The 45,145-nt window shown below is 46.3% G+C and carries 39 protein-coding genes (1 of these 39 running past the window's edge); 28 read left to right on the plus strand and 11 right to left on the minus strand.

Annotation, left to right across the window (positions count from 1 at the left end):
- From GWI56_RS16690 to GWI56_RS16815, 26 genes are all read left to right on the plus strand, one after another.
- Nucleotides 1–443, plus strand: partial view of a SycD/LcrH family type III secretion system chaperone gene (locus GWI56_RS16690; RefSeq protein WP_173246820.1) — the 3' portion only. 37 nt of this gene lie to the left of the window's left edge; 443 of the gene's 480 nt are visible here — the last part of the coding sequence; its start codon lies beyond the left edge, outside the window; its stop codon occupies nt 441–443.
- Between the two features lie 47 nt (nt 444–490).
- Nucleotides 491–1,618 carry a hypothetical protein gene (locus GWI56_RS16695; protein WP_198573552.1) on the plus strand — a complete coding sequence of 376 codons (1,128 nt, stop codon included), beginning with the start codon at nt 491–493 and terminating at the stop codon, nt 1,616–1,618.
- A 39-nt stretch (nt 1,619–1,657) separates the two neighbouring features.
- Complete coding sequence (locus GWI56_RS16700; RefSeq protein WP_131525052.1) at nt 1,658–2,359, plus strand: hypothetical protein; 702 nt, start codon at nt 1,658–1,660, stop codon at nt 2,357–2,359.
- A gap of 214 nt (nt 2,360–2,573) precedes the next feature.
- Nucleotides 2,574–3,272 (plus strand): helix-turn-helix domain-containing protein, encoded by a 699-nt coding sequence (locus GWI56_RS16705; RefSeq protein WP_012197144.1) that lies wholly within the window; start codon nt 2,574–2,576, stop codon nt 3,270–3,272.
- 9 nt (nt 3,273–3,281) lie between these two features.
- Nucleotides 3,282–3,497 carry a type III secretion system needle filament subunit SctF gene (gene sctF, locus GWI56_RS16710; RefSeq protein ID WP_012197145.1) on the plus strand — a complete coding sequence of 72 codons (216 nt, stop codon included), beginning with the start codon at nt 3,282–3,284 and terminating at the stop codon, nt 3,495–3,497.
- A gap of 25 nt (nt 3,498–3,522) precedes the next feature.
- Nucleotides 3,523–3,837 (plus strand): EscG/YscG/SsaH family type III secretion system needle protein co-chaperone, encoded by a 315-nt coding sequence (locus GWI56_RS16715; protein ID WP_012197146.1) that lies wholly within the window; start codon nt 3,523–3,525, stop codon nt 3,835–3,837.
- Nucleotides 3,824–4,165 (plus strand): type III secretion system inner rod subunit SctI, encoded by a 342-nt coding sequence (sctI, locus tag GWI56_RS16720; protein ID WP_131525054.1) that lies wholly within the window; start codon nt 3,824–3,826, stop codon nt 4,163–4,165. Before GWI56_RS16715 ends, sctI begins: the two co-directional genes overlap by 14 nt.
- Complete coding sequence (gene sctJ / locus GWI56_RS16725) at nt 4,162–4,881, plus strand: type III secretion inner membrane ring lipoprotein SctJ (protein WP_012197148.1); 720 nt, start codon at nt 4,162–4,164, stop codon at nt 4,879–4,881. Before sctI ends, sctJ begins: the two co-directional genes overlap by 4 nt.
- Before the next feature lie 29 nt (nt 4,882–4,910).
- Nucleotides 4,911–5,591 carry a type III secretion system domain-containing protein gene (locus tag GWI56_RS16730; RefSeq protein ID WP_198573553.1) on the plus strand — a complete coding sequence of 227 codons (681 nt, stop codon included), beginning with the start codon at nt 4,911–4,913 and terminating at the stop codon, nt 5,589–5,591.
- On the plus strand, nt 5,588–6,241 hold the full coding sequence (locus GWI56_RS16735) for a type III secretion protein (protein ID WP_173497239.1): 654 nt from the start codon (nt 5,588–5,590) through the stop codon (nt 6,239–6,241). The genes GWI56_RS16730 and GWI56_RS16735 overlap by 4 nt, the downstream gene beginning before the upstream one ends.
- A gap of 10 nt (nt 6,242–6,251) precedes the next feature.
- Nucleotides 6,252–7,280, plus strand: a complete 1,029-nt coding sequence (locus tag GWI56_RS16740; protein ID WP_028761714.1) for a TyeA family type III secretion system gatekeeper subunit — start codon at nt 6,252–6,254, stop codon at nt 7,278–7,280.
- Nucleotides 7,281–7,571: 291 nt separating this feature from the next.
- A complete protein-coding gene (gene sicP / locus GWI56_RS16745; protein WP_028761715.1) occupies nt 7,572–8,009 on the plus strand; it encodes a chaperone SicP in 438 nt (145 codons plus the stop codon).
- 1 nt (nt 8,010) lies between these two features.
- Nucleotides 8,011–12,054 (plus strand): type III secretion system effector BopA family protein, encoded by a 4,044-nt coding sequence (locus GWI56_RS16750; protein ID WP_198573554.1) that lies wholly within the window; start codon nt 8,011–8,013, stop codon nt 12,052–12,054.
- Nucleotides 12,055–12,172: 118 nt separating this feature from the next.
- A complete protein-coding gene (locus GWI56_RS16755) occupies nt 12,173–12,532 on the plus strand; it encodes a type III secretion apparatus (RefSeq protein ID WP_198573555.1) in 360 nt (119 codons plus the stop codon).
- On the plus strand, nt 12,529–14,589 hold the full coding sequence (locus GWI56_RS16760; RefSeq protein WP_269319663.1) for an EscV/YscV/HrcV family type III secretion system export apparatus protein: 2,061 nt from the start codon (nt 12,529–12,531) through the stop codon (nt 14,587–14,589). The genes GWI56_RS16755 and GWI56_RS16760 overlap by 4 nt, the downstream gene beginning before the upstream one ends.
- Before the next feature lie 12 nt (nt 14,590–14,601).
- Nucleotides 14,602–15,933 carry an EscN/YscN/HrcN family type III secretion system ATPase gene (locus GWI56_RS16765; RefSeq protein WP_012197156.1) on the plus strand — a complete coding sequence of 444 codons (1,332 nt, stop codon included), beginning with the start codon at nt 14,602–14,604 and terminating at the stop codon, nt 15,931–15,933.
- Nucleotides 15,934–15,949: 16 nt separating this feature from the next.
- Complete coding sequence (locus GWI56_RS16770) at nt 15,950–16,351, plus strand: hypothetical protein (protein WP_173497243.1); 402 nt, start codon at nt 15,950–15,952, stop codon at nt 16,349–16,351.
- Nucleotides 16,344–16,790: a hypothetical protein gene (locus tag GWI56_RS16775; RefSeq protein ID WP_198573556.1), complete on the plus strand. Its 447-nt coding sequence runs from the start codon at nt 16,344–16,346 to the stop codon at nt 16,788–16,790. The genes GWI56_RS16770 and GWI56_RS16775 overlap by 8 nt, the downstream gene beginning before the upstream one ends.
- A 4-nt stretch (nt 16,791–16,794) precedes the next feature.
- Nucleotides 16,795–17,715 (plus strand): hypothetical protein, encoded by a 921-nt coding sequence (locus tag GWI56_RS16780; RefSeq protein WP_198573557.1) that lies wholly within the window; start codon nt 16,795–16,797, stop codon nt 17,713–17,715.
- A 119-nt stretch (nt 17,716–17,834) separates the two neighbouring features.
- Nucleotides 17,835–18,485 (plus strand): type III secretion system export apparatus subunit SctR, encoded by a 651-nt coding sequence (gene sctR, locus GWI56_RS16785; RefSeq protein ID WP_198573558.1) that lies wholly within the window; start codon nt 17,835–17,837, stop codon nt 18,483–18,485.
- Nucleotides 18,482–18,751: a type III secretion system export apparatus subunit SctS gene (gene sctS / locus GWI56_RS16790; RefSeq protein WP_012197161.1), complete on the plus strand. Its 270-nt coding sequence runs from the start codon at nt 18,482–18,484 to the stop codon at nt 18,749–18,751. Before sctR ends, sctS begins: the two co-directional genes overlap by 4 nt.
- 2 nt (nt 18,752–18,753) lie before the next feature.
- Nucleotides 18,754–19,554, plus strand: coding sequence for a type III secretion system export apparatus subunit SctT (gene sctT, locus GWI56_RS16795; RefSeq protein ID WP_198573559.1), 801 nt, complete (start codon nt 18,754–18,756; stop codon nt 19,552–19,554).
- A 21-nt stretch (nt 19,555–19,575) separates the two neighbouring features.
- Nucleotides 19,576–20,625, plus strand: coding sequence for an EscU/YscU/HrcU family type III secretion system export apparatus switch protein (locus GWI56_RS16800; protein WP_198573560.1), 1,050 nt, complete (start codon nt 19,576–19,578; stop codon nt 20,623–20,625).
- A gap of 541 nt (nt 20,626–21,166) precedes the next feature.
- Nucleotides 21,167–22,399, plus strand: a complete 1,233-nt coding sequence (locus tag GWI56_RS16805) for an efflux RND transporter periplasmic adaptor subunit (RefSeq protein WP_198573561.1) — start codon at nt 21,167–21,169, stop codon at nt 22,397–22,399.
- Between the two features lie 2 nt (nt 22,400–22,401).
- Nucleotides 22,402–24,420 (plus strand): MacB family efflux pump subunit, encoded by a 2,019-nt coding sequence (locus GWI56_RS16810; RefSeq protein WP_198573562.1) that lies wholly within the window; start codon nt 22,402–22,404, stop codon nt 24,418–24,420.
- A gap of 7 nt (nt 24,421–24,427) precedes the next feature.
- Nucleotides 24,428–25,891: a TolC family protein gene (locus tag GWI56_RS16815; protein WP_198573563.1), complete on the plus strand. Its 1,464-nt coding sequence runs from the start codon at nt 24,428–24,430 to the stop codon at nt 25,889–25,891.
- A gap of 139 nt (nt 25,892–26,030) precedes the next feature.
- Here the strand turns inward: GWI56_RS16815 and GWI56_RS16820 are convergent, their stop codons facing one another.
- The 10 genes from GWI56_RS16820 to GWI56_RS16865 all read right to left on the minus strand — a co-directional run bounded on the left by GWI56_RS16820 (nt 26,031) and on the right by GWI56_RS16865 (nt 37,473).
- Nucleotides 26,031–27,173, minus strand: a complete 1,143-nt coding sequence (locus GWI56_RS16820) for a site-2 protease family protein (protein WP_168826794.1) — start codon at nt 27,171–27,173, stop codon at nt 26,031–26,033.
- A gap of 231 nt (nt 27,174–27,404) precedes the next feature.
- On the minus strand, nt 27,405–27,782 hold the full coding sequence (locus GWI56_RS16825) for a DUF4144 family protein (RefSeq protein WP_028759298.1): 378 nt from the start codon (nt 27,780–27,782) through the stop codon (nt 27,405–27,407).
- 233 nt (nt 27,783–28,015) lie between these two features.
- The gene (locus GWI56_RS16830; protein ID WP_198573564.1) at nt 28,016–29,704 is read right to left on the minus strand and encodes a FapA family protein; all 1,689 of its coding nucleotides are present in this window, start codon (nt 29,702–29,704) and stop codon (nt 28,016–28,018) included.
- Nucleotides 29,705–30,183: 479 nt separating this feature from the next.
- A complete protein-coding gene (locus GWI56_RS16835) occupies nt 30,184–31,227 on the minus strand; it encodes a methyltransferase (protein ID WP_198573565.1) in 1,044 nt (347 codons plus the stop codon).
- A 183-nt stretch (nt 31,228–31,410) separates the two neighbouring features.
- A complete protein-coding gene (locus GWI56_RS16840) occupies nt 31,411–32,733 on the minus strand; it encodes an alkaline phosphatase (RefSeq protein WP_198573566.1) in 1,323 nt (440 codons plus the stop codon).
- A 74-nt stretch (nt 32,734–32,807) separates the two neighbouring features.
- Nucleotides 32,808–33,761, minus strand: coding sequence for a glutathione synthase (gene gshB, locus GWI56_RS16845; protein WP_168826802.1), 954 nt, complete (start codon nt 33,759–33,761; stop codon nt 32,808–32,810).
- A 93-nt stretch (nt 33,762–33,854) separates the two neighbouring features.
- Complete coding sequence (gene rsmE / locus GWI56_RS16850) at nt 33,855–34,586, minus strand: 16S rRNA (uracil(1498)-N(3))-methyltransferase (RefSeq protein ID WP_105251496.1); 732 nt, start codon at nt 34,584–34,586, stop codon at nt 33,855–33,857.
- A gap of 8 nt (nt 34,587–34,594) precedes the next feature.
- On the minus strand, nt 34,595–35,374 hold the full coding sequence (endA, locus tag GWI56_RS16855) for an endonuclease EndA (RefSeq protein WP_347339144.1): 780 nt from the start codon (nt 35,372–35,374) through the stop codon (nt 34,595–34,597).
- Between the two features lie 126 nt (nt 35,375–35,500).
- Entirely contained in the window at nt 35,501–36,160 is a 660-nt protein-coding gene (locus GWI56_RS16860; RefSeq protein ID WP_198573568.1) for a SprT family zinc-dependent metalloprotease, read from the minus strand.
- Nucleotides 36,161–36,318: 158 nt separating this feature from the next.
- A complete protein-coding gene (locus GWI56_RS16865; protein ID WP_198573569.1) occupies nt 36,319–37,473 on the minus strand; it encodes a hypothetical protein in 1,155 nt (384 codons plus the stop codon).
- A 338-nt stretch (nt 37,474–37,811) separates the two neighbouring features.
- On the opposite strand from GWI56_RS16865, the gene blaOXA reads away from it, so the two are divergent.
- A complete protein-coding gene (gene blaOXA, locus GWI56_RS16870; RefSeq protein WP_198573570.1) occupies nt 37,812–38,636 on the plus strand; it encodes a class D beta-lactamase in 825 nt (274 codons plus the stop codon).
- Between the two features lie 164 nt (nt 38,637–38,800).
- On the opposite strand, the gene GWI56_RS16875 is transcribed toward blaOXA, so the two are convergent.
- Nucleotides 38,801–39,712 carry a LysR family transcriptional regulator gene (locus GWI56_RS16875; RefSeq protein ID WP_105251501.1) on the minus strand — a complete coding sequence of 304 codons (912 nt, stop codon included), beginning with the start codon at nt 39,710–39,712 and terminating at the stop codon, nt 38,801–38,803.
- Between the two features lie 121 nt (nt 39,713–39,833).
- Between GWI56_RS16875 and GWI56_RS16880 the strand changes: the two genes are divergently transcribed.
- Nucleotides 39,834–44,387 (plus strand): biotin carboxylase N-terminal domain-containing protein, encoded by a 4,554-nt coding sequence (locus GWI56_RS16880; RefSeq protein WP_105251502.1) that lies wholly within the window; start codon nt 39,834–39,836, stop codon nt 44,385–44,387.
- The last annotated feature ends 758 nt before the right edge of the window (nt 44,388–45,145 follow it).

Here is a 45,145-nt window from a genome sequence, read left to right on the forward strand (position 1 = left end):
TTGAAGCAGCCTGCAAGTTAGCCTTAGTCGAACAACAGACCTTAGCTGAACAAGCTGGCTTAACGAGTCAAGATCTCGAGCTAATTTACCTATCAGGTACGAGTAAATATCAGGCAGGCTTACCCGCAGAAGCGATTGTCGATTTTACCTATTTGGTCATGCATCAGCCTTGGGATAGACGTTTTCATCTTGGACTGGGGTCTTGCCTACATTGGCTAGGTGAATACCAGCATGCCTTGACCTTCTATGGTTATGCACTCGTGATGGATGCCTGCTCTCCCGACGCGAGTTTCCGCATTGCGCAGTGCTTTCTGAGCTTAGATGATGACGCCTCGGCAATCGAAGCGTTACAGATGGCCATCTCACAGAGCTACAGTAAGCCAGAGCACCATTTTGTGGGGGAGCAAGCACAGCAATTGCTTAGTGCTCTCAATAATCAATAGACAATAGGATTTGCAATCTTCATTTATATTATTGAAAGAGGTTTATTATGAATGAGTTAACACATGTTCCTTTATCATCCCCGACTTTAAGTAGTTTAGATTTAGTCAGTTCGGCCCGCGCCTTGTTAAAAACACAATTAGGCAGCTTTGATCCCAAACAAGTGCCCCTGAGCTCTGAAGTCGACGGTAAGGTCACTGATATTCAATCCAAGGCACAACTGACTCGGGATGAAGCTAAAGTGGCTGCCGATGAGGCTAAAAAAGTGGGGGTAGATCTGGCCAAGTCCGGCTTTTTTAGTAAGCTCGCTTCGGTGGCTTTTGCTGGTATTGCGCTTGGCGTGTCTATCGCTGCCACAATACTCACGGGGGGGGCAGGGGTTCCCTTATTGATAGCCTCTGGCGTTGCTTTTACCTTAGCGGTCGCCGACGCGGGTTGTGCTTTTGCTGACTGGCGTAGTAAAGCGGCTGGGGGAGAAGGACTCGCCATGGGCAGCGATTCCATTGCTAATGCGCTAAATATCTTGTTAAGCAAGATGGGGGTAAATGATGATAGAGCACAGTGGTGGGGCAAAGCCGTTTCCATTAGCTCAAGAGTTGCGCTAGCAGTAGGCACTTTATGGAGTGCGGTGGTATCTCCTCCCTCTCTTCCCGCGCATATTGCTGGCACCGTTAATATGGTGAATATGGCCCGTAGAAGCGCCGAACCTGTCGTAGAAGGGGTTATCGGTTTAGTGAACCATACCTCGACCAAGGTACTGGATAAGTTAAAAGGCACTTCTCAAAATAAATCATTCGAAGCAGAAGTGTCTAGCGTAAAAGCATACCAACTGCGTCAGTTACAAGCCTCTGCCCTTACACAGCAAGGTAATATGAAACTCAGTGAGGTGCAGTTAGCACTGAAAGAGAGCCAAGCCAATGAAAAAACGGCGCAATTTGATGCCGAAATCCGTATGAAACAGAGTGAGCGATTCAGAGGAACTAATCAAACATTACAGCAACAACTTGCAGAGAAAGAGGGATTGCTACTGCAGAGTCAAAATCAATTTGAGCAACTACAGTCACGCTTCGATAAATCCAACGTTCAACTATCAGGCGTGATGCAGCAGCTACAAATGCTACAGCAGCAATTAGCAGAATTACAGCCTGCGAGAGCTAGAAATAATAGCTTTAGCTAAATCAATAACAGTCCTTAAACAATATAGCGAGGAGACAATATGTTAAGCAGTAACGCCTTTAACGCTAGCATAGCGACTGGGTTAGGCCGTTTTTCTCCCTCAGAGAACGCAAGGCAAGCAATTCGGTTATCGCCAGATCAAGCGATAACTCAAAGACAAGCGATTAAAGACCAACACATTACGCAATTATCTGATGCACTATGGCTTAGCAGAGACGGGGATACTGTGGTGGCAAAAGCATGTAAATCCGCGTTTAATGCCCTGGGAACGCAAGCTGATAAGCAAGATGCCGCTAAGCAGCACATCTTATGCTATGCAGCCCTAAAGTTAGACAAATTGATCCAGCATGGCAGTTATCTTGCGAGTCCTAAGGTGAACAAACAGGTACTGGCTGATATCGCTACTATGCTCGAAATCGATAGACACAGTGCAGGCAAGAGTGCCCTTGAGAGCGCTGCAAGGGTCCTAGTCGATAGAGTACATCTCGATCGAGTAGAACACGTAGATCCCGCAATAATGACCGCAGTTAGAGATAGATTAGTCTTAAAAACACTCCATTGTTTGACCGAGAAAATGAATCGGGTCGTCGATAAACATATTGAAAAAAAGGGGTTATACGGAAAAGAGGGCCATAGTTTCAGTTCTGCACAAATTGACCATAAAGTGTATGACCTCCTGCTAATTCATAAACAAGTTCAACGGGGTCAAGATCTTAATGCATTACGCAGTGGCTTAGTCTGAGTCATTACGGACCGTCAGCAAGGATGCTGGCTAGTATATCAATCGTTTTCTTTTTTAGTCGTTCCTTCGATTCTTATCCCACGGGTTAGTTTCTCATAAGTCGTTGTTGACGCAGCTGCATTTAAGCGAATTCAGATCTCAGGTTAACACCTGATGTCAACCTATCCGCTCGCGTTTCACAATGAATCATAGTTTGCAGTAAGGGTTAATCCATATGAGTGCAATACAAATAATTTTGTTTCGACAGCCAGGGAAAATCCACTATCAGGGTGAAAATCTAGCGGTCGGCAGTAATCAGTTAGTTGTAACCACTGAGGAGGCAACAGCTTCTGCTTTGAGTCGTGACAATTGGATGAGCATCTTTTGTTATCCAGGTGAGCTACACGCATTATTTCACGAAATTGCCGATCTGATTGGCCCGAGTGCTGAGATGAATCGATTTCAACCAGAATCAACAAAAATACTCCCTGTATTTGATGAGTTAAGCAATGTCATTGAACAGTTGAAAGGTAATCATAATTTATTGATTAAGTTTATTTTTATGTACTGTCTTGGCATGGATAACCGTTACTTTTCCGGTTTAATGCGTTACTTCTTAGCCCATAACGACAAGATGCTGAGCTATCTTGAGGGCAATTTTATGCAACCTTGGCCAGTCACACGCTTTGCCGAAAATTTAGGCATTGAAGTACGCCGACTCAATTTCTTGTTTTATAAAAACTATGGTGTATCGGCAAAGCAATGGTTGTTAGAACGGCGCTTAAGTTATGCCCGTCAGCAACTGATAGTGACTGAGAAAAAAGTCGCCGATATTGCCTTAGATAGTGGTTTTAGTAATCACGCACATTTTACCGAATCGTTTAAGAAACGTTATTTATGCAGCCCAACCGTACTGCGTGCAACCTTTGTATAAGGAGGTCCCATGGACTTAAGTGCCATAGTTAATCAATTGTCTCAGCTATCGACGCGCTCAGCTCAAGAGGTACAGGCCAAGATGTCTGCAGGCGATTTGACCGATCCCGACAAGATGATCAAAGCCCAATTTGCCATGCAGCAATACTCTAACTTTGTCGGCTATGAGAGTGCCATGATAAAAGCGATTAAAGACATGATCCAAGGGATCATTTCTAAGATTTAACCCCCTTCGATTGCAAGGAAAAATTATGTTAACCAGTGCCGATAAACAACTGTTAGTAGAGGCTGCTATTGCCGCCTCAAACCATGGTCTAACATCGCAAGCCTATGCTTTGCTAGCCATTTTTCCTCAACTGATTAGCGATGATGAAGACAGACATATTTGTGCCAGCCTTATTTACTTTGGTTTAAATGAAAATACTAAAGCATTAAGGGAATTAGCCTCTTGTCAGACTGAAGCAGCCCAAGGATTAAGGTTTTTATTTTCAGGTTCAGGCCCAACAGCTGGGCGGAGTGAAATTATTTCACAGATGTTACGTGGAGGTTCCAATGGAAATTCATAGCCTAAGTCAGCTTGCTAAAGTCACCCAGCAAGCCAGCAAAACTACAGAAGCAGACCCTAACTTAGCAAGCCAGTTTTCACAATTAATGCAATTAGGGGGATCGGATATAAGTCAGGCGGTGAACATCGCAACTCAGCCACAGGCTTCGGGTTCATTACAAGGTGTGATACAGAGTGCTGAAAGTCACGGAGTCGGCCACTCACCCTCTCCAGAGGCCATGTTAGGCGGACAGCTTTTGATGGGTAAAGCCATAGTTGAGGTCGATCTGGCGGCAAAGACTGCGGGCGCCGTCTCCCAATCCATAAACAAATTGGTGAATATGCAATGAAACATTTTAAATGGTCAATATTGTTGCTCGTCTTCGCATTGACTGGATGCAAAGTCGATCTCTATCGAGATCTTCCACAAGATGAAGCGAATCAAATGGTCGCCCTGTTGATGCTTAATCACATAGATGCCAGTGCTGAAGCGGATCAAAAATCAGGTAATGTGTCCTTAAAAATAGATAAAGATCAATTTATCAATGCCGTTGAATTACTGAGACAAAATGGCTTTCCTAAACCTCATTATGCCAATATCGAGGATTTGTTCCCTTCGGGTCAGTTAGTGACTTCACCCGCCCAAGAGGAAGCGAAAATGGGTTATCTAAAAGAGCAACAACTTGAGCGTACCTTGTCGAGTATGGATGGGGTGATTAGCGCTAGGGTGTCTATTGCTGAACCTGCACCCGACTCAGGGCGTCAGATTGCACTGACTAAGTCGGCCTCCGTATACATTAAATATTCACCTCAGGCTAACTTAACAAATACGGAAAATCAGATTAAGAGCTTAGTGCAGAATGCCGTTCCAGGACTGAGTTACGACAATATCAGTGTCTTTTTGCAAGCTGCGAGTTATCGCTATCAAGCAATTACCCAGCCCACTAGCAGTAGTTCATCTCAATTTTTAGCCCAGGTCGAAGCGTACAAGTTACCATTAGTGATCAGCTTATCTGGAATAATGCTACTCAGCATAGGCGGTATGTGGTGGATGAGACGTAAGTAACCATAACAATTGTTGTTTCTGGAGGAACTATGGAGGACTTGACCCCTAATCAACCACTAATACGGGTCGAAGCTACTGGCCAAAACAAGTTAAATCGAGTTATATCACCAGCATTATTGGCCTTCAATCGTCTCGTTTGGCAACCTGTTGCGACTATGCATCCGAGCTGGTGGCAAGAATTACAATTAACTCTTTGGCAGGCACAGTATCAAGCGGGTACCCGATTAGCGCAGCGAATCGAAGCAGTTGTGGTTTCCCGTTATGGTTTGGCAGGTCAAGATTTACCAAAGGAATTTAATGAGCTCGAGGCTAACCTGTTAGCCTGCCGGCATAAACTCAGTGCCATAGTGACGGCGTTGGGGCTCTTTCTCCTCAACCGCCCTGATTATGTGTCATTACGTGAATATCGTGATGCCTTGCATCAAGAGTTAAGCCAAGCACAAATTCAACAAATTTGGAATTTGTGGCCCCAGAGGCCCCAACTTACAACATATGTCTATCGAGACGAAGTGACTGCGACAGAGTTAGTTGGCGTAGCCCAGGCCTGCGCTATTAACCTGATAGGACAATTATGGGGAAACAAACCGTTCTGGCGGGCATTAGCCTTGACCTTACCTGTGCAAGCAACATTGCCATGTAAAGCGGACTCCCTAGCACCTATTTCCTTAGATATTCCTCGCTGGTTAATGAGATTGGAGCGACTACTATGAACCCATTTTTAATTGAGGTACGCCCTTGCGAGCTCCGTCGTGAAGGCCATCATTTGATCAGCGCCACAGCGTTACATCGGGCGAGTGAGTTAGCGGATATGGAACACTTAGTTCGTACGCGAATTGCCAAAGCACTCAAAAAAGCCCGCCGTCAACGCGATGCCGCGCAAACTCGTAGTGAGCAGATACTAGAGCAAGCACAACAGGATGCCCAAGCGCTTAGCGCACAGTGGCAACAGCAAGCTAAAGCTGTGGCCATCGATGAGGCCATTAGCTGGCATTATAACGAAGCCCATTTAATTCAATCGCTTACCGATAAATTACATGCCAATATTGCCGAGCAAATTAAAAAAGTGCTGACGACTTGGATGCAAGAACATGAGTTGTCTGCATTTCTAATCAAACGGTTATCCGATCAAGTCTGTGAACGAGTAGGGCAAGGTGCCTTAACACTGCTGGTTTCAAATGATGATTTTGCCGCGCTAGCCAAGGCATTCGATGGCCGTATGACAGTGCAAGTATCAGCGGAGTTAGTCTCTGGACAGGCCGAATTAAGTTCTTCGACTATGACAGCTAAAATTGATCTTAATGAACACTTACAGCAATTACTGGCGGCGTTTGTCCCCGAACCATTAAAGGGCGTTGGCTAAGGAGCTTATTATGGTGCGTATCGATGGTGCCAACGCAGTGGATTTTCATAACACAGCGAGTGTTAACGAAACCCATGGACAAGTGTTTCCGGCAAACAATGTAACAGACATGGCGGCCGCAGAATTAGCGGAAGTGCGTTCTGAAGCATTGGAAGAGACCATGGAAGGATTAAGTCTCGGATTAAGCAGCCATTTGAAAAAGTTAACCTCAGGTAAAGAGCCAACAGATCCCCGATTTACAGCACTCGAGCAGTTACTGCAACAACTAGGAGACACGCAAGCAAGCACAGTCAATAAACTGGCCGAACAGTTTGCGAGCTTAGGCGATGGTGATGAGATCCTCTCGCAACTTAAACAATTGGGTTTAGACAGCGGTAACATGATGCTATTAATGATGGCGCTAGTCATGTCGGGAAAATTAGGTCAATCCGCCCATAATAAGCTACGCAAATTACTGACAGAATTACTCTCGCAAGAAGGGGCTGAAATAGCATTATTTGCCGCCCTTGAAGGCGTTGCACTCGATCATGCTGGTTTGCAAGCCTTGCAACAACTTTATCAACAAGCGGTTCGAGGCGATGCCGGCCTAGCCAAATGGTTTGAATTACTTCAGCATCTTCCTGACCGCCGTAAGCGGATCCGTGTGTTGCTTAGAGCACTATCTGAACCTCTGAGCGATCAGCACAGCGGGAGAAACATGGTCAAGATAGCAGCAGCGGTAGATGACTTACGTCGATTGCTTATTTTTCTTACGATAGAGGAACATTGCTATATGCTCGCCCGTGCGACTCAGCTTGATGGTGAACAAGTGTTAAAAGTCACGTTACAACTGACAGAACAAGCTTGGGTGTATCCCCAATGGATAGATGAACAAATACGACTATTACCTTTAATGCCAGCAAGACGATTGGGATTTCTGCGGCGCTGGCGGGAACTGCTGAGTATTATTCCTCTGGCATGTTTTCGCGATCCAGAACAGAAAGAACATATTGAAGAGGCCATGTTGGGCTTACTCGATGACTGGTGTGATCAGGAATAATGAGCATCTGCTAATGTTAGCGTAACGCAGAACTCAGGCAACTGTGATGATATTACAGGAAAGATCTACATTCAGACCATGTGCAATACCTATACAGTCCATTTGCTGACGCATGGTTGCTTGATTGATCTGCGAGATTTTTTGCCGCATAAGACTCGACACTGGCCCGTAATACAACAGGTATTTAAGTTAGAACTCGATTAGTCTCAGGTGTACACCTGATATTCATTCCTCCTGACTCAGGACAAACTTTCATCAAGGTCACACTTTCACCAATTGAGGGGACGCTAGATGAATGTACATGACCAATTATTAGCTCAGCTCGGCCAAGCACTCGGCTTACCATTAGTGTTTGATGCTAATGGACAATGTCTGCTAATGCTAGATCAAAAATTAATGATCTCTATACGTTACGGCGATGCGCAATGGACCTTTTATTGCATGCTCGCTCAGAAGCCGCAGCTGACTGAAAACCACTATTGGCAAACTTGTTTGCAATTGAATCTCAAACTTGCCGAACAAGGTAAGGGCTGCATCTGCTATGAGCCTCAGTCCGATGCTTTGTTATATTTAACATTTATTCCTATGCCAGCTAGTTCCCCCCTGCTCAGCGAGTTTCTCGGTGACTTAGTCGACACGTATCAAGCTCTGCAGAGCCATGTTGAAACCGAAATGACTGGGACAACCTCATCAATAAATACCATAAATCTTAGTGCGGGGGGGCAATAATATGGCCTTAGATATCAGTGCATTTAGTCATGCGGCTAAGCTTGACGGCCGTCTTTCCTTAGTCGATACCCCCGAGGGTATACCGACGATTATAGTTGCCAAAGAAGGCTTTAAAGAAAAATTACTTAGCATGCTGAGCCATATTCCTTTACTCAAAAATACCCAAGCGGTCCAAGATTATGTCAATGGCTTGTCACTCGATAATAAGCAAGTGTTGGGCGTGTTCTTGCAGGCATTGGCGGTAAGATTTGGTCATGATATTGCACTGGATATGGTAGATGCTGTCGATTTGTCCGGTCATACTCCATTAACTCGGCGTACGATCGAGCAACTCACCGAACGGTGTGAAGCATTTATGCCGCTCCCTCCTTTAAACATATGCGAGACTAATGAAGATACGCTCAAAGTTCTTGCTTTACCTTCCCAGAGCGGGATTGAGTCCAAATCGTCGGAGAAGCAAACGCTCAGCCCATCAGTGCTTAAACCTTCAGCAGAACCTATATCCGTCGATAAAGACATCAGGGGAACGGCTTTCCATATTTTAAGCCAGCAGCTTATTACGCCACAGGATATTTTACACACACAGAATCAATGCCTTAAGCAGTTGTTAACTACACCAGTACCTCAAAAATTAACTATGCCGACCACTCAAACTTGGCTGGCGTCTTGGGTGTATTCAGAACCTGAACCCATTAAAACCTTACAACAAGCTATTAAAAATTATAATCAAGTACTTAGCGACACTCAGCTAGCGACATGTATACAGAACTTAAATCAGAGTCGAGATCCCTTGATTAGCAGCGATGAACTGACTGCAATGCGTGATCATGTCAAATTTAGGCTAGTGCAAATTAAGCAGGCTTTAACCCTAGTCGCTGAATTGAAAGCTAATTTGTCGGTGGAGCAGAGCAGTGTTCTGTCGCCGCTACTGGCCGAAGTCAATCTGGGATTATCACAATATGATGTGTTAACTGCGGCAATGCAGACATTTGAGCAAGCCTTATTAGCATCGACCCCGATGCGCCTAGCCTTATCTGAGTTTCATGCCCAGCTTCCCTATTCACTACAAAACAAACTGACAGCGGATACTTTAGTGAGTAGTTATCAACTGTTTTCCCCTTTAATGCAAAATGAATTCAGTCAGACAGAGAGAGTTGAATATATAGCGGCAAGCTTAGTTTCTATGCTCAATGAGGAGAACATTAGCGAAGTCTCAGGGCAAAAAAAAATAATGCCAGAGATCAAAAGCTTAGTATTACTTATTAACCAGTTTGTGCTAAACCCCATACAAGAACCTCTATCCATGAGTTCGTCATTTAAGACTCCATTTGAAGCGCAACAGGCTGAAGCCGAGCAACATCTAATCCAGCTAGAGCAAGCACAAACCTTACTGGCCGATTGCCTTACTCGGGCCAGTAATCTTAGCGAACAAGCGCTAATCGCTGTCGGCAAGCAAGTGAAAATCGAAGATCATTTAGCTGCAGTGAAACAGGCTGGAACCCAACTCAGTACTATATTGTATAAGGCTATCAACCCTTCTGGGGAAGAGGTCCATTTCGAAGATCTCACCGCAACATTACTGTATCTTGGCGGACAAGAATATGTCGAGAAAGGCAGTCGTTTACAGTTCGATGAGCCTGTTAACTTTGATGATCTCGACCTTGAGCAGACACTAAGAAATGAGCTCGATAGCTATACTTTAGCACCTCAAGTGGCAAGTTTAGCGCAGCAAGTTCTACAAACTCAGCATTATCTTAATTGGTTCGAGGGAGTGAGCTCCATCAGCTTTAGCCCAAATAATTCGCAAGATATTTCGTTGTTTGATGATGTTAACAACCTGCAACTAGTCTCACAGATTGAGCAAGATCAAGCTCGTTATCACAGTTTTCTGTCCGAACGTCTTGCCTTGTGTAATGATTATCACCGAGCCGTGACTGAGTTGCTGTCGGCTGTTCCCTCTGAGACGGTGCGCAATCAGCTAACCCAAGAGCTAGTGCAAATTAGTGCGGATCAAGATGCGACCCGAACTTTAGTTGAGCGACTCAATCGACTGCAGAGTGCACAAGATGTGCTAGTGATAGCGGGAAATAATGTCGCTAAATTGTCGGCGTTAACCCAGCAACTCGCGCAAGTTAGGAGGGAAACAAATGCTGAACGTGCCGAGGTCAATTTAAGTTATTTTCTTAGCCATCTTCCTGAATTACAAACTAATAATGAAAAAGTGCGCGCCTTAACTCAAGAGCAGCATCTTTTATCGGCTAAACTGGAAAAATTGACCGCACATTTACAGCAGTTATATGGTGAAGGGCTAGTACTCACTTTAGCCGAACCTGAGGCAAGTTCCCCTGAACTGCGAGCTTTTCACACTGTGACTCGCCAGTTAGCCGAAGTTAATCGCTCTATTGAAGATCTCGATGATGCCTACCAACATGGTTTGTTACAGCTGAAAAAGGCCACAATTGCAGCAAAAAATAATGGCGGCTATCCAGATCAAGGGGGGATGGCGAGTGGGCATGCATGGCAAAGTTGGTTAGTGCAAAAGTTTGTCGGCAATTGGTCTTCCCAATATCGTCCAAGTTTAGAAGAACTTATTTTATCTAGACAGCTGGCCAAAAATAACATGAGCAGTGTCGCGGAGGCTTATCTCGCTATAGCATCAAGTGTTAAAGCCTCGAAAGCTAGCGTAGCAAATGTGTCAGCTTTAACCTCGCCTCAATACATGATGGCTGCACTGGGCGACCTGCATAATTGGTCGATGGCACATCCGATCGAGGCACGTGAGCTCGCAGGCAATTTAACTCAAGCCTACAATATTATTTTGGCCAACCCAGGGACCTTTGGAATGGAACTGGTTAACACTGTCACCACAGTGTGGCAAACCGGGACGGTACAAAACCAAGTGCACGATATTCTGCAAGGCAAGAGAGAAGAGCTGCCGGATAAAACGAATTTCGCTATGACACCGCAAATGATTGCGTTATTACACATGGCACAGTTAGCGCCGTATATTGCGGGTGGGGCGAAAGGGGCTGCTAATACAGGCATAGGTGGGCCTTTAGTAAGCGGTGTATTTGGGATGATGTTTCCTGGCGCAGGGATGGCTACACCTGTCGTCGGCTTAGTTGGCGGCGTCCTGCAAACTTGGTCAGAACGTCAGCTTGCCAATAACATGCGTGCGTATCGTAGCAGTGAAGTTATGGTGAATGCTTTAATTAAAGGCATGCAGGCAGAAGGCGGGCTTAGTGCTCGTGGCGAGGCCATCGCTGGCTATATGCTACAGCGGCAGGCCCTGCAAGATGTTGGTACAGTCTCCCGTGATTGTTTTGAAGTCGGTAAAGTCGGTGCAGTTAAGCGTGCACTCACAGATATCGTTAATTGGTGGAAACATGCTTCAACGGGAGCCAAAGTCTTTGCTGTGGTGACGACACTTGTGGTTGCCTCTGTGGTATCGGCGGGAGCGATCGCGGCGGCATTGTTTACCTTAGGGACTGGTGGCGTCGGAATAGTGGCAGCTGTGGGGCTTGGATTGGGAGGATTAATGGCAGGCGCCTATTTTTCCAAGGCTGTGGTGTCGACATTGCAAGGGGCTAATTTTTTAGGCATGGCCGATACTGCCCGCGCGGCCGAGGCTGAAATGACAGAAAAACGAATCGAGCAAGCGTTCGCGCAATTGGCTCATACTCCCGTATCTCAAACTTCAATAATTAAGACAATTGCCCACAGCGTATCAGGCACCCCAGAAATCCCCAAATCGATGGCGGATGTATTGGGGCTTGAACAACACCAAGCCGCGCTAAAAGCACATTTACTGCCGCAATTAGTCGGCCTCGATAGTGATGCGCAGCAGGCGATCTTTATTCAAAGCATGCAACAATATGCTAATGATAAAAGTCACGAAATAGAAATTAATCAAGCAATAGACAGGGAGAAAACAGTCGAGCGGGCTATGAAATGGGTTGCTGAACTTGACATAGTACCAGCACAATTACAGCAATGTATGGAAGAAATCGATGCGGCCTTATTGATGGAGAACTCTTCTCGATAATCCATAGCGGTTGAATCGCTGTTGACTTAGTACTTGCGGGTATTCAGGTGTTCACCTGATACCCGCTTTTTATTGTCTGGGAGATGATAAGACCGAGAGTTAATGCTGGAGAAGCGATATGGATTTACTACTAATGCGCAACCTCGAACAATTTTTTCGGTTAGTGAATCGCTGGCCTGTGAAGCTTGAGGAACGCATTGAATGCCATTGGCCTCCACACGGAGTGTTACTCGAGTGCCATCAAGGACGATTATTGATGACGACTTGGTTGCTTAACACTCCCGCACGTGATCTCAAACCTTATTTATCACGTTGGCATCCAGAAGCTTTTGCGGGCAGAGTTCAGCGATTGTTCATCGTCAAAAACCGTTTAATGATCAGTTGCCTCTGTCCATCGACATACCAGGGTCATGATTGGTATCACTTGTACCTGCTGCAACAAAAATTCCTAAATCGTATGCTCATAGGAGGTCAATGATGAACCTCATCAGTCGTTGGTTAAGTAAAGCCGCAGGGCGTCACGATATCATCTTAAGTGCCATGTTAATGGTAGCTGTATTTATGATGATCTTGCCTCTACCGACACCTTTGATCGACGTATTAATTGCCTTAAACCTTGGCTTGTCGATAGTGTTATTGATGATCGCCATATACATCCGTGACCCTTTAGAGTTCTCAGTATTTCCATCCCTACTATTGATCACAACCTTATATCGTCTGGCACTTACTATCAGTACCAGTCGTTTAATTTTACTGCAGCATGATGCTGGAGATATTGTATACACCTTCGGTAACTTCGTGGTTGGCGGCAACTTAGCGGTCGGAATTATTATCTTTGCCATCATCACCATAGTGCAGTTTATCGTTATCACTAAGGGGTCTGAGCGGGTGGCGGAGGTGAGTGCACGTTTTTCCCTCGATGGCATGCCTGGTAAGCAAATGAGTATCGATGGCGACATGCGTGCTGGCATCATTGACGCTAAAGAGGCAAAGCGTCAACGGGCACAAGTTCAGAAAGAAAGTCAGCTTTATGGCGCGATGGACGGCGCGATGAAGTTTGTAAAAGGCGATGCCATAGCCAGTATTATTGTCATTTTAACTAATATCATTGGTGGTATCGCTGTCGGTGTCATGCAGCACAATATGTCGGCTGCCGAAGCATTAAATACCTATGCAGTCTTGTCTGTCGGGGATGGTTTGATAGCCCAAATACCTTCGTTACTGATTTCAGTCACTGCAGGCTTAATTGTGACCCGAGTTCCTGGAGAGCAGAGACAGAATTTAGCCAACGAATTAGTGATGCAAGTAGGGCGTCAACCTGCATCATTGCAAATGGCCGGGATAGTCATGTTCATCTTTGCTTTAATCCCTGGCTTCCCAATTTTAGTCTTCGGCACACTCGGTTCGGTCGTTTTAGGGGCTTCATTGTGGTTGAAGCGTCAGCAAAAACGAGCAAGTGCTCAAGGAGAGGAGAGCCATTTCACTGAAGCAGGCAAAAGTGACACGGCCAATGTCGACAATATGGCACCAGGGGCTGTACCACTGATTTTATATCTTGGAGCCGATGTGCCTATCCATGGGGTTAAAGAGGCACTGCAAAAACTACGTTGGCAATGGTTTGAACAATTGGGCGTGCCATTACCGGAAATCCAATTACAAATAGCGAAGAAAGGCAGCCTAGGTTGTTGTGATGTGCTCTTGTACCAAGAATCTGTATTGCAATTGCAGCTAGTACCACAGGAAGCCCTTTTGATTGACTCCATCGCAACGATTCCATGCCGTGTCGAGTCCATCCCTTTTAGTAATCAAAGATTGCATTGGATCAAAGGTAATGCGCTTGAACAGGCGGAAGCCCAAGGTTTAGCTGTTTGTCGTGATGAGCAAATTCCCGCTTATGTGATGGGTAAAGTGATCGACCGCTATGCAGGGGAGTTTATTGGTGTACAAGAAACCCGGTATTTAATGGATGCTATGGAGGCTCGCTACGGTGAGCTCGTCAAGGAACTTCAACGCCTCTTGTCAGTAGGAAAGGTCGCCGAGATCCTACAACGCTTAGTTGAAGAGGGGATTTCGGTGCGCGATTTACGAACTATTTTTGAAACCTTAGTCGAATGGGTGCCAAAGGAGAAAGACATCATCATGTTAACTGAGTATGTACGGATTGCGCTTCGCCGTCATATTCGCCGCAAGTTTGCTACCCCACAAGGTTGGATCGCTGTGCTCATGGTTGGAGAAGGAATTGAAAATGTGATCCGTGAATCGATACGACAATCGACTGCTGGCTCTTATTCGGCCTTGGACATGGCACAAACTCAGCAAATATTAACCTGCATTCAAGAACAGCTGCCACCGGAACAAACCTGTGTACTGTTGACCTCGCTCGATGTGCGTCGTTACCTGCGAAAAATCGTAGAACGCGAGTTATTTAGCACACCCGTTTTGTCGTTTCAGGAATTAGGCGACGATGCAGAAATAAAAGTCATAGGCCAAGTGGACTTAGTGGGTGAGGTACTCGATGCCGCACTGGCAAGCTAATGGAGGCGATAGATGAAATTACCCAGTAAAGAAACACTTTATGCACAACTCGAACCTAGTTTATTCGCCACTCAGAGTTTGTTGCCTGTTCCATCGGTTCGCTATTTCGGCAAAGTTCAAGAAGTGGGGGCCACACTCGTGCGTGCAACTTTGCCTGGTGCACATCAAGGAGAGCTTTGTCTCATTGGTAATCGCCTCAGTGCCGAAGTCGTTGCGGTAAAAGGCGATGAAGCCCTGTTATCGCCCTTCGACGTTACGGCGGGACTATGCAGTGGAGAATTAGTTGAAACCTTAGGCCATGGGCATCAAGTCCCCTTAGGTCAAGGCTTGCTTGGTCGAGTGGTCGATGGCCTTGGTGCTCCTATGGATGGCTATGGACTGACTGCAACGTCATTAAGGCCTAACCAAGGTTCTGCACCTAATCCATTATCACGACAACTTATTGATACTGTCATGCCCATGGGGATCCGCGCTATTGACAGCGCCCTCGCCTGTGGCATCGGCCAAAGGATTGGTATTTTTGCCGCAGCAGGAGGGGGAAAGAGTACCTTACTTGGCATGATCGCCGCGCACTGCCAAGCGGATGTGATTGTACTGACCTTAGTCGGCGAGCGTGGCCGTGAAGTCCGTGAGTTTATCGAATATAACCTCACGCCAGAGGCAAGAGCGCGCACTGTGATGGTGGTTGCTACATCGGATCGTCCTCCGCTTGAGCGAATGAAAGCCACACTAACGGCAACGACCATTGCTGAGTACTTTCGCGATCAAGGTAAGAATGTGCTGTTGATGGTGGATTCACTGACCCGATTTGCCCGCAGTGCGAGGGAAATTGCGTTGGCGGCTGGCGAGAGCCCAGTGTCTAGCGGTTATCCTCCAAGTGTCTTTGTCAATTTATCGGCCTTAGTCGAACGAGCTGGCCCCGCTGCCAAAGGTAGTATCACTGGCATATATACCGTACTGGTTGAAGGGGATGACATGAATGAACCTATCGCCGATGAAGTTCGTTCCTTACTTGATGGACACATAGTGCTATCACGTCGACTCGCTGGAGCGGGCCATTACCCTGCAATTGATATCAATGCCAGTGTCAGCAGGGTAATGGATCAGATTGTTAGCCCTGAGCAGCGGTGTAATGCCGCTAAGATGCGCCAGTTACTGGCATTGTATCAAGAGGTTCAATTACTCATCCGAGTGGGCGAATACGTGCAAGGTGAAGATCAAGAAACCGATGAAGCAGTGGCTCGCCATCAGGATATTCAGCAGTTTTTGTGTCAATCAGTCAATGAATTCAGTCCCTATGAAGAGACGCTACAAAAATTGAAATTATTGCTTTTAAGCCATTAATGGGAGGAACTCAATAATGAACCCATCCCAACTTACAGCGAAAGACGAGCAATTATTACAGCGATTACTCGTAATTCGTAGTGACAAAGAAGCTAAATTGCGCCGAGAGCTAGCCTTACATAGGCAAAAATTCAGGGAGCTACTTGACAGGCAAATCCTCATCAATCTCGAGCGGCAAGCGCAAACTAATCGGCTGCGTCTGCAGCAGATGCCAGAACAAATATTAACTCCAACTGAGCTAATCACTTTTAAATTGACCTTAATGAAAGAATACCAAAAAGAAAGGATATTAGCCGAAACTGCTGAGATGTTGGTAATAGAAAAAGAGCAGTTGGAGTCCACTATGGTGCATATGCAGCAGGCGATTCTTCAGTTAGTTAAATCCCAACAAAAACTGCAGGAGGTTGTCGATGAATAATCCTATGGCGATAGTGCGAACATCGAAAATATCTTTCCCCAGTGTCGAAGCCAGACAAGAGTCGGATCCAGAAATGCGTCGCTTGTTTAACCGTTATTTCTGCGGTCAACAGGAAGATGACAACACTATATCTACCAAAGATCGGCTTAACGCTAAGGCACTACTCAGCCGCGATGGTGGTGTGTACCGACAAGGAGCGGGCGAAGTAATCCGGCAAGGTGAGCAACTATGCTATCGCTTGCTCAATGGCCCTATGATGGGATTAGTGATCCAAGCCTGTTACCAACCACGAGGAATTCAATTGCAGTTGTTTCCTAAGACAGCGCGTCAATCGGAACTGCTCGCAAGACTCTTACCTCAACTCAGCGAGCAACTACAAGGGCGACGCTTTGCTATTCATTTAGATCTTATGCCAACCAACACAGCAGTGACGAGGTAGATGAATGAACATCAATAAACTGATCAATGCTAGCCAAGTTATAGGCCGTGGCCTAGCACAGCAAGCTTGCCAAATCGAACTGACGCGTATCGGGGGCGATGGAGTATTCTGGCAAAGACGCAATGCTCCATCAGGATCGGGTCTGTGGTGTTCTAAACAGGATTGGCAACTGTGGGTAACCGCAGTAACTGGCGTAACTTCCTCGACTGAGATTGCTTGTGATTTATTGCCCTGTGTTAGTGCGGCAGCATTTGATGTAGCGGGTGAATGGTTGGTCGATTGCCTTGAAGAAGTCCCTAAGCCATTTGGATTGGTGCCAGATATTTATCCCGTGCTAACGCTTCAAACTACGCAATTGGAACAAGGCGACGTGGAGAGTGCCGGTCAATTGGCTTGTGTCTTAGTTGATTGGCCGCAAGAGGACTGGCAGAGCCAAGTCGAGTCATGGTCAGCATTCTCAGGTAAAACGGTGGATGTTAGTTTGAGTTTAGTGGCCGGTTTTGTGCCCCAAATAACGCCTACACCTGACTTACCCGAAATAGGCGGGGGTTTATGGCTCGATGGTGATGTGCAAATCGAGCAGGGGGAAGCGCTGTTATGGGCGGATGGACCGTTGGCTAAGATCAAGTTCATCACCCCTATTGATGGTCCTCAAGCACAACTCGAAATTGTGTCTTTATTGCCTAAGATGGACGCTATTCAGCCCCCTTTGATCGCCGATATTGGTCGAGTGAGTCTGCCTCTGGCTAAGCTCGGCGCTATGATGACGGGTGACAAGTTAACGCTGGAGGTTACGCTGAATAATCAAGTGCGTTTAGGACGGTTCAGTCATCAGTACGGTCAAGAGCTGTACCAAACTCTGGCAAGTATTAATCTCCTGCGTGGAGAGTCGGGATTACTCGCACAAATCGAGGCTCTAGTATAAGGGGAATTGTGTTGCTTTTACGGATATGTCAGCGGTTTTTAGTTAGCTAAGGTCTTCACCTGATACAGGTCAATCACAAAGCGCGCCATGATGGAACCCTAGCCACAAAGGAGGTTTCCATGACCTTACTCGACCATCCAATCCAATTGATCATTATGTTGTTTTGCTTGTCACTGCTGCCGCTGTTCGCCGTGATGGGCACTTCATTCTTGAAATTGGCAATTGTGTTCTCTATGTTACGTAACGCATTAGGGATCCAGCAGATCCCACCCAATATGGCAATTTACGGCCTCGCATTAATTCTTACTCTGTTCACCATGGCACCCGTGGGGATGGCAATCAATGACAATCTAAATGCCACCCCTATAGTGTTCGATGCACCCAATGTATTTGAGCAAATCAACACTGAAGCCATAGCACCCTACCGCGCATTTCTCGAAAAAAATACCAGCAATACTCAGATTGAATTTTTCGCCAATATTGGCCATAAGGTCTGGCCCGAAAAATACCAGCAAGTGCTGACCAAAAACTCACTGTTAGTGATGGTGCCAGCCTTTACTATGAGTCAGCTCATAGAGGCATTTAAGATAGGTTTACTCATTTATCTTCCCTTTGTCGCAATTGACCTTATCGTTTCCAATATTTTACTGGCAATGGGCATGATGATGGTGTCCCCCATGACGATAGCCCTACCGTTCAAATTGTTGATTTTTATCTTGATGGGTGGATGGGAAAAACTGATCAGTCAACTAATGATGTCATTCTCATGAGTGAAACTATCATAGTACATTTCACCTCTGAACTACTGTGGATGGTGTTACTGCTGTCGCTACCTGTTGTTATCGTGGCCTCAGTTGTCGGAGTTTTGGTTAGCCTTATTCAAGCCCTGACCCAAATCCAAGATCAAACATTGCAGTTTCTGATCAAACTCATCGCCGTGTGCGTGACACTTGTGGTCTGTTATCACTGGATGGGTAGTTCACTGTTGAATTACGCCAGCATGGCTTTCGATCAAATTAGCCAAATGGGGGGGTAGTGATGACAACTCTGCTACCCAACCTATTAACAGCACAGCTTCCGGTGTTGGCACTCTGTATGATGCGCCCTTTAGGCATGATGCTGCTATTACCCTTATTTAAAGGGGGGGCAATGGGGAGCGCATTAATCCGTAATAGTCTGATTTTAATGTTTGCTTTACCTACTGTGCTGGCAATGGATGAAATGCAGCCGATACTGCAGCAGGCCGACACTTGGATGCTCATCAGCCTATTTGGCAAAGAAATTATTGTAGGCATGTTACTCGGTTTCTGTGCCGCCATTCCCTTTTGGGCCATAGATATGGCGGGATTTGTAATTGACACAATGCGGGGGGCATCCATGTCGACTGTACTTAACCCATTGATGGGACTACAATCATCGATTTATGGCATGCTGTTTACTCAAGTTCTTACCGTGCTGTTTTTAGTCTCGGGTGGTTTTAATTTTCTGCTAACTGCACTTTATCAGTCATATCAACAATTACCCCCAGGATTTAATTTAACGCTAAGCCAGCCCTTGATGGTGTTTATAGCCCATGAGTGGCAATTGATGTGCCAACTATGTCTCAGTTTTGCCATGCCCGCCATGGTGATTATGATCTTAGTCGACGTAGCCTTAGGGCTAGTAAACCGCTCGGCGCAGCAGTTAAACGTCTTCTTTTTGTCTATGCCCATTAAAAGCGCTTTGGTCTTACTGTTATTGATCTACAGCTTACAGTTTGCTTTGTTCCATTACCTGCAGACCATTTCTGGGGTAGAGCAGCACGTAGATATTTTGTTTGGACTCTTAGCAGGGCACTAGTGCCCCTGGTGGATATGACCTATGGCCGAGAAAACAGAAAAACCCACAGAAAAACGTTTACGAGAAGCGAGAAATCGCGGCCAGGTCATTAAAAGTGCTGAAATTGTCACAGGGTTACAGATGGCGATCATTCTCGGTTACTTTCTCTACGAAGGGCCTGCACTCGTCCAAGCCATTATGGCGTTAATCGACTTAACCATTCACGCCATCAATCTTCCCCTTGAAACTGCGGCCGAGCAAATCGTTGGTACCTTCGCCATGCTGGCATTACGTTTTTTAGGTGGGCTGACATTAGTACTCGTGTTTACCATAGTGGTGGGGAACTTAGTCCAAACAGGTCCCGTTTGGGCGGCTGAGTCTATAATGCCGAGCATGGATAAACTCAATGTCATGAATAATGCTAAGCAACTTATTTCACTGAAAAGTCTGTTTGAGCTCGCTAAAAATCTCGTTAAAGTCACAGTGCTGAGTTTAGTGTTTTACTATCTGCTCCATCGTTACGTTAACGCCTTTCAATACTTGCCTTTATGCGGAGAAGCCTGCGGTATCAGTGTGATTTCGACCATGATCACTTGGCTCTGGGGCAGCTTTTTAGGATGTTACTTAATATTTGGGCTCGCTGATTATGCATTTCAACGCTATAGCCTAATGAAAGAACTCAAAATGTCTAAAGATGACACCAAACAAGAATACAAAGATTCTGAAGGTAACCCCGAAATGAAACAAAAACGCCGCGAAACCCAGCGAGAAGTGGCGTCTGGTAGTCTTGCCAGTAACGTTCGCAAAGCCACAGTGGTTGTGCGTAATCCAACCCACATTGCCGTGTGTTTGTATTATAGTGAAGGTGAGACGCCGTTGCCTAAAGTGCTTGAAAAAGCCGAAGATCACATGGCCTTACACATAGTGGCATTAGCTGAGAAAGCTGGGGTGCCAATTGTCGAGAACATTCCATTGGCCCGCGCCTTATTTAAACACGTTGAGGCAGGAGACGTGATTCCAGAGAGCCTATTTGAACCCGTAGCAGAGCTTTTACGTCTAGTGATGACAATATCCTATGATAATATGGAGTAACAGGTCTTACTGTAATTAAATAGAATCCTTGATGATAATTGTCTCTTACGAATCCCATAATGAATCTATGAAATTCAAATAAGTAGCCACGCATAATATTGTTTGAAGTAATCAATTTTACCAAAATATTACTCTGAATTTGCACTAAGTTAGGTTTACGCACTCCGCTGAGAGATAGCACACTGCAAGTGTGGGGTGAAACTCCACGACGTTGATTTTTATTGAAAAAAATCAAATGAAGTCTGTATCTAGATTCGTTTTAATGGCTGAACTACCACAAGTGGCACAGTCATAGAATGTAGACAACAACAATTTATCACCTGACGATTTGGTATCGCACTAAATTGGCATGGCAGTCTAAGCACCACTCAATCGTGCTTTCCTTGTCAATTTCTACACAGATATTTGCAAATCTTTACCTGTTAACGACACTTCCTTCGTCTACTGTCTTTGGCTAACTCTATATACTGTTGGAACAATTTCAGTTCCTTAGCAAGATGAATGCTTGCTGTCTTTAGCATTGATGGACACGACAATACCGATGAAAAAATCCTCAAAGCGTAAATTGCTGCTCGCGTTAAGCGGCTTAATACTCCTTAGTGGCGGTGCTTATTTTATGTGGCATAAGCCTGAAACGGCACCTACCTATGTGACTGAAGCGGTGCGCCGTGGCGATATCGAAAACTCAGTGCTGGCCAATGGCATGTTGCAGGCATCCAAACTGGTGAGTGTGGGCGCACAGGTATCGGGGCAAATCTTAAGTTTGCCGCTGGCACTGGGTGATGAAGTAAAGAAAGGCGATTTGATTGCTCAGATTGATAGCTTAGCGCAGCAGAATAATTTGAAGGATGCCCTCGCATCACTCAAGAGTATCAATGCTCAGTTCCGTGCTAAACAGGCGCAGATCCGCCAAGCTAAGTTGGAGTTTAGCCGCCAGCAGCAAATGCTTGCTGATAAGGCCAGTTCCCGCGCCGATTATGAAGTGGCCGATGCTAATCTAACGGTTTATCAAGCCGAGCTTGAGCAATTAGAAGCGCAAAAACAACAGGCTGAGATTAACGTCGACAGTGCCAGAATCGATTTAGGTTATACCAAAATTACCGCGCCGATGGATGGCACTGTGGTGTATTCCGCGGTGGAAGTGGGGCAAACCGTTAACGCCAATCAAACGACACCGACCATAGTTGAAATGGCGCAGCTGGATACCATGACAGTTAAAGCGCAGATTTCCGAAGCGGATGTTGTCAATGTCCATCCGGGTCAAGCCGTGTATTTCACGGTTCTTGGAAAACCGAATCATCCCTACCGTGGCGTTTTGAGGGCGATTGAGCCTGGGCCGATTTCGATGGATGGCGACGATAGCAATATGAGCTCTAGCGACTCAGACGCCATTTATTACCATGGTCTGTTTGATGTAGAAAACCCTGACCGCACCTTGCGTATCGGCATGACGGCGCAGGTGTCTATAGTGTTAGCTAAGGCCGATGATGCGCTATTAGTGCCTGCGCAGATATTGCGTATAAAGCCGAGGGAGAAATCCGCGGTGCCAGAGGCTAAGTCTGTCGAGCGTAAAGCCCGCAGCGGCCCGCAATATCAAGTGCCTGTATTAGTTGATAACCAAGTGCAATATGTGGATGTCACTGTGGGGATTAACAATAAAATCAATGCTGAAATCACCGCGGGTTTGAAGGAAGGCGATCAGGTTGTGCTTGGTATGCCGTCTTCCGATGATGGCAGCAGTAAATTACGTCGCCCACCTAGCGTGAGGTTTTAACAGTGACAACGGCATTACTTGAAATTTCAGGTTGTTATCGCACTTTTCAGGCGGGTGAGCAGCAACTCACTGTGCTGAAAGATGTGAACTTGTCGATTGGCCGTGGCGAGATGGTGGCGATAGTAGGTGCTTCTGGCTCGGGTAAATCGACCCTAATGAACATTCTTGGTTGTTTAGATAAGCCGTCAAAGGGCGCGTATTTTATTAACGGCCAAGATACCTCGACTATGGACGTTGATGAGTTAGCGCAGCTGCGCCGCGAGCACTTTGGTTTTATCTTTCAGCGTTATCATTTACTGGGTGATTTGACCGCCATAGGCAACGTCGAAGTACCTGCTGTGTATGCGGGTAAAGAACGCACGGTGCGTAAAGATAGGGCCGAGCATTTGTTAACGCGTTTAGGCCTTGGCGACAGGCTTGACCATAAACCCAATCAGCTCAGTGGCGGACAACAGCAGCGGGTCAGTGTGGCACGTGCTTTGATGAATGGCGGCGATGTGATCCTTGCCGATGAGCCGACGGGTGCGTTGGATAGTCACAGCGGCGAAGAAATGATGCAGTTGTTGCAGGAGCTTCACAGCGACGGTCATACCATCATTATCGTGACCCATGATATGCACGTGGCCCAATATGCCGACCGCATTATTGAAATCAAAGACGGCGTGATCATCAGCGATGAACGCAGTCAGGATAAACAGACGGCTAAGCCACAAAGCTCGACGTCGCAAAGCTCAACGTTACAAAATACGGCGCCACAAAAGCCTAACGATGCAGTGGCAGCAAAAGATGGCTCGCGTGCGCGGGTGGCTTCGTGGGACAGATATGTCGAAGCGCTTAAAATGGCGCTGGTGGCGATGTCGACCCACAGGTTACGTACCTTCTTGACTATGCTCGGGATTATTATCGGTATCGCCTCTGTGGTTTCTGTGGTGGCCTTAGGTGAAGGCTCGCAGCAGGCCATCCTCAAAAGTATCAGTTCGATGGGGACTAACACGATTGATATTCGCCCCGGTTCTGGTTTTGGCGATAGACGCTCGGCGCGGGTACGCACCTTAACCGCAACGGACGCAAATGCTCTTAAAAATTTACCCTATGTTGATAGCGTGACGCCAAGCATTGGCTCTACTGCAACGGTTCGTTTTGGTAATAAAGCGGTATCGGCATCGGTGAATGGTGTGGGGCCTGAGTTTTTCCGTGTAAGAGGGTACGAGTTAGCGCAGGGCCAATTTTGGGATGATGCCAGTGTCGCATCGCTCGCCCAAGATGCGGTGATTGATGACAATACCCGTAAGGAGCTTTTCCCTAACAGCGCTGCCGACAATAACTCGGCGATAGGGCAAGTGATTTTCCTTGGAGATTTACCCGTACGTATCATAGGTGTGACTCAACCCAAAGAAAGTGCTTTTGGTAACAGCGATGCGCTTAATGTATGGGTGCCTTACACCACAGTTTCTGGCCGTATGGTGGGTAAAAATTATTTGGATGGTATTACCGTTCGACTCGATGAAACTGTGCCGAGTAACGCGGCGGAGCAGGGCATTATCGCGCTGCTTAAAATGCGCCACGGCACGCAAGATTTCTTCACCATTAATACCGATACCATTAGGCAGAACATTGAAAAAACCACGGCAACCATGACCTTACTGATCTCGGCTATCGCGGTGATTTCCCTTGTCGTTGGCGGAATTGGGGTGATGAACATTATGCTAGTGTCTGTGACTGAGCGAACCCGTGAAATCGGTGTTCGTATGGCTGTGGGTGCGCGCCAGAGCGATATTTTGCGCCAGTTCCTTATCGAAGCCATTTTAGTGTGTTTGTGTGGGGGCACCTTAGGCATCGCCTTGTCCTACTTAATTGGCGTGGTGTTTGCTCAAACGGGGGGCAGTTTCCAAATGATTTATTCCACCACCTCCATCGTTGCTGCCTTTGCCTGCTCGACCTTAATTGGTGTGCTATTTGGTTTCTTACCCGCCCGCAATGCGGCGCAGTTAGATCCCGTTGATGCACTAGCCAGAGAATAATAAAACCATGAATACTAAACTATTTAATCAACCATTTTCGCCTCGTAGCTGCGCTATTGCTGTTTGTACGGCTTTGGGACCAGCTCTGTGCATAGCCCTGTTGAGTGGTTGTGGCAGTGTTATGCGTTCAGACTTTGAACCGCCCGCACTGGCTATTCCTGAACAGTGGCAAAACACCACAGTGAACGAGCAAGTGAGAGTAGATCCTTGGTGGCAGCAGTTTCATCAGCCCGAGCTCGATAAGCTGGTCAGCCAAGTGCTGAGCACTAACAATGACTTAACCCTGGCGACCTTAACGCTGCGTAAGGCACGCTTGCTGGCAGGGCTAACGCGGGATGATCTATACCCACAGTTATCGGCAAACCTTGACGCTTCCCGTAATCAGCCATTTGAGGGTGGCGATGCGACTAAGAGTTATCAAGCAAAATTGTCCGTGAGTTATGAGGTGGATTTGTGGGGCAAAGTGTCGGCCAATATCGACCAAGCTCAATGGGCGGCGCTGGCGAGCGCCGAAGATAGAGAAAGTACCACCCAAAGCCTAGTGGCGACCACCGCATCCTTGTATTGGCAGATAGGTTATTTAAATCAACGGATTGATTTAAGCCAAAAGAGTATCGAGTACAGTCAGCAAACGCTGGCATTAACCCAAAGGCAGTATGATTCTGGGGCCGTGACGCAAGTGAATGTGCTCGAAGCTCAGCGCAGTATGGCGGGACAAGAGGCTGCTCATAGCCAGCTTATTCAACAATTAACTGTGGCTAAAAACGCCCTCGCGATATTACTGAATCAGGCACCTGCAGCTGTTCCTGCGCAGAGTTTAGCTTCAGGTGGAACTTGGGTTGAGATTAAGCAACTCCCCGACGTAGCAGTACCTGATGTTAGCGTGGGTGTACCCGCAGATTTGTTAGTGAGACGCCCAGATGTGAAGGCCTCCTTGTATCAACTGCGCTCCGCCTTGGCGAGTAAAGATGCGACCTATGCGAGTTATTTCCCAAGCCTGAGTTTAACCGGCGGTGTTGGGGAGTCGACCTCTGAGTTAAAAGAGTTGTTACGTAATCCCGTTGGCAGTTTAGGCGCTGGGCTAGTCTTACCCTTTTTGCAGTGGAATCAAATGCAAATCAATAATGACATTGCCGATATCGATTATCAAACCGCAGTGGTGAATTATCGCAAGACGCTTTATTCCGCCTTTGAAGATGTCGATAACGCGATTTCGGCTAAGCAGCAATATCGCTATCAAGGGGAGAAATTGGCGCAGCAATTCAGTGCCGCGGCAGCCGTTGAAGCCATTTATGAGAGCCAGTACCGCAATGGCGCTATCGGTATTCAGAATTGGATTGATGCCCAAGAGAATCGTCGCAGCGCCGAGGCGGCTTTACTCGAGAATCGCTATAACCAACTCACCGCCCAAGCGACGCTTTATCAAGCCCTTGGCGGCAGCGATATCGCTCCGCCTTTGGCAAAGGAATAGCGCATTTTTGTAAAAGCATCACAGCGCGACAGAAAAATAAAAAACCGCTATTAATAGCGGTTTTTTGTATTGCATCACTCTGGGCAAGTGCAAGCACTCGTGCTAGTGCCTTTGCGCCGCGTTTAGCCGTTAAGCAGAATTAGCTGCGTAATATTTGCAGCGGCAAGCTGAGCATATCATCGCCCGTTCCCGCTAAGTGCCAGATGATGCCGACTAAGGCACCAACCGTGAGCAAGTACCAAATAACCGAGAAGATTTGCCCGTATCTGTCTAATGGCAGCAGGTGGCTTTGATGGCGAGTGCGCCACTCGAAGATGATTTCTAAGCTACCGATCAACAGCAAGAAGCCCAATAGCGCTAAGCCTAAGGTGTAGCTGATATACACACCAAAAGCGGCACCAGCGGCGCAGGCGACCAAGCCCATAATGCTGTTCATCGAAAAGCTGATGCTCTTTAAAATATGCCCGCCATCGAGTGGCAGAATAGGCAATAAATTAAATAGGTTAAGCAGCGCATTAAAGGCGGCAAGGCCAGCAAAAAACACATTGCCCGTTGCGTGGTAAGCAATCAAGGACGCGATGGACATCAAGAGCCCAAAGGTCGGTCCCATGATAGAAATCACCACATCTTGCCAACGCGTATTAATTTTCTCATCGGAGAGCGCGAGTCCGCCCATAAAGGGAATAAGGTAAATCCCTTTGGTCTTCATCCCAAAATATTTCATTGCGCGAATATGGCCATATTCGTGAAATACCAAACAGGCGATAAGTGCGAGGGCGAATTGGAAGGAGAATAGCCAAGAATAAGCGGCAACACTGGCGCCCGCTAACACTACCTTTATGACTTTAGCGCTTTTTAACAGCTTAAAGCCGAGGGAGGCGAGTCCTATCATGCTGATTTTTTGCTGCTTAACGATGGGCGTTTCTGGTGTTTGGCGTTCGATATCTTTCTCTGTCCGTCGCCCTTGGTCGATAATCTTGTCATCCATCAGCAAGCAGTAATCGAGGCGGAAAGGCTGCCAAACGAGATCGGTTTCGAGGCGAACTTGGATTTTAGCTTCTGTTATGGCGATGGCTTGCTCACCACTTTCTGTCACCAATGGGCTGCTGTGGTGGGTGAGCTCAAAGACATGGACTTTGAGGCCGCCATTATCGACGGAAGCTTCTTTTTGTGAGACTAAGGTATTGTCCCAGTAGAGTTGTTGCCAGCCCGCGAGCGAGCCTTCTAAGCGCAGTTGTTTGCCTAAGCAGTCAATCTTAAGTAGTTCCAATTTCGGTTCCATCTATTTGTATATTTAGTGCCAACTTAAACGTCATCCCTTGAGTCGACGCAGAAAACGGTTATTTTGGAGTGCATCTTAAGCGCTTTATCGTCTGGCTTAGCGCTGTTGCACCGCGGCAAATTATGCCTGTGAATTGATTATGAGGATATTAGCTTTTAAGGTCATATTGTTTTTTATTGATTAACTGAGTCATTGATAGCCATTTATTATGGCTTATCATGTGTTTGCTGTTTATTCATCGAGGGTACGAACAATTTCGATTCCTTGGGCAATTGTCGTGAAAGCCAGTTTAGCAACACAACATTGTCCTAGTGCTTGGGCATGATTTTGAACCCATTTGATAAATTCATTGAGTGGCAAATCCTGTTTTTGGCGCAGTAATCGAGGTAATTCGCCAACAGGATCTTCATGGATTTTTTGTGGACAGGCACTGATAAGGTATCGCTGCCCTTTGGAGTCTAATAATTGATCGGTTTCGATGAAGTGATGCTGATAGAGACAGGCCAGTTCGAGCCAATCTCTTTGATGTTCTAGGTAAAGTAATTCGTCATTTTGAGTCAGTTTTACAATCGCTGGCCATTCAATACTCGACATCTTAACGCTAGTCATTTCAGATCCTTAGGAAGTTTAAAATGGGCTCTGAGGTATTCTCTGAGATCAATCGGCGGCAGTAGACAAGGATTAGGATTTAGCAAGAAGGTGACTTGGCTTACTGCTGCGTGCGTTTATCTGTGAGCAGTATGCCACGCTTGGAGAAGATAGATAGAGGCCAGAACGAGTTCAGAGGTTTGGCTACCGAGCGAAAGCCGCCTCAGCACTGGCGTTAAGAACCCTAGTGAACCTTATGTGCTCGGTGCAGCTTTGGCCTTGGCATTATAGTCAAAGTTAATCTCTTGATTAACATTAGCAATACAACAAGTGCCGTGTTCACGTGCCGTACGGTGATTTGCTGGACCTATATGCAGCTCAACGTTAAGGAATACGTGTTTAAGCACTTCGATGCGGTATTTTTCGTAGTAGCCTTCGACTTCTTGTTTAAAGGTATCGAATTCAAGCTCTTCACGGGTACGTTCGTCCATGATGCGATTCTTCTCATCAAGCATCATCTTTATTTGCTCAATCATAACCGCGTCAGCTTGCCATTCTGACTTGGGGGGCAGTTTATTGAGGCGAGCCTCGATATCTAAACTGGCGACGACCATAGCTTTAACGCTCTCATCGAGTAGCTTGAGATCTTGCTTGAGTTCAGCCTGTCCCATTGCGCAGTAAACGTCAGTTTTAGTCCCTGCCGTTGCACCTATGACAACCGCCGTGATGCCTTTTTCAGCGTGTGCAACTCCGCCAACCAGATCACCACGACGACCGCTAGGATCGCTGACCGTTAAACTGCCGGCGGTTTTGGTATTACTGTGCAGCAACTGTTTAGTGACTAAGATATTACCTTTGGCAACTAATTGAGAATATTGCACAAATTGGGCGCTGATCTGCCCTTGAGAATAGATATTGGTAGAGTATTCATTGGCTTTAATCTGGCGGCCAATGATGCCTTTACTCACAGTGACATCGCCTTCTGCTTCAAGGGTGGCGGAGTCCACAAACCCCATCACGGTAATATCGCCTGAGCTTTTAACTATCATGCCCTCGTGGACATCACCTGTAATTAAAATACTGCCCTTGAAGGTGACATGGCCTGTGCTGATGTCGACATCTTTAAGTTGCAGTACATCATCGACATTCATACCTGTACGGGTTTCGACGGGTTGCCCCGGCACTGTGGCGATCAGCTTATTGGGATCTTTGGGATGAAAAGCTGTGCCTGTACCCGCTTGAAGCACGGCATCCTTACCTGGTTTTTGTTTAAGGACTTCGCCCTTGATGTTGTAGCCCGGAGTGCCTTCGGTGGCTAAATGTTTAACCATCAAGAGATCATTGGCTTTAACAACGATCATTGCGCCTAAATTACGCATATCGACACTGCCATCTTCGCGCTCTTGTGGCTGAAGCAAGCGCTCCCGCGCAAGGAATACTTTGCGTTCTAATACCGCATTGAGTCCATTAACAGGGGCTTTGCCTTGGGCTATTTCGCTTTGGCAGATTTCCCCTGGCTTGAGTGTGCTGAGTTGCTTTAGTAGAGCTTGAATTTTGAGTTTGCTTAGCCCCATGCAGACGTTGTTTTTTTTGAGATGAGTGAGGATCTCTGGCAAATCTATCTGTTTACCACCCCATGCTGCGGTAAGTTTAAGGCTGGCTTGCATTTTATCGGGACTAATCTCGATAGCTATGCTGCCATCTCGACGTTCGGCCAAAGTAGTATAGAGCTCAAATTTTCCATCGTCTTGATTACAAAGAGAGTTGATTTTAGCGACGGTTTTAGTAATGGCTGGCTCTAGCGGAAACAGGGCGGCGAATTCAGGTAAAGACAACAGGCGCATTATGTCTTCATGGGTGACTGGACCATGGACATTAGGGATCAGGCGTAATTCAGCTTTTGTCTTATCGCTGTTTAGCTCTATGAGTTCAGGGTCCAGCATAGGGGCATTCCTAGTAATTGCGTTTTATTCTTGTTAAGAAGCTGTTTTGAGTATAACAGTAGAAACTTAGGGTAAAGAAGCCTTTTTGGCTGCAAAATCAGCAAATGTTGTCATTTTGTTGTTAATGGTCTATGAGTGAATTTTAAAATAGTTTTTTATAAAAAATTGAGTCTTATAATCAGTGTTATCTCTGGTTTTATAACAAAAATTACTGAATAAACCACAACTTATATTGATTTTGGGTTTAACCATTATTTTGATGTTTTAAATCGAATCCCTATGTTAGGAACGGTTGTTGAGTGACTATAAGTGGGGGATTGTCAGAATCGCTGGCATGCGGCAGATCACAATATTGAATTTTGTAACACGATGAAAGGGAGGTTTTATCTGCAAACAAACAGGGATTGGGATAAGAGTGAGTGGCTGAGTTGCCAATAACGCGCTTCAGCGAAAGCATCTGCGCGTTATTAATCAAACATCTATTTGTGCTGGAAGTAATACAACTTGTACTTGTTGTTGTCGGCAACCACTTTCAATTGGCCAAATTCGGCAGCGATAATATCGGAATAGGGCAGGTGGCGATTGGCGACTATTTGCCAAATACCATTATGTTGTAATTGCTTAGCGCTATCGGTAACAAAGTTCTGCGCTATGCTGGTGGTGCTGGCGAGGCCATCATGAAACGGCGGATTAGAGATAATGCCGTTAAATTTTCCTGTGGTTTGCGTGAGCCCATCGGATGGATACACTTTGGCTGTCATGCCATTGGCCGCCAGGGTGAGTTCGCAAGAAGCTAACGCCATGGCATTAATATCAACGCATTCTAGGGATAGGCTCGGTTGTGCTTTTAGTAGAGCGGCGGTGATTACGCCAGCGCCGCAACCAAAATCGAGCACTCGGCCCGAGAGTGTTGGTAGGTGTGACAATAATAATTCAGTGCCGAGATCTAACCGTTTTTCGCTAAATACCCCGACTAAATTACAGATACTGATCTCGCCTTGCGGCGTTATGAGTTGATACTGACTGACCCAGTCGCTAAGTTTCATTGCCGGGGCGCAGCCCTCTAAATTGCTACCAAACAGCAGGCAGTGGCGGGCGTTATCGAGTTTCATCCCCGTCGCAAAATACTCAGGCAATAGTTTAACTAAAGACTTAATCCCGCCTTTGTTTTCCCCAACCACTAACAGTTGGCCGTTAGGCACAAGATGGTTGGCGGCGAGGTTAAGTAGATAAGGTGCGAGGGGTTTAGCCTTGGGGAAATAAACGATAACCGTATCGTACTTTTCAGGTTTAATTGGGTCTTGCTGTGGCAGTTCGTGGCCGAAGTAGCAACGCAGTTTTGAATTCGCGTGCGGCGCTAAGTGTAAATAATGGTGATAATCCAAGGCGAGGGCATCGACCGAGGCCGCGACATCGAGCAGGGCTTTTGGCAGTAGATCGGCTTCATGATTGAGCACTAACACCTTATGTTGGCTTAGGCTGTCTTGATTACGAATAATGACTTGCGATGGATTAGTTAACACAGTTACAGGCACCTATAAACTTAAGTGTGGGCATTATACCCGTTATTCACGCCCGAGCCAGTTTGCATGGAATCACTGCGCTAAAACCTAATAAAATCCCTAATAAAAAGACCCAATAAAAAGGCAACTGCATTATGCGGTTGCCTTATGTGATTGTCTTTAATGAAAGGAATTGATTAACGCTTAGCTTTTAGGTTTCTTCGGTTTTGGCAATAAGCTGAAAATCTTATTGGCGATATCGATATTGTCTTGATGGCCGTTAAACAGCTCAGATGCGGGACCTGCGGCAAACACTTGTACGTCTGTGCCTGTATGGCCGTCGGTTGTCCAACCCGTATCAGTTCGCTTATCAATAACATGGCGAATCGCAACCGCTATGGTTTCTAATCCCTGCATTCTGGCGACCGTTAATTTTGCGATTTCTTCTTCGTTGAGCTCAAAACCTAAACCGCGGGCGAGATCGGCCTGCCATTGTTCACCGCTGATGGCGGCTAAGGCTAATGTGTCGGTACTGGCTGAAACGTTGCGTAGGATTTCAGGGTTCCAGTTGTACTTTCCATCGACGCCAATCGATAGGCCGCCGGTATTATGGTCGGCGGTGATCACCATCAGGGTATCAGGATGTTCACGCACGAATTGCTCAACCACTTCAATGGCATTGGAGAATTCATCCATTTCACCCATGGCTGTAGCTATGTCGTTATTGTGACCCGCCCAGTCGATGAGGCTTCCTTCGACTAACAGTACAAAACCTTGGTCATTCTGCGACAGTAAACTGAGCGCTTTTTGGGTTAACGTGCTGAGTTTTTTCGCATCTTTTTCATCAATCGCCCAAGGTAATTGGACTTCGGCAAACAAGCCTAGCACTTTAGGTTGGGTGATGCTGGCGAGGTCTTCAAAACGAGTAATATGTTGATAACCCTTGGCTTTAAATTGCGCTAATAGTTCAGGGGTAAAGTATTTTTGACCTCCGCCTAAGAATACATCGGCGTTGGTTTCTAGATAGCTGAGTGCTAAGGCGTCGTAGTTTTTACGGCTCTCGTTGTGGGCTAAAAAGGCTGCAGGCGTGGCGTGGTTTATCTGGGATGTAACAGCCACACCTGTGCTGAGGCCAAGGGATTTGGCTTTTTCGAGTATGGTCGGTAGCGGTTGCTTTTGGGTATCGACCGAAATCGCCCCATTGTAAGATTTAACGCCAGTGGCGAGCGCTGTTGCTGCCGCGGCTGAGTCGGTAACATAACCACTGACACTGGCGGGATAAGTGCTCGCCATCCCTACAAGTAAACGGTCGAATACGGTTTGTTCGACTTCCTCTGTGTCAGGATTATCTTTGTAGTAACGGTAAGCGCTAGTGTAAGACGGTCCCATACCATCACCTATCATGATGACAATGTTTTTGGGACGCGACGGTGCTTTCGTTGGACCTGTTTCTATGTTGGCCCAAGTCGGAGTCGATAGTAATAAACCTATGCCGAGTAACAAGAATGGCGCTTTGGTGAAACTCATATCACATCCCTAGAAAGTGGCTAGGCGCTTGTGATGTCAAAGCGCCTTAAATCAACAAACTCGTTGGTAAATTTTTATGCTTTGGTGTTAATGCGTGCTTCAATAGCATCCATTAACATGCCGGTGATGTCGACATCAAATGCTGCTTGGATCTCACGGATACAAGTTGGACTGGTTACGTTGATCTCAGTCAGCTTGTCACCAATGACATCGAGGCCGACAAAAATCAGTCCACGCTTTTTAAGTTCTGGACCAATGGCGCGGGCAATTGCCCAATCGCTGTCGGATAAAGGTTGAGCCACACCGCTTCCGCCTGCCGCTAAGTTACCACGGGTTTCGCCTTTCATTGGGATACGCGCCAAGGCGTAGGGCACAGGCTCACCATCGACCACTAAAATGCGTTTATCGCCTTTGGTTATCTCAGGGATAAAGGCTTGCGCCATGGCATATTGTTGGCCATAGCTGGTCAAGGTTTCTATGATGACCCCAAGGTTTGGGTCGTCCTGCTTCACGCGGAAAATCGAGGTGCCGCCCATACCATCAAGTGGCTTAAGAATAATATCGCCCTTCGCTTGGTGGAAAGCGCGGATACGTTTGGCATCACGGGTTACGATCGTTTCTGGCGTGAATTCGCTAAACCATGCGGTAAACAGTTTCTCGTTAGCATCACGTAAGCTTTGTGGCTTATTAACGATCAACACGCCTTGTTCTTCGGCGCGTTCAAGCATGTAAGTTGCGTAGATAAACTCAGTATCGAATGGCGGGTCCTTACGCATTAAGATCACGTCGAGTTCGCTCATCGGCGTGTCTGTAGCTTCGCCGAGTTCAAACCATTTGCTCGCATCATTGAAAACAGTTAACGGACGCATATTGGCCATAGCCACACCGTTGACCATGGCAAGATCGGCCATTTCCATATAAAACAGCTGATAACCTCTTTCCTGCGCGGCCATTAACATGGCAAAACTGGAGTCTTTCTTAATGTTGATCTCACTGATGGGGTCCATCACTATGCCGAGTTTTATCATTAATCTGTTCCTTATTTGTCGCCGTTTGCAGGCAAAAAAGCATTTATTGGATAATGGGGTGCCATACCACCGCTGTGTGCGGTTGTGGACGGTCTAGCCTAAATCACCAAATCTGAGTTGCAGTGCCGTAATGGCGGTGAGCGAGGCGGTTTCGGTGCGTAGCACTCTGGGGCCAAGCAACACATCGGTAAACTGATAGGTTTCTGTCATGGCGATTTCTTCCGCCGACAAACCGCCTTCTGGGCCAATTAATAGTCGCACGCGGGTATGGGCTAAATCTAAACCATTGATACCGTGTGCGGCACGTGGATGCAAATTGAGTTTAAGCGCTGAGGTCGGCTCACTGCACCAATCGTGTAAGTCCATCGCTGGGCGAACCACGGGCACTTGGCTGCGTCCCGATTGCTCACAGGCGCTCACGACGATCTTCTGCCATTGCTGAATTTTCTTTTCTAGGCGTTCACCGTTAAGTTTCACACCGCAGCGATCTGAAAACAGCGGCGTAATCGTATTCACGCCAAGCTCGACTGATTTTTGAATGGTGAACTCCATTCTATCGCCACGGGAAATCACTTGGCCTAAGTGTAAGTTGAGTGGCGACTCAGATAAATTGGCCTCACAGGAGAGCAGCTTTACTGTGACATGCTTCTTACCTGCGTCAACAATTTCAGCAAGATAATCATTGCCATCGCCATTAAATAGACTGATATGTTCGCCGTTGCCCATGCGTAGCACCTTGCCGATATGGGCCGCGCCATCTTCGTCTAAGTTCAACTGTTGATTGATGGCTAATGGCTGAGGTTGATAAATTCTTGGGACTCTCATTGTCGACCTTATTCGGCTAATTGTTGACGCTGTGGTGGCGCATTACAGGCATTCTGCACAAAGGGGTTATGGTTACCTTGGGTTTGCGCTATGGCGTTATCACGTTTGCACTCAATAGTATCAACTGGATAGGTTTTATCCCATGCCTTAAATAATTTTAATTGGCTTGAGGCGATTTTAAGACCATAGGTCCGCTGCATATAGAGGTAGGTTCTGGCTATCTTACCGCGGGTATTCGCGGGAGGTTGTGCTTGACGATTCTTAAAGTCGACTACCATAGCACATTGGCCATATTGGTCTGCCTTACCGTTCCATTGGCTAAATCGGAAGTTGCTGCGATCGCCATTGACCTCACCAATTGCGGGTACCAAGTTATGCATGTCCGATTCCATCTTATTAAATTCATTACTGTTATCGGCACAGTTTTTACGGCCACCCTTTTGCCAGCATTGGAGTTGATGGCCAAATTCCCAGGCGGGGACTATGTGTTCCCACTCGATCCGGTTGGCGCGGGTTTCCTGTTTACGGACTTGATAACCACAGCTGGCAAGATCGGGTTTCCACGATTTGCCTTTGATCTGAATTTCACAGCCACAGTAAAAGCTGACTGCGGGCAGAGTACCTTGGCGACTGCCTACGTAGAGCGCTTGTGACTTGGTTTTCGCTTGGCTGAAACTGCTGGGATGTGACACTGAGGCACTTGCGGGCACAGATAAGGTCGCCGCCCAAGTGATTAGGCACAACAAAAGTCGCCGTGAATTAACGGTTAAAGAAGCTATGTTCAAAATTTATCCCAAAATAACAAACACTACGCGAGCCTTTGGCTCGTCTTTTATGGCGTGATGGTAAGGGAAATATCGCTGTTTATGCAAATTGAGTCGTACTTAGGTGGGAGTTTTGTTTGCTGAAAGTCGCTAGATCGCAGTTAAATGGGTCTTACAGCGTTTACAAATATAACGACTTTCACCACGCAACACCTTGTTATGGCGGCGAATACTCAGTCGAATCGGTCCACAGGCGCAGCGATACTCAACATCGCGACTCGTAACTGAAGTGGTATTAAAGCTATGTGTGGTACTCGGATTGACCTTAAATACCGTTAACATCAAAGATTGCCATTCTTTACCGTGGGGCTTGGTTTTGCCAAAAAGCTGAAAACACAGCAAATGACAAATTTCGTGGGGGACGACCTCAGTCAGAAATGCCTCGCTGTTTTCGCGTAGCAATACAGGATTGAATCGCAAGCGATTCTGTTGCAGATGAGCCGTACCCGCACTCTTACCCCTTAGACTAAATTGAGTGACTGGGCGTGGAAAAGTGCGCTTAAGCGATATCTCGGCCTCTCGATAACAGGCTTCAATTCGCTCTAGTACTTGAATTTGTAGTGTCGAGAGTGGACGTGATGAACCAGTGAAAATATGCGCCTGAGCCGGATTGGGTGTTGGTGGACTCGTTATCACCTGCAACTTATCTTGGCTTTGGCCTAAGGCTGCGTACGTCGATTTTGTCAGCGGGGCAAGTGCTTCACTGCTGCGACGGCGTAAGGCATTGAGTAAGTCAGCGGGTTTCAGCATAGGGTTAGCGTTGGATCTCGTCGGTTAAAGATAAAATTGAGTGCTTAAAACTTATCGGTGATTAAGCCTGCCTAAGCGTTCACATCAGAAGCGTTCGCATCATAGCGAACGCTATCTGACAATGCTAGTTTCGGCCAGTTTCAGCCTGTGTTACTTGGCTATAAACTCGCCGCCGCTTGCATCACCATAGTTCGTACTTGTTCGATTATGGCTTGCTCAGTATCTGCGTCATAGCCTTTGACTCTTGGTGTGTGAATGTGGCCGACCTTGGCATGGCTATTAAACTTTTGCTGCAAGACTATGGCGCGATAGGAGATTTCATTAGAGAGATAACCGCCGCCAGAGCCTTCGACTGAGGTTTCGTTTTGCAGCTCATTCAATGATGTTGCACTAAATTCACCGCGGGCAAGGGTAGTGACAGTATGGTTATCATTGACTTTCCATTGACCATCTTTGACTTGCATAGCCGAAACAGGCAGTGAAAATTCCACAAATTCGGGGCCGATAAAATCTTTACCATTAAGTTTTGGGGCAACGGGCGCGGTTTTCGTGCCGCCAGTGAGGACGTTTTGGTTATCGGACGCCGCTGCACTGCGATTTCGCCCTGGGAAGCGTTCGATATCAAAATCAGTTCGGCCCATGCTAACGGTGAACACAAATTGGGTTTTGGGATCGCGATAAATCGGGCTCAATAGCGACTCGATAAGTCCTTGATCAAAATCTGCAAAACGTACTGGCACCATAGCGGTTTCGATTTGCGCCGTTTTACCATTAATTTCAAAGCGAAAACCATCCAAGGCGAGGGCAACTAGACCGGAAGGATTACTCTGGGTGATATCTTTGTCGAGGAAGAAAGGATCGAAACCCGTGAGAAATATTTTGATTTGGACATCATCACCATATTGAATATCGCTAAAGCCCCGTGATGCCTTTTCAACCGCACTCATTAATATGTCTTGTTGCCAATCGGCCATTTTAAAGTTGGCGCTGGTGGTTTTTAGACTATTAAGCATGGCAAGGCGAGCCCAGTATAAAGGTCGGTCGTCAAAATGCCCTGACTGTACATCGCGGACAGCTTGTTGCCATAATCTGTGTCCTTGGCGCGCCGCTAATTGGGTGGCGTCAACTTCGTTTTTCTTTGAGCTCAGCAGAGCCAGACCATCGTCAAGTGCTTGATAGCGAGTGACTACGTCGCCTATGGTTTTTTCGGCTGTTGGTAGGCGGGAAACTTCAACGTCACCAAATAACTGCACGGCACTGGCTGTAGTCATTAAGCTGGTGGTGAGGATGAGTGTTAACACTGGCTTCAACATGTTTGGCTTCCCTGTAGTGATTAGACGTTATTCATTGGAAATAATAATTATTTTTTTCGTGCGGATAGTCTCTTATGCCAAAAAGTATGCACTACAAGCTGAGGGTAATAAAGTTAAGCTCAGTGATCTTTGTCATCTTATGCCAATATCTTCTATCACAAATCATGTGGCGCTGGCATTAACCCATCTGCAACAGTGCAACAGTGCAATAGGGTCTAGTTTGCCTCTTTTTTGCCACAATTGGTCAGCAGTTTGCTAGGGCTTGCCAAAACCCTAAGTGATAGCCTTAATCACTTTTTTAGTTCATTGGATTGGTTGTTTTTCTACAAGGAGACTTTATGCGTTTGTTCACCATATCGGCTGTGCTGGTGATGTCGTCTATTTTAGTGTCGTCAAGCTTAGTGGCGCCGACTTTTGCATCTACTACAGCTAAGGAGTGGCAAGAAACCCGCAGTTGGGATGCTAGTTTTACTCAGCACCAAACTAAAGGCGTAGTGGTGTTATGGAATGAAAACAAGCAACAGGGATTCACTAATAATCTTAAACGTGCCAATCAAGGTTTTTTACCTGCATCGACGTTTAAGATTCCTAACAGTTTGATCGCGCTAGAGCTTGGCGTGGTGAAGGATGAGCATCAAGTCTTTAAGTGGGATGGTAAAAGTCGAGATATCGCAACTTGGAATCGTGATCATAACCTTATTACTGCAATGAAGTATTCGGTTGTGCCTGTCTACCAAGAGTTTGCTCGCCAAATTGGTGAGGCGCGTATGTCGAAGATGATCGCCTCGTTTGATTATGGTAATGAGGATATTTCGGGAAATTTGGATAGCTTTTGGTTAGATGGTGGCATACGAATTTCGGCTACGGAGCAAATCGATTTCCTACGTAAGCTTTATCACAACAAGATACATGCTTCTGAGCGCAGTTTACGTATTGTTAAGCAAGCCATGCTGACTGAAGCGAATTCTGACTATATTATCCGTGCGAAAACCGGTTATGCAGTCAGAGCAGAACCAAGCATTGGCTGGTGGGTAGGTTGGGTTGAACTCGATGATAATGTATGGTTTTTTGCGATGAATATGGATATTCCCGACGCGGCAGGTTTACCATTGCGTCAAGCCATTACTAAGGAAATCTTAAAACGGGAACACGTTATTCCTTAGCCCATGCTAGGTCGCGTAAGCATAGCGTATCTAAACCTTGCGAGAATTGCGTATGAAACGGCCTACTTAGCTGACATCAATCGTGATACTGAAAGCCTAGACTCAGATCTAGGCTTTTTTATTGGGCTTTCTTGAAACAGGCTTCCTTGATGCGACGGGAAACGTTAACCCATTAGGGATTGCAGGCTTTCTTGGCTGCTGAAGCGTTTTACAAAGAAGTCTAAGAAGACACTGATGTTGGTGGCCAGTTGGCGTCTGCTCGAATAAACCCCGTAAACCTTAAAAGGTTCAATCGGCCATTCCTGTAAAATCGGTACTAGCTGTCCATTAGCAAGTTCGGTTTTACAGGCTGAATTGGATAACATGGCGATGCCAAAATCATCTATGGCTAATTGCTTCACCATTATCGGGCTGTTGACCCTCACTTTACGCTGAAAGTTCGCCATGGTTTTACGCGAACCTTTACCCAATGGCCAAATTGGTGCTGAGCGAGAAGTCCCCAATAAAATCCCACTGTGCAGGCTGAGTTCCTTTGGGGTCGCGGGTGTGCCTTTGAGTTTTAAGTATGCAGGGCTTGCCACTAAAATTGGCTGGCGTTCAAACAGTAATCTTGCGACTAAGTCCGACGATTGAAGTGGACCATATTTGATGGCTATGTCATATCCTTCACCGACTAAACCAATATCGTTGTCGGTAAACTGGACATCCAATTCAACATTGGGATATAAACGCATAAATCCGCTACAGAGGTTAGCGATAAGTTCTTGGCTAAATGACACTGGGATTGCAATGCGTAATGATCCTGACACATCATCGTGAGTATTCTCGATAACTGCCTTGGCCGCTTCTACCTCATTGCGAATCGAATCACAGTGTTGATAAAAGAGTGCCCCGATTTGGGTCAAACTCAAATTACGGGTGTCGCGCTGTAGTAATCGCACGCCAAGTTGTTCTTCTAGCTGCGCGATTTTGCGACTTATGGTGGATTTTGGGTGGCCGGTTTCACGTGCAGCTTGGGAGAATCCCTTCGCTCTAACTACGGCTGCAAATAGCATCATACCGTTTAAATCTGGCATGTTATTCCCACTGTCTCATATTTGGAACAAAGCGTCCTATGCAGTTTAATGGCATTTGACGGGATAACAAAGTTATATTTATTGGCTAAAAATTTTCAGAGGCTAAGCAGAGGATCTTTTGATGACCAGCAATAATCAGCCCAAACACATGACTCAAGCCCAAACGCCCGATCCGCTTTTTTTACAGGCCGAGCATTTGGCAAAAGATTTTTCTCTGTTTCCTAAGCACAGTAAACAGAGTTTATCGGAAGAAATTAAAGGTCTTTTAAATGAGGATGCTATTCAAGCAAACTTAAAAGACTTGGCATCTTTAGATGTCGACGGTTACGTTGCTAAAGTGATCCAGCCGACCCAAGATAAAGGTCGTCCTGGTGCAAAACGTATTATTGCCGATCTTAAAGGTCGTTTGATTACGGAAACTCACTTGGGTTCTTTTTACAGTGCTGAGGTCGAGCTGAACTTTGGTTCACGCACTCGTCGTATTGGCTTTATTGCCCAAGAACGCACTACCGCTAACGGTGCTTGGATGCCTGAGCATCATTACGCCGCTTGTAAAGCAATTCGTCATTTCGCCGAATTGTCTATGCCTATTATCTATTTAATTGATACCCCAGGGGCGGATGCTGGCGAAATCGCTAACAGCCAAAACCAAGCGCATTCAATTTCTAAAGCCATCGCAGAAAGCGCCAACGTTGACGTACCGACAGTCGGTATCGTAATTGGTGCTGGTTATTCTGGTGGCGCAATTCCATTAGCGGCGGCGAACATTCTGTTGTCGTTGCGTGACGGTATTTTCAACACGATCCAGCCACAAGGTCTGCAAAGTATTGCTCGTAAGTACAACTTATCTTGGCAAGAATGTGCGAAATCTGTGGGTGTATCACCAGAAGAGCTTTATACCTCAGGTTGTATCGACGGTATCATCGACTTTTCACCGGGCGATCGTGACGAGCGTCAGCACAATCTGCGCCGCGCTATTATTAGCAGCGTAGAAGCGGTTGAGCGTGCAGCGATGAATTTTGTGCGTGAATCTAAAGATTTACGTGAGCATTATGATCGCAGTTTAACTCGTTTCCTTAATCCATCTAAAAACTTGATGGCTTTGGAACTGAATGCAGAATTGGCTGTGGCAACGAGCCCGACCAGTCACCATAACTTGTTCGGTAGCGCCTATCGCTATTTGCGTTATTTAACGCTACGTAGCCGTATCCATTCTATTTCTCAAGAGCAATATGGTCGTCTGTCACGTGCTAGCGTGCCAGAAGGTGATCTGTTGGCACGTATTCAACAGGAACAAGACCGTGTGTTCCAAGCTTGGTTGTCTAACCCTGACAAGCTAGTTTATGACGAAGATTTGAATAAATTGTGGACTAACTTTGTCGCTAAACGTGACGAAGTCTCTACCGAGCGTAACATGCTGACACGTTTGATTTTGGGTGAGCCAAAAGAGAACTATAAAAAAGCACGTAAGGCGTTGTTATTCAACATCAGCTGGTCTTTGTATCATCGCTGGAAGAGCAATGCGGCTAACAACTTTAAAGGGCTGATTCAGCACTTAGAAAGTTTGCCAAAGTCTGTGACTCAAGCTAAATGGCCTGAGCTGAATCAGCTGACTGTGCTTGATGTGGTGGTAAATGAAGAACTGCGTGAAGACTTTATTTGGCAATGCCATAACATTCTGATCTTCAATGCCTTGTATGACAACGTTGTGGGCAGCTTAGCGTCAATCGCTAAAGAAGCCATGATGTCGAAGAGTTTGTCACGTAACTCAGTGAACAACCTGTTGCACAAGTCAATTGACCATGCATTGTCGACGCAAGATACCTCGAACGACAAAGCTAAGTTCTATAAGTGGCTCAAGTATTTTATGGGTCAATCGAACCGCGCCGATTTGCTGGTGCGAGTAGAGCAGTGGAAGAGTGTGGGTTTCCCACAACTTAACGACAGTCTATTCGTGGTACTGACTTACTTCTTCGAGCGTTTACTGCCTGAGTATTTCGATAGTGAAAGCGATACCAGCAAGTACACTGGCGCGATCAACCCTGTGCGTATCGGTCGTCGTAAGGACTTCTGGAACCGCTTGACCATGGGTTATCAGGATCTATTAATCCAAAAAGTGCTGCGTGACGAAAAACGTAAAGGCAACATGACTTGGGAAAATGTGGTGAAGCAGTTCTTTACCCATTTCGAAGAGATCAACGGCGACAAGATGTCAGCTAACTTGCTCAACTTCCCAGGCTTCCGTTTATCGATTGAAGACGCATTAGATAAAGGCATTCGCCCATGTGGTTTGATCACAGGTATTGCTGACTTTAAAGAAAAAGGTCAAAAAGTGCGTGTGGGTGTGGCTGTGTCTAACACGGCATTCCAAGCGGGTGCATTCGATATGGCCAGTGCTGAGAAATTCTCTGCACTATTAATCGAGTGTGCTAAGCGTAAATTACCAGTTGTGTGCTTTATCAGTTCAGGCGGTATGCAGACTAAAGAAGGCGCCGCGGCGCTATTCTCTATGGCTGTGGTGAACGACCGTATCACGCGCTTTATTCGTGATAACGAATTGCCAGTACTGATGTTTGGTTTTGGTGACTGTACCGGTGGTGCGCAGGCGAGTTTTGTGACTCACCCATTGGTGCAAACTTACTATCTGTCTGGTACTAACATGCCATTCGCAGGTCAAATGGTGGTGCCAGCTTACTTACCATCAACGGCAACGCTGTCTAACTACTTGTCAAAAGTACCTGGCGCAATGGCGGGCTTAGTCCATAACCCATTCAGCGACAATTTAGACTCTCAGTTAGCAGGTATCGATCCTCTGATGCCAATGCCTTCGGCAAAAATTAACGATGTGATCATCAATGCACTGTCGACCTTAGTGGTTGAAGCTACTGTTGAAGAAGAAGTGATCGTGCAGAACGATCCACGTAAGTTAATGAAGCCAATTAACAAAGTATTGGTTCACGCCCGTGGTTGTACAGCTGTAAAACTTATTCGTAAGGCGCATGACAATAATATCAATGTGGTATTAGTGGCGTCGGATCCTGATATGACGTCAGTGCCAGCGGACATGCTCAAAGAGACCGATAAGTTAGTTTGTCTCGGTGGTAACACATCGGATGAAAGTTACTTGAACGCATACTCTGTGCTGAAAGTGGCCGAATATGAACAGGTTGATGCATTGCATCCTGGTATTGGTTTCCTATCAGAAAGCCCGCAGTTTGCAGCCTTATGTGTGAATAACGGCGTGAACTTCGTTGGCCCAAGCGTGCATTCAATGACGACTATGGGTAACAAGTCGAACGCAATTAAGACATCGCAAGCGCAAAACGTACCTGTTGTGCCTGGTTCGCACGGTATTCTGACCAATGCTGAACAAGCCGTAAACGTGGCGAGCGAAATCGGCTATCCAGTATTGCTTAAAGCGGTACAAGGTGGTGGCGGTAAAGGTATTCAGGTTGTAAAACGTCCTGAAGACATGATTGGTTTATTCCAAAAAACTGCAACCGAAGCGGCTGCAGCCTTTGGTAACGGTGACTTGTACTTAGAGAAATATGTGACATCACTGCGTCACATCGAAGTGCAGTTACTGCGTGATAAGTTCGGCAACGCGAAAGTATTAGGTTTGCGTGACTGTTCGGTTCAACGTAACAACCAAAAAGTGGTCGAAGAATCTGGCTCAACTATGTTGCCGGATGAGCTGAAGCGACAAGTGCTGGCCTATACCCGTGCCTTAGGCGACGCGACCGATTACATGGGCGCAGGTACCGTTGAGTTTATCTATAACTTAGATGCGAACGAAGTCTACTTTATGGAGATGAACACGCGTCTGCAGGTTGAACATCCTGTCACGGAAGCGACTTCAGGTATTGATATCGTTAGTGCGCAGTTTGATATTGCCGCTGGCCGTTCAATTGCAGCGTTAGAACCTAAAGAAATTGGTTATGCGATGGAAGTACGTGTGACGGCTGAGAAAGCGGCGCTCGATAGCCATGGCATACTGCAGCTGATCCCAAATCCAGGCAAGATCACTGAGTGTGTGTTCCCAGATCATCCAGATGTGGAAATCATTTCGATTGCTGCGCCAGGGAAAGAAGTATCGCCATACTACGATAGCTTGATTGCGCAAATCATCATGCGCGGTGAAAACCGTGAAGATGTGATTGCCAAACTGTACGAATACTTAGACAGTGTAGTGCTGAAAGGCATCGCGACTAACATTCCGTTACTCAAGCTGATCTTGAAAGATGGTACCTTCAACGAAGGTGTTTACGACACTAACTATCTGCCACGCTTAATGGCTGAGCTCGATATTCCTGCGTTGATCGCAGAAATGGAAGCTGCCGCTGAAACTGTGGAAGTAGACACTGAGTCACTGCGTGTTGGCGAAAGTAACGAACTGAAAGTGTTAGCCCAAGGCGCAGGTATCTTCTATACCTCTTCTGCACCGGGTGAAGCGGATTTCGTGAAAGAAGGTGACATAGTCACGGTCGATCAAACACTAGCACTAACAGAAGCGATGAAGATGTTCTCGCAAGTGACCTTAGCTGGCTTTAACCGCCAGAGTGCGATTCTGTACCCTGAAGATAAGAAGTATCGTATAGAGCGCATCCTGAACAGCAATGGTCAGCAAGTGTCTCAAGGCGACTTACTGTTCGTGGTCTCGCCTGTTGAAGAATAAGCTCAGCGTTTAACGCCATAGCTGAATGAGACAATACCCGCCATTGGCGGGTATTTTTTTGCTTCTAAATTATTGCCACTAAATTTCCTGTCACTAAATATAGGTAAGCGAACATAACACTCTTAATGTGCATGACGTCTTTGATAAATCAACTTAGCTTTAATAGATAAGCTCATCGCTAACAAATGGCCAATATCAGCTTTGTGCAATACGGCCTGTATCTCTGATTAAGTCGGCAAAGAGTTTCTTTAATCTATCGTTCGCCCATTTATTAGAACAAGCTGCATCAAGAACCCACCTCTGGCCTCGAGAATCAACGGAATCTCCGTGCTTTATTCGTAGTAATAGAGGTTCATCAAACCTCATTTTAAGTTGAAACTGAGTCTAAAATGAGCTGGGTGTGGATAACTTTGGGGGTAAGTGGTGGGTATGGTGTGGCTAGATTAGATAATTAGAATTAACTGCAAATTTCCTGAAAATAGGGGTTGCACAAAAAGTTTCACTCCCTATAATGCGCATCCACTGACACGGCAGACGGCGTTAAGCAGCATGGTGTGACAGTTCATCGATGAGTTTACTGATTGATGAGTGTTAAGAAAGTTTGCAAAAACTCCTTGACGCGAAACGGGAAATGCGTAGAATACGCAGCCCTAGCCAACTGGAAGCGTTCGACGCTCAGTGTGGTACTCACCTTCTCTTACGAGGTTGAGTTGCTCTTTAACAAGATAAAACAAGAAATCTGTGTGGACACTCACAGG

The organism is Shewanella sp. DW31 (genome assembly GCF_015767295.1).
GTDB lineage: Bacteria > Pseudomonadota > Gammaproteobacteria > Enterobacterales > Shewanellaceae > Shewanella > Shewanella oncorhynchi.

Excerpts from the sequence above, each read along its gene's own strand:
- GWI56_RS16865 (WP_198573569.1), bottom strand. The coding sequence starts at position 37,473 with ATGTTGAAGCCAGTGTTAACACTCATCCTCACCACCAGCTTAATGACT.
- sctJ (WP_012197148.1), top strand. The coding sequence starts at position 4,162 with ATGAAACATTTTAAATGGTCAATATTGTTGCTCGTCTTCGCATTGACT.
- GWI56_RS16750 (WP_198573554.1), top strand. The coding sequence starts at position 8,011 with ATGGCCTTAGATATCAGTGCATTTAGTCATGCGGCTAAGCTTGACGGC.
- GWI56_RS16775 (WP_198573556.1), top strand. The coding sequence starts at position 16,344 with ATGAATAATCCTATGGCGATAGTGCGAACATCGAAAATATCTTTCCCC.
- GWI56_RS16860 (WP_198573568.1), bottom strand. The coding sequence starts at position 36,160 with ATGCTGAAACCCGCTGACTTACTCAATGCCTTACGCCGTCGCAGCAGT.
- sctI (WP_131525054.1), top strand. The coding sequence starts at position 3,824 with ATGGAAATTCATAGCCTAAGTCAGCTTGCTAAAGTCACCCAGCAAGCC.
- GWI56_RS16830 (WP_198573564.1), bottom strand. The coding sequence starts at position 29,704 with ATGCTGGACCCTGAACTCATAGAGCTAAACAGCGATAAGACAAAAGCT.
- GWI56_RS16805 (WP_198573561.1), top strand. The coding sequence starts at position 21,167 with ATGAAAAAATCCTCAAAGCGTAAATTGCTGCTCGCGTTAAGCGGCTTA.
- GWI56_RS16840 (WP_198573566.1), bottom strand. The coding sequence starts at position 32,733 with ATGAGTTTCACCAAAGCGCCATTCTTGTTACTCGGCATAGGTTTATTA.
- sctR (WP_198573558.1), top strand. The coding sequence starts at position 17,835 with ATGACCTTACTCGACCATCCAATCCAATTGATCATTATGTTGTTTTGC.
- gshB (WP_168826802.1), bottom strand. The coding sequence starts at position 33,761 with ATGATAAAACTCGGCATAGTGATGGACCCCATCAGTGAGATCAACATT.
- sctF (WP_012197145.1), top strand. The coding sequence starts at position 3,282 with ATGGACTTAAGTGCCATAGTTAATCAATTGTCTCAGCTATCGACGCGC.
- GWI56_RS16815 (WP_198573563.1), top strand. The coding sequence starts at position 24,428 with ATGAATACTAAACTATTTAATCAACCATTTTCGCCTCGTAGCTGCGCT.
- GWI56_RS16730 (WP_198573553.1), top strand. The coding sequence starts at position 4,911 with ATGGAGGACTTGACCCCTAATCAACCACTAATACGGGTCGAAGCTACT.
- blaOXA (WP_198573570.1), top strand. The coding sequence starts at position 37,812 with ATGCGTTTGTTCACCATATCGGCTGTGCTGGTGATGTCGTCTATTTTA.
- GWI56_RS16700 (WP_131525052.1), top strand. The coding sequence starts at position 1,658 with ATGTTAAGCAGTAACGCCTTTAACGCTAGCATAGCGACTGGGTTAGGC.
- GWI56_RS16770 (WP_173497243.1), top strand. The coding sequence starts at position 15,950 with ATGAACCCATCCCAACTTACAGCGAAAGACGAGCAATTATTACAGCGA.
- sctT (WP_198573559.1), top strand. The coding sequence starts at position 18,754 with ATGACAACTCTGCTACCCAACCTATTAACAGCACAGCTTCCGGTGTTG.
- GWI56_RS16715 (WP_012197146.1), top strand. The coding sequence starts at position 3,523 with ATGTTAACCAGTGCCGATAAACAACTGTTAGTAGAGGCTGCTATTGCC.
- GWI56_RS16825 (WP_028759298.1), bottom strand. The coding sequence starts at position 27,782 with ATGACTAGCGTTAAGATGTCGAGTATTGAATGGCCAGCGATTGTAAAA.
- GWI56_RS16755 (WP_198573555.1), top strand. The coding sequence starts at position 12,173 with ATGGATTTACTACTAATGCGCAACCTCGAACAATTTTTTCGGTTAGTG.
- GWI56_RS16820 (WP_168826794.1), bottom strand. The coding sequence starts at position 27,173 with ATGGAACCGAAATTGGAACTACTTAAGATTGACTGCTTAGGCAAACAA.
- rsmE (WP_105251496.1), bottom strand. The coding sequence starts at position 34,586 with ATGAGAGTCCCAAGAATTTATCAACCTCAGCCATTAGCCATCAATCAA.
- GWI56_RS16875 (WP_105251501.1), bottom strand. The coding sequence starts at position 39,712 with ATGCCAGATTTAAACGGTATGATGCTATTTGCAGCCGTAGTTAGAGCG.
- sctS (WP_012197161.1), top strand. The coding sequence starts at position 18,482 with ATGAGTGAAACTATCATAGTACATTTCACCTCTGAACTACTGTGGATG.
- GWI56_RS16705 (WP_012197144.1), top strand. The coding sequence starts at position 2,574 with ATGAGTGCAATACAAATAATTTTGTTTCGACAGCCAGGGAAAATCCAC.
- sicP (WP_028761715.1), top strand. The coding sequence starts at position 7,572 with ATGAATGTACATGACCAATTATTAGCTCAGCTCGGCCAAGCACTCGGC.
- GWI56_RS16765 (WP_012197156.1), top strand. The coding sequence starts at position 14,602 with ATGAAATTACCCAGTAAAGAAACACTTTATGCACAACTCGAACCTAGT.
- GWI56_RS16695 (WP_198573552.1), top strand. The coding sequence starts at position 491 with ATGAATGAGTTAACACATGTTCCTTTATCATCCCCGACTTTAAGTAGT.
- GWI56_RS16880 (WP_105251502.1), top strand. The coding sequence starts at position 39,834 with ATGACCAGCAATAATCAGCCCAAACACATGACTCAAGCCCAAACGCCC.
- GWI56_RS16780 (WP_198573557.1), top strand. The coding sequence starts at position 16,795 with ATGAACATCAATAAACTGATCAATGCTAGCCAAGTTATAGGCCGTGGC.
- GWI56_RS16735 (WP_173497239.1), top strand. The coding sequence starts at position 5,588 with ATGAACCCATTTTTAATTGAGGTACGCCCTTGCGAGCTCCGTCGTGAA.
- GWI56_RS16740 (WP_028761714.1), top strand. The coding sequence starts at position 6,252 with ATGGTGCGTATCGATGGTGCCAACGCAGTGGATTTTCATAACACAGCG.
- GWI56_RS16800 (WP_198573560.1), top strand. The coding sequence starts at position 19,576 with ATGGCCGAGAAAACAGAAAAACCCACAGAAAAACGTTTACGAGAAGCG.
- GWI56_RS16760 (WP_269319663.1), top strand. The coding sequence starts at position 12,529 with ATGATGAACCTCATCAGTCGTTGGTTAAGTAAAGCCGCAGGGCGTCAC.